At 69.4% G+C, this 46,207-nt stretch carries 32 protein-coding genes; 20 read left to right on the top strand and 12 right to left on the bottom strand.

Features of this window, described 5'->3' with window-relative positions:
* Positions 1-223 precede the first annotated feature (223 nt).
* Together pflA and pflB are read right to left on the bottom strand one after the other, a co-directional pair.
* On the bottom strand, positions 224-1,048 hold the full coding sequence (pflA, locus tag AB0E94_RS47170) for a pyruvate formate-lyase-activating protein (RefSeq protein WP_360341396.1): 825 nt from the start codon (positions 1,046-1,048) through the stop codon (positions 224-226).
* Entirely contained in the window at positions 1,045-3,306 is a 2,262-nt protein-coding gene (pflB, locus tag AB0E94_RS47165) for a formate C-acetyltransferase (protein ID WP_360341393.1), read from the bottom strand. The genes pflA and pflB overlap by 4 nt, the downstream gene beginning before the upstream one ends.
* A 670-nt stretch (positions 3,307-3,976) precedes the next feature.
* On the opposite strand from pflB, the gene AB0E94_RS47160 reads away from it, so the two are divergent.
* Positions 3,977-6,493, top strand: a complete 2,517-nt coding sequence (locus AB0E94_RS47160) for a GNAT family N-acetyltransferase (RefSeq protein ID WP_360341390.1) — start codon at positions 3,977-3,979, stop codon at positions 6,491-6,493.
* A 209-nt stretch (positions 6,494-6,702) separates the two neighbouring features.
* Here the strand turns inward: AB0E94_RS47160 and AB0E94_RS47155 are convergent, their stop codons facing one another.
* Both AB0E94_RS47155 and AB0E94_RS47150 read right to left on the bottom strand, forming a co-directional pair.
* The gene (locus AB0E94_RS47155; protein WP_360341387.1) at positions 6,703-8,319 is read right to left on the bottom strand and encodes an IS1182 family transposase; all 1,617 of its coding nucleotides are present in this window, start codon (positions 8,317-8,319) and stop codon (positions 6,703-6,705) included.
* 305 nt (positions 8,320-8,624) lie between these two features.
* Entirely contained in the window at positions 8,625-9,275 is a 651-nt protein-coding gene (locus AB0E94_RS47150) for a response regulator transcription factor (protein WP_360341384.1), read from the bottom strand.
* 132 nt (positions 9,276-9,407) lie between these two features.
* Between AB0E94_RS47150 and AB0E94_RS47145 the strand changes: the two genes are divergently transcribed.
* The 5 genes from AB0E94_RS47145 (at position 9,408) to AB0E94_RS47125 (ending at position 15,192) form a co-directional block, all read left to right on the top strand.
* Positions 9,408-11,126 carry a GAF domain-containing protein gene (locus AB0E94_RS47145; protein ID WP_360341381.1) on the top strand — a complete coding sequence of 573 codons (1,719 nt, stop codon included), beginning with the start codon at positions 9,408-9,410 and terminating at the stop codon, positions 11,124-11,126.
* A gap of 166 nt (positions 11,127-11,292) precedes the next feature.
* A complete protein-coding gene (locus tag AB0E94_RS47140) occupies positions 11,293-11,574 on the top strand; it encodes a hypothetical protein (RefSeq protein ID WP_360341378.1) in 282 nt (93 codons plus the stop codon).
* A gap of 323 nt (positions 11,575-11,897) precedes the next feature.
* Positions 11,898-12,716 (top strand): MerR family transcriptional regulator, encoded by an 819-nt coding sequence (locus AB0E94_RS47135; protein ID WP_360341376.1) that lies wholly within the window; start codon positions 11,898-11,900, stop codon positions 12,714-12,716.
* Positions 12,713-13,615, top strand: coding sequence for an ABC transporter ATP-binding protein (locus AB0E94_RS47130; protein WP_360341373.1), 903 nt, complete (start codon positions 12,713-12,715; stop codon positions 13,613-13,615). Before AB0E94_RS47135 ends, AB0E94_RS47130 begins: the two co-directional genes overlap by 4 nt.
* Positions 13,612-15,192, top strand: coding sequence for a hypothetical protein (locus tag AB0E94_RS47125; protein WP_360341370.1), 1,581 nt, complete (start codon positions 13,612-13,614; stop codon positions 15,190-15,192). The genes AB0E94_RS47130 and AB0E94_RS47125 overlap by 4 nt, the downstream gene beginning before the upstream one ends.
* Before the next feature lie 97 nt (positions 15,193-15,289).
* On the opposite strand, the gene adhE is transcribed toward AB0E94_RS47125, so the two are convergent.
* Together adhE and AB0E94_RS47115 are read right to left on the bottom strand one after the other, a co-directional pair.
* Positions 15,290-17,920, bottom strand: a complete 2,631-nt coding sequence (gene adhE / locus AB0E94_RS47120) for a bifunctional acetaldehyde-CoA/alcohol dehydrogenase (protein ID WP_360341367.1) — start codon at positions 17,918-17,920, stop codon at positions 15,290-15,292.
* 296 nt (positions 17,921-18,216) lie between these two features.
* A complete protein-coding gene (locus AB0E94_RS47115) occupies positions 18,217-18,501 on the bottom strand; it encodes a hypothetical protein (RefSeq protein WP_360341364.1) in 285 nt (94 codons plus the stop codon).
* Positions 18,502-18,689: 188 nt separating this feature from the next.
* On the opposite strand from AB0E94_RS47115, the gene AB0E94_RS47110 reads away from it, so the two are divergent.
* From AB0E94_RS47110 to AB0E94_RS47085, 6 genes are all read left to right on the top strand, one after another.
* Positions 18,690-20,042 carry a helix-turn-helix transcriptional regulator gene (locus AB0E94_RS47110; RefSeq protein ID WP_360341361.1) on the top strand — a complete coding sequence of 451 codons (1,353 nt, stop codon included), beginning with the start codon at positions 18,690-18,692 and terminating at the stop codon, positions 20,040-20,042.
* Positions 20,039-20,668 carry an HAD-IA family hydrolase gene (locus tag AB0E94_RS47105; RefSeq protein WP_360341358.1) on the top strand — a complete coding sequence of 210 codons (630 nt, stop codon included), beginning with the start codon at positions 20,039-20,041 and terminating at the stop codon, positions 20,666-20,668. The genes AB0E94_RS47110 and AB0E94_RS47105 overlap by 4 nt, the downstream gene beginning before the upstream one ends.
* Positions 20,669-20,841: 173 nt before the next feature.
* Positions 20,842-21,591, top strand: a complete 750-nt coding sequence (locus tag AB0E94_RS47100) for a hypothetical protein (RefSeq protein WP_360341355.1) — start codon at positions 20,842-20,844, stop codon at positions 21,589-21,591.
* 95 nt (positions 21,592-21,686) lie between these two features.
* Positions 21,687-22,601: a hypothetical protein gene (locus AB0E94_RS47095; protein ID WP_360341352.1), complete on the top strand. Its 915-nt coding sequence runs from the start codon at positions 21,687-21,689 to the stop codon at positions 22,599-22,601.
* Between the two features lie 71 nt (positions 22,602-22,672).
* Entirely contained in the window at positions 22,673-23,266 is a 594-nt protein-coding gene (locus tag AB0E94_RS47090) for a class I SAM-dependent methyltransferase (protein WP_360341349.1), read from the top strand.
* A 22-nt stretch (positions 23,267-23,288) separates the two neighbouring features.
* Entirely contained in the window at positions 23,289-23,834 is a 546-nt protein-coding gene (locus AB0E94_RS47085) for an HAD domain-containing protein (protein WP_360341346.1), read from the top strand.
* Positions 23,835-24,116: 282 nt separating this feature from the next.
* Here the strand turns inward: AB0E94_RS47085 and AB0E94_RS47080 are convergent, their stop codons facing one another.
* Complete coding sequence (locus AB0E94_RS47080) at positions 24,117-24,995, bottom strand: universal stress protein (RefSeq protein WP_360341343.1); 879 nt, start codon at positions 24,993-24,995, stop codon at positions 24,117-24,119.
* A gap of 510 nt (positions 24,996-25,505) precedes the next feature.
* On the opposite strand from AB0E94_RS47080, the gene AB0E94_RS47075 reads away from it, so the two are divergent.
* Positions 25,506-28,034 carry a cation-transporting P-type ATPase gene (locus AB0E94_RS47075; RefSeq protein ID WP_360341340.1) on the top strand — a complete coding sequence of 843 codons (2,529 nt, stop codon included), beginning with the start codon at positions 25,506-25,508 and terminating at the stop codon, positions 28,032-28,034.
* A 145-nt stretch (positions 28,035-28,179) separates the two neighbouring features.
* Here AB0E94_RS47075 and AB0E94_RS47070 read toward each other — a convergent pair whose 3' ends face one another.
* The 5 genes from AB0E94_RS47070 to AB0E94_RS47050 form a co-directional block, all read right to left on the bottom strand.
* On the bottom strand, positions 28,180-29,334 hold the full coding sequence (locus tag AB0E94_RS47070) for a HAMP domain-containing sensor histidine kinase (protein ID WP_360341337.1): 1,155 nt from the start codon (positions 29,332-29,334) through the stop codon (positions 28,180-28,182).
* Positions 29,335-29,669: 335 nt separating this feature from the next.
* The gene (locus AB0E94_RS47065) at positions 29,670-30,047 is read right to left on the bottom strand and encodes a response regulator (protein ID WP_360341334.1); all 378 of its coding nucleotides are present in this window, start codon (positions 30,045-30,047) and stop codon (positions 29,670-29,672) included.
* Between the two features lie 243 nt (positions 30,048-30,290).
* Positions 30,291-31,169 carry a universal stress protein gene (locus tag AB0E94_RS47060; protein ID WP_360341331.1) on the bottom strand — a complete coding sequence of 293 codons (879 nt, stop codon included), beginning with the start codon at positions 31,167-31,169 and terminating at the stop codon, positions 30,291-30,293.
* Positions 31,170-31,181: 12 nt separating this feature from the next.
* Complete coding sequence (locus AB0E94_RS47055; protein ID WP_360341328.1) at positions 31,182-31,337, bottom strand: hypothetical protein; 156 nt, start codon at positions 31,335-31,337, stop codon at positions 31,182-31,184.
* Between the two features lie 151 nt (positions 31,338-31,488).
* On the bottom strand, positions 31,489-32,391 hold the full coding sequence (locus tag AB0E94_RS47050; RefSeq protein ID WP_360341325.1) for a universal stress protein: 903 nt from the start codon (positions 32,389-32,391) through the stop codon (positions 31,489-31,491).
* Positions 32,392-32,856: 465 nt separating this feature from the next.
* On the opposite strand from AB0E94_RS47050, the gene ppdK reads away from it, so the two are divergent.
* From ppdK to AB0E94_RS47015, 7 genes are all read left to right on the top strand, one after another.
* Complete coding sequence (ppdK, locus tag AB0E94_RS47045; RefSeq protein WP_360341322.1) at positions 32,857-35,517, top strand: pyruvate, phosphate dikinase; 2,661 nt, start codon at positions 32,857-32,859, stop codon at positions 35,515-35,517.
* Between the two features lie 360 nt (positions 35,518-35,877).
* Complete coding sequence (locus tag AB0E94_RS47040) at positions 35,878-39,894, top strand: hypothetical protein (RefSeq protein WP_360341319.1); 4,017 nt, start codon at positions 35,878-35,880, stop codon at positions 39,892-39,894.
* A gap of 1,033 nt (positions 39,895-40,927) precedes the next feature.
* Positions 40,928-41,599, top strand: coding sequence for an ATP-binding protein (locus AB0E94_RS47035; protein WP_360341316.1), 672 nt, complete (start codon positions 40,928-40,930; stop codon positions 41,597-41,599).
* Between the two features lie 29 nt (positions 41,600-41,628).
* Entirely contained in the window at positions 41,629-42,366 is a 738-nt protein-coding gene (locus AB0E94_RS47030; RefSeq protein ID WP_360341313.1) for a hypothetical protein, read from the top strand.
* A 184-nt stretch (positions 42,367-42,550) separates the two neighbouring features.
* Complete coding sequence (locus AB0E94_RS47025) at positions 42,551-43,144, top strand: SpoIIE family protein phosphatase (protein WP_360341310.1); 594 nt, start codon at positions 42,551-42,553, stop codon at positions 43,142-43,144.
* Between the two features lie 255 nt (positions 43,145-43,399).
* Positions 43,400-43,972 (top strand): universal stress protein, encoded by a 573-nt coding sequence (locus tag AB0E94_RS47020; protein ID WP_360341307.1) that lies wholly within the window; start codon positions 43,400-43,402, stop codon positions 43,970-43,972.
* 577 nt (positions 43,973-44,549) lie between these two features.
* The gene (locus AB0E94_RS47015) at positions 44,550-45,077 is read left to right on the top strand and encodes a GAF domain-containing protein (RefSeq protein ID WP_360341304.1); all 528 of its coding nucleotides are present in this window, start codon (positions 44,550-44,552) and stop codon (positions 45,075-45,077) included.
* Positions 45,078-46,207: the final 1,130 nt, after the last annotated feature.

Genomic DNA, 46,207 nt, shown 5'->3' with positions numbered 1-46,207 from the left:
GCGTGGTGCGAGGCGCAGCTGGAGAAGCACGAGAAGTACGTGGTCGAGCACCTGGAGGACATGCCCGAGGTCCGGGACTGGTCGCTGGGGGACTGGGCCGAGAGCTGAACAGAAACTGACGGCGGGTCCGGCACCACAAACTGGTGCCCGACCCGCCGTTCGTGCCCGAAACGACGAACCGGTTGTCAGGACGCCGGTCACCACCGGGCAGGCCCGCCATGCGTCAGGACGTGGTCACTGGCAGTCCACGCTCGGTGAAATGGGCGGCGGCCGCAGCCAGCTGGTCCGCCGTCGGAGGCTGGGTGTCGGCCAGCGGGTAACGAAGGCCAAGTTCCTGGTACTTGGTGACGCCCAGACGGTGGTAGCCGAGGATGTCGACCTGCTCCACCACACCCCCGGCCTCGGTGCTGCCCCACCGGGCGGCCAGGTCGGCGACGCCGGCGATATTCGCCGGATCGTCGGTCAGGCCGGGTACCAGCACGAACCGGATCCGCATCCGGTTGCCGCGTGCGGCGAGCCGGTCACCGAACACGATCGTCGGGTGCAGCGCCACACCGGTGACCTTGCGGTATGTCACCGGATCGGAGCTCTTGACGTCGAGCAGCACCAGGTCGGTGTCGTCGAGCAGCCGGTCGCTGGCGCGGGCGCCGAGGAATCCGGCGGTATCCAGGGCGGTGTGCATACCCTCGGCCTTGCAGCGGCGCAGGTAGGCCTCGACGAAGTGATTCTGCAGCAACGGCTCGCCGCCGGAGACCGTCACCCCTCCCCCGGACGCGCGGATGAACGCCTTGAAGGTGAGCATCTTGGCGACCAGATCGTCGACGGTGACGTGCTGACCATTGCGGCCTTCCCAGGTGTCCGGGTTGTGGCAGTAGAGGCAGCGAAGGTGGCAGCCGGCGAAGAACGTGACGAACCGGGTGCCCGGGCCGTCGGCGGCGGTGACCACGTCCCACGAGTGCACCGACCCGACCAGTTCCCCTTCCGGCACCACGTGGGTGGTGACCGGGGTGATGCCCAGGTCAGGGCGATGGACGGCGGCGCCGGTCACAGCACGCCGTGGAAGGTGCGGGAGATGACGTCGGCCTGCTGCTCCCTGGTCAGCCGGACGAAGTTGACCGCGTAGCCGGACACCCGGATCGTCAGCTGCGGGTAGTTCTCCGGATGTGCCATCGCGTCCTCCAGGGTGGCCCGGTTGAGCACGTTGACGTTCATGTGGAAACCGCCGGTGGCGGTGTAGCCGTCGAGGACCCCGACCAGGTTACGGACCTGCTCGTCACGGCTGTTGCCGAGACCGTTCGGGGTGACGGTGGTAGTCAGCGAGATGCCATCCTGGGCGTGCTCGTACGGCAGTTTCGCCACCGACAGCGCGGCGGCGACCATGCCGTGGGAGTCCCTTCCGTTCATCGGGTTCGCGCCCGGCGCGAACGGCTGCCCGGCACGCCGCCCGTCGGGGGTGTTACCGGTGTGCTTGCCGTAGACGACGTTCGAGGTGATCGTCAGCACCGACTGGGTGTGCACCGCCCCGCGGTAGGTCGGGTGCTTACGGATCTTGGCCATGAACGACTCGACCAGTTCCGCGGCGATGCTGTCGACGCGGTCGTCGTTGTTGCCGTACGCCGGGAAGTCCCCCTCGATGGTGTAATCGACGATCAGGCCGCGGTCGTCGCGGACCGGGCGGACGGTGGCGTGTTTGATCGCCGACAGCGAGTCCGCGGCCACCGACAGCCCGGCGATCCCGCACGCCAGGGTGCGCAGGATGTCGGTGTCGTGCAAGGCCATCTCGATGCGCTCGTAGGCGTACCGGTCGTGCATGTAGTGGATGATGTTGAGCGCGTTGACGTAGGTGGCGGCCAGCCATTCCATCATCAGCTCGAACCGCAGCTTCACGTTCTCGTATTCCAGGAAGTCACCGGCCAGCGGCGGCAGGGCCGGGCCGACCTGGGCGCCGGAGTTCTCGTCCCGGCCACCGTTGATCGCATACAGCAGCGTCTTGGCAAGGTTGACCCGGGCGCCGAAGAACTGCATCTGCTTACCGACGGCCATCGCCGACACACAGCACGCGATCGCCGTGTCGTCACCGAACCGTGGGCGCATCAGCTCGTCCGACTCGTACTGGATCGCACTGGTGTCGATGGACACCTGGGCGCAGAAGTCCTTGAATCCCTGCGGTAGCTGCGAGGACCAGAAAACGGTCAGGTTCGGCTCCGGCGCCGGGCCCAGGTTGTAGAGGGTCTGCAGGTACCGGAAGCTGGTCTTCGTGACCAGCGGACGGCCGTCCGCGCCGATGCCGCCGATCGACTCGGTCACCCAGGTCGGGTCGCCGGAGAACAACTCGTCGTACTCCGGGGTGCGCAGGAACCGCACGATCCGCAGCTTGATCACGAAGTCGTCGACCAACTCCTGCGCCTGCTCCTCGGTCAGCCGGCCCTCGGCGATGTCCCGCTGCAGGTAGATGTCGACGAACGTGGACGTACGTCCCAACGACATGGCGGCGCCGTTCTGCTCCTTCACCGCGGCCAGGTAGGCGAAGTACAGCCACTGGATCGCCTCCCGCCCGGTCGCGGCGGGCGCGGAGATGTCGTAGCCGTACGACGCGGCCATCGCCTTGAGCTCGGCCAGGGCACGGATCTGCTCGGACAGTTCCTCGCGGCGCCGGACCGTCTCCTCGGTCATCGTTCCGGCCGCGCACGCGTCCTTGTCGGCCTGCTTCGCTGCGATCAGCGCGTCGACGCCGTAAAGGGCGACACGCCGGTAGTCACCGATGATCCGGCCCCGGCCGTAGGCGTCGGGCAGGCCGGTGATGATGTGTGACTTACGGGCGGCCAGGATGTCGGGGGTGTAGGCGTCGAACACGCCGGCGTTGTGGGTCTTGCGGTACTTGGTGAAGATCTCCGCCACCTGCGGGTCGGGCTCGTACCCGTACGCTTTCAGACCGCCCTCGACCATCCGCCAGCCGCCGTTGGGGATGATCGCGCGGCGCAGCGGCGCGTCGGTCTGCAAACCGACGATCAGCTCGCTGTCACGGTCGATGTAGCCCGGCTGGTGGCTGGTGATCGTCGACGGGGTGACCGCATCGACGTCGTAGATCCCCCGCTCGCGTTCGGCCGGGAACATCGCCGACAGCTTCTGCCAGATCCCCGTGGTACGGGCGGTCGGCCCGGTCAGGAAGGCGGCGTCGCCGGTGTACGGCTCGTAGTTGGCCTGCAGGAACGCGCGCACGTCGACGCCGGTGCGCCAGGTGTCGCCGGTGAAGCCACGCCACGGGTCCAGGCCGGTGACGGTCGCGTCGAGGACGGGTGCGCTCATGTCGTTCTCCCAGGTCGTATAGCTGTCGGACCGGTCGATGGCCCATGGTCGGCTGAAATCGGGAAGGGGCTGTTTCCGACGGTTGCTGTTCGGCGCGTCAGGCAGGGAACTGAGCCGCTGGAGCGTCCGGCCAGCCCCGGGTGTTCGCAGCTCACCCGGATGATCCGATGGCCGGCTGGCGCGGATGTCCGCCTCGTATCGCTGTCTTCAGCCACCTCATGATCCACCTCCCGGCCCCGCAACAGGTATCTCGGCTCAAGCTTCTCCCGGCATCCGCCCTCCCGAACAGGGTCCTTGTACCCCGTCTCAACACAATCGCGCTCGGCAACCGGGCCACGGCCCGAAGGTGACGGCCTCCCTGGTTTCCGACGTTGGCGGTGCCGGAGGCTGCCGCATCGTCGCGTGCCGCCGTCCAGGTGGTCGCGTTCATACCTGCTCTGCCGGCTTCGTGGGCCGGCGGATCGCGATCACCAGGATCGTCTCGGCCAGCCGTCCAGCAGCCAGGCATCTGCGGTCGGGGCGCCGCGACGTCACCGCCAGGCTTGCCGTCGTGCAGGCAACCGTCGGCGAGCAGCGCAGGCTGTTCGGCCCTGCCCGCTGGGGACATCTCCCCTGCCCACCAAGCATCGATGTCGATCATGATTGGTGGAGAGTCCGTACAGGAGGGGCCATGCGATCTTCCACCGACGCGGCCGAGAGAATCGCCGGTTCACTGTCCGGCCCTGACGGCCTGATGGCGTCGCCTGGGACCAGTCGTTGCGCGTTGCCGGGCCCGTCCGGGCAGGAACCACCGCCGAGCATCGGGGACGATACGGCGGGCGTGGATGCGCTGGCCGTGGACGGTGGCATCATCACCATCCGGCCGGTCGTCGCGTCGGACCGGCGCGAGCTCGCCGGTTTGTACAGCGGCGCCGAACTCGAGAATCTGCGATTGCGGTTCTTCTCCTATCCCGCCGCGGCAACCCTGGCGGCGGAGGTCGACCGGCTCTGTCGGCCGCCCTCGGACCGGTTCCTGGCCCTGGTGGCCTGCGAAGCCGGCCGTCTGCTCGGGGTCGCATCCTGTGAACGTCTCGACTACGGGTCGCGGGCCGAGTTCGCCGTGTTCGTCGCCGATCACGATCACGGCCGGGGCATCGGCACCTTGCTGCTTGAGCATCTCGCTTCCCGGGCCCGCCGTCTCGGCGTCACCGAACTGGTCGGTGAGGTCTTGCCCGGCAACCGGGACATGCTGGGCGTCGCCCACGACCTCAGCCCGCGGGCCTGGGCCCATTTCGAGCAGGGTGTCGTCGACGTCAGCGTGCACACCGGTGAGGACGAGCAGACCCGGCAGGCGGTCGACGACCGTGACCGCACCGCTGAGCGGGCGTCCTTGCAGGCGCTGTTGCGCCCACGCGCGATCGCCGTGATCGGGGCCGGTCACCCGGACGGCCGGCGGATGGTGCGGACGCTGCAGGAATACGGCTTCACCGGCCGGATGTACGCCATAGCACCGGCCGGCACCAGCATCGATGGCCTGCCCGTCCACGAGAGCCTGCGAACCGTTCCCGAGCCGGCGGACCTCCTGATCATCGACCTGCCCGCCGATCAGATCCCCGGTGTGCTCGCCGACGGCGCCGCGGTCAGCGCCCGGGCGGCGGTCCTGGTGAGGCCTGCCGGGACCGGCACGGACGGCCCGCCACTGCTGGCCGCCACGGTCAGGCTGGCCCGCAGTCTGGGCATTCGCCTGCTCGGCCCGGGCAGCCGGGGCGTCGTCAACACCGATGCCCAGGTTCACCTCCACACCGGCGTCACGCCGGGTATCCCCCTGGCAGGCGGGCTGGGCGTGGCCTCTGACTGCGATGAGGTCGCGGCGGCCGTCGTGGACCGTGCCGGAGGTGGCGTGTCGACGCTGGCAGTCGTCGGTGATCAGGCCGACATCGGCGGTATCGACCTGCTCGCCTACTGGTTCGACGATCCCGCCACCCACGCCGTCGTGCTGGCCCTGGAATCAATCGGCAATCCTCGCAAGTTCGCCCGTGCCGTCCAGGCCATATCACGCCGCAAACCGGTCCTCGCCCTCGACAACGGCCACCCCGTGACCCGGGCTCTGCTCGGCCAGGCAGGAGCGATCATCACCGGCAGCGTCGCCGAACTGGTCGACACTGCGCGGCTGCTCACCTGCCAGCCGCTGCCGTCCGGGCGCTGGCTCGCCGTCATCAGCAACACCGGCACCCCCGGCACTGTCGCCGCCGACGCCGCGCACACCGCCGGGCTGCGGATGACGCCACTCCGCGGGCCTGCCCGGCGCAGGCTGGCCGTACTGGTGTCGCCGGACGCGGCCGTCGGCAACCCGGTCTACCTCGGCCCCGACGCAACGCCGCAGTCGTTCGCCGCGGCCGCGACGGCACTGGCCGGCCTCGGCACTCTCGACATGATGCTCCTCGTGATCGCCCCGAGCCGGGTGGCCCGGCCGGAGGAGTTCCTCGCCGCCCTGCAACCCGCCCTGGCCCGGTACCCTGACCTGACCTGGGCGATCACGATCACCCCGGATGACGGTGCCCTACGGCGACCGCACGGGCAGCATCCACCCGTGTTCGGCGCGCCCGAACACGCCGTACGGGCACTGGCCCACGCTGCGGACTACGCCGACCGGCGGCATCTGCCGCACCCCCGGCGCACCGACCCGACCGGCATCGACGCGCGACAGGCACACGCCACCATTCACGCTGCCCTACCCACCGGGCACGGTTGGCAGCCACCGAACCGCACCGCCGGCATCCTGGCCGCCTACGGCATCATGATCTCCACGCCCCCAGCTCTCCCCGTACGAGCCGGACTGATAGTCGGCCTGGTTCAGGATCCCGAGTTCGGGCCACTACTCCAGCTGACCGCCGACAACGACGCCCGCACCCCGGCCGGTGACATGATCCGCCTCGTTCCGATGACCGACCTGGACGTCGACCAGATGTGGCGTTCCCTGCGCTACGCACCACTGCTGACCCGGCCGGCCGGCCGAGCGCTCAAAGACCTGCTGTCCCGGATGGACCGGCTCGGCAACAACCACCCGGAGATCGCCGAGCTCCACCTGCAAGCCATGCTCACCGACCCGGACCGCATCTGTGTGACCGGTGCCAGGCTGCGGCTGGCACCGCCACGCCCGCACGACGATCCTCTCCTTCGGCAGTTGCCGCAGCCCGGGGCCGGCTGACAACACCGGCCGCCAGGCCCGGACCCGCGCAGCGTGGAGCCGCTGCGCCGACACCGCTTCCGGCGGGCTATCTATTCTTCGGCATCAGACGGACCCTCGTGTCAGGAGCCGAGTCCTGCGGGCATCCACCCGTTTGATGGCAGAACCTGTCAACTACCCGCCCATGAATGACTCCGTTGGGGAATGGGCAAACGTGATGTTTTTGCCGGTCAGGCGGCGAGGCCGAGTTGGGCGAGGTGGCTGGTTCTGGTGCGGCCGATCGGTGTGTCGGTGAGCCAGGCGTCGATGCGGATGATGTTGACGGCGGTCGCGGCGAACAGGTGTCCGAGGTGGGTCTTGTCGAGGCCGGTGTAGCGGGTGCGGCGGATGCCGGTGCGGCGGGTGATCTGGGAGATGGTGGCTTCGACACCGGCCCGGATGCGGTAGTCCTGCTGCCACTGTTCGGTGGTTTGCTCGCGGCGTCGGATGTCGAGGATCTCCTGCTGGGCTGCGGGAAGCAGGGTGAGACTGCGTCCCCATTTACTGTCGGCGGCGGCGGTGGTGCAGGCCGTCCGGAGCGGGCAGCCGGTGCAGTCGGCGGCGGCGAAGTGGACCCGCGCGAGTTCGGTGCCGCTGTTCTTGCGCTGGACGGACCAGCTGATGCTGGTCTTGCCCTGCGGGCAGGTCACGGTCTTGGCCTGCCAGTCGACGTGGAATGCGGACTGTGGGAGGCGCTCGCCCTTGTTGGTGTCCAGTCCGACCGGGCCGAGCAGATCGACACGGTGTTCGTCGCGGGCGGTCACGACATGAGCGGCGGTGACATAGCCGCCGTTGACCGCGTGCTGGTCGGGCAGCAGCCGCCGGGCGGCCAGATCCTGATGGATGCGTTCGGTCATCTCGGTGTCGGTGACCGTCGCGTCCGTGGTGGCCACGTTCGTGATCAGGCGCGGGACGTCGCAGTCGCAGGTCTCGCTGAGGTGCACTTTGTAGCCGCACCAGCCTTTACCGCGTTTGAGGCCATATCGGGTATCAAGGTCGTAGGGGCAGGACAGCCGGTCTCTGCTCGGCGGGAGGTCTTTGCCCTCCCGCCAGCGCACCTCCTGCCCGTCGCGCTGGTACTGCTGTTGCCACGCGGTCGCCAGGACCTGCACTGCCGGGATCTCACGCAGCCAGGCCGGTGCGCCGCCGGCAGCGATCGCGTCCAGGATCAGGTAGCCGTCACGGCCGACTTGTTCGGCCCAGCGGGCCCGCACATCGTCACCCTTCGGGAACCGGTAGGAATCGACAGGGGCGCCGTAGCGCTCGGTCCAGCCGGAATCGATCAACGGTGCCAGCCACCTCGGCGCGGCCGCGGCCAGCACCTCCAGAGCCGCCCGCAGGGTCTCTCCGACGAACTCCATCCGGTTCAGCGTGCGTACCGCCGCCAGGACATGCGTGGAGTCGGTGCGCTGCCGGCCTCCGGCGCGCAGCAGCCCGAGCTGGGAGCACCGGTCCAGGACCGCGTCCAGGACCTTCTCCTCGATACCGTGCGTGATCAGCCGGGTCCGGAAGTCGGTGAGGACGGTGAAGTCGAACCCGGCGTCGTCGAGTTCCAGACCGAGCAGGTATTTCCAGTCCATCCGTGCCCGTACTTGGTCGGCGGCCTGCCGGTCGCTGAGTCCTTCGGCGTACTGCAACACCGAGACCAGCGCCAATGCTCCCGGCGACGCTGCCGGACGGCCTGCCGCTGGGAACGCCTGCGCGAACGTCTCGTCGGTGAACACCGGGCCCAGCGCGTCACGGATCCGTATGGCCAGGGTGCCTTTCGGGAACGATGCCCGGACGACCCGCGCGGTCAACTCAGGCACCCCACGGTCGTCCCACGACTGCAGCGACACACTGAACCCTTTCCACCCGATCGACACGATAATCATGCCAACGGATGGATCTGGATGGTTTGGCCATTCCCCAACGGAGTCGTGAACGGCCGGGGTTCCACGGAGAACTCCTGCTGAAGTTCCGCCAACCGTCCTCATCGCAACGCCCGGCCTGTCATACCTGGCCAGAGCCGTATGGCTACGGTCCGCGAGCAGCCCCGGCGACTCGGCTCACGTGGCCTGCCCCGGCCGATGTCCGGCGTGGCCGCCGCGCACCGAATCGGCCCGGGCCAGCTTCACCGGGGTGGGTGGGGGTGCTCACCGAGCAGGCGGGTGGCCAGCACCGCTGCCTGGGTGCGGCGTTCGAGTCCGAGTTTGGCCAGCAGGCTGGAGATGTAGTTCTTCACCGTCTTCTCCGCCAGGAACAGACGGCCGGCGATGTCGCGGTTGGTGAGTCCTTCCGCGACCAACTCCAGGATCTCACGTTCCCGCTCGGTGAGGACGGCCAGTTCCCGAGGCTGCTCGACACCATGGCGGATGCGTTCCAGGACTCGTTGGGTGACCGCCGGGTCCAACAGCGACTGACCGGCGGCAACCCGGCGCACACCGTCGACCAGGTCGGTGCCGCGGATCTGCTTGAGCACATAGCCCGAGGCGCCGGCCATGATCGCGGCGAACAGGGCCTCGTCATCCTCGTAGGAGGTCAGGATCAGGCCCTTGATCGACGAGTCCACCGCGCGCACGTCCCGACACACGTCGATGCCGCTACCGTCAGGCAGGCGGCCATCCAGGACCGCCACGTCAGGCCGCAGCGCCGGGATCCGGCGGGTCGCCTCCTGCGCGGAGCCGGACTCGCCGACCACTTCGATGTCGCCGTCGGCTTGGAGCAGGTCGACGAGGCCACGGCGGACGACCTCGTGGTCGTCGAGCAGGAACACACGAATCATGTCCTTCTTCTTACCGTCCGGTAGCCGAACCCGCCAAGACAGGTCCTACGCCTCTGGACAACCGATTCCTGGAGTCCTCTGGCGGGTGTGGTGTCGCATCGGCGTCCATACGTGACCGATAGCCTGTCGGTCATGGTTGAGCGATCCGCCGACGGGCGGCCGGAGGTCCCGTCGCTGGGTTTGAGCCCGCTGTCGAGGGTGCGCCTGGATCAGCTGTTGCAGGAGATGCTCGACCGGGTCGGTGAGGTCGTCTCCAGCCGGGAGCGGCTGCGGGCGCTACTGGACGCGGTCGTCGGAATCGGCACTGACCTAGACCTGCGCAGCACCCTGCAACGCATCGTCGAAGCAGCCTGCGCGCTGGTCGGCGCGCGGTACGGGGCGCTCGGGGTGATCGGCGCCGACCGTACCGACCTGGTCGACTTCGTCACCCACGGCATCGACCCGCAGACCCATGCACGGATCGGTGACCTGCCGCACGGGCAGGGTGTCCTCGGGTTGCTGATCACCGATCCGCGGCCGGTGCGGCTGCCCGACATCACCGAGCATCCCGACTCCTACGGGTTCCCGGCACATCACCCTCCGATGCACAGCTTCCTGGGGGTACCGGTCCGAACCCGGGATCAGATCTTCGGGAACCTGTATCTGGCGGAGAAGCAGGGTGCCGAGCAGTTCAGCGACGATGACGAGGAGATCGTCGTAGCGCTGGCCGCCGCGGCGGGCGTCGCGATCGACAACGCCCGCCTGTTCGCCGTCGCCCAGCGCCGCGAACGGTGGCTGGCCGCCACCGCGGAGATCACCTCGGTACTCCTCGGTGCCGTGCGGCGTACCGAGGCGCTGCAACTGATCGCTCGGCGGGCCCGGGAACTGTCGGACGCCGATCTGGTCATGGTGCTACTGCACGACGAGGCGAACAGCCGCTACGTCATCGAGGTCGCCGACGGCGCCGGCCCCGCCGAAGGCGGGCTGGCCGGCAAACCCGTCGACCTCGACGCCTCGGTCGTGGCCGAGATCGCCAACGCCGGGCACCGGCCGCTTGCCGATCTGCAGGCCGCAGCCGAATGGCCCGGCCCGGTACCGGCCGGCCCGGCACTGGCAGTGCCACTGGCCGGGATCGACGGACCGCTGGGGGTCCTGATCATCGCGCAGCCGTCCGGCGTGCTGCTCGGCGCTGAGGACGCGGTCCTGCTGGTGGCGTTCGCGGGACAGGCCGCGCTGGCATTGGAACGGGCCCGCGCTCAGGAGGAACGCGAACTGCTCCTGGTTCTGGAAGACCGCGAACGCATCGCCCGGGACCTGCATGACGTGGTCATCCAACGGCTGTTCGCCACCGGCATGCAACTGCAGGGCGCCGTCGGCCAGGTACGTCCGGAAGCGGCGACTAGGATCAACGCGGCGGTCAACGACCTCGACGAGACCATCCGCGACATCCGCCGATCGATCTTCGAGCTACGGGCACCGGTCGGAGCGACCCTGCGCACCGAACTCCGTGACACCTGCGACGCGGCCCTGGACACCCTCGGGTTCCGGCCATCGCTGGACACGGTCGGGCCGGTCGAGAGCGCCGTGCCCGACGACATCGTGCCCGAACTGATCGCCGTGCTCCATGAAGCGCTGTCCAACGTCGCCCGGCACGCCCAGGCCCGCAGCGTCCGGGTCTCTGTGCGGGTCGCCGACCAGCACGTGATCCTGCAGGTCCAGGACGACGGTATCGGGCTCGACCCGAACCTGGCCCGTGGCGGGGTCGTCAACATGAGTGACCGTGCCGACGACCTGGGCGGTACCTTCACCGTCGGGCCCGGGCCCGACGGTAGGGGAACCGTCGTGACCTGGCGTGTCCCACTGCCACACTGATCCAGCACGGTGGCGGTCCTGCCGGATCAGAACCCGTGAGGAGCACCGCAGCACCGCCCATAATCCAGTCCGTAGGGCGGCACGGCGAAGGCGTCAGCCGCGGCGCACCGGCCCGCGAAGCTGGCAGCGCCAAGCCCGGTTTGCGGACGGGCCCTACCCTGCCGATGTGATCAAGCTGTTCGGGGTTCCCGCGTTCGTCTGGGCCGCGTTGTGCCTCGTTCTCACCGTTGTCTGGATCTTCGTGTGGCCATCTGAGCAGGCCGGCGACACGAGTGGGTTCACCTATGTCGCCCTGCGCTGGGCGCACTCGCTCACCTGGCTGATCCTCGCGATCGCAGCGATTGCCGCCGGTCTCGGCGCGCCGGCCGCCGGCCGGCGCATCGCGTTGCTCGCGCTCCCGGCGTACGGTGCGTTTCTGTATGCGGTGCTCACGTCCGGCGCCGCGTAGGAGCCGGGATAGGGCGTGCAGTCCGGTCCGGTCCTTCCCATCACGGGTCGGGCCCAGCCGAGGACGCCAGCTGGTTCCATGCGTTACTGAGCGGCCTGGAAACGGTTTCCGGGCGTCGTAAGCGGATCTCTCCTTGCCCAGTTAGACGGTCGAGCATTAACCACAGGCACCATCCCGACACCCGCTCGGGGCAGCCGGAGGGATCGGGCAGGACAGGAAGCGAGCCAGGTCTGCCGGTACCGCTGTAGCGTTCTCGCGCCGTTGGCTGTTCGTACCTGAAACGGTGTTGCCTGTGACGTTACGTCACAGTCGACACTGGATTGGTGCGCATCGCCGAGTTGGCGGACCTGACCGAGACGACTGTCCGGACGATCCGCTACTACCACCAGATCGGGCTGCTGGCAGTGCCCGGCTCCCGTGATGGACACCGTGACTACGACCTGTCGCACCTGGCGCGCCTGGTCCGGATCCGCTGGCTGGCTCGGGCAGGGATTCCCCTCGACGGGATCGCCACGCTGTTCAGCCCGCCAGCCGAGTCCGGCGCCGTGCGGGAGCCGGTGTCGTCAACGGCGCTGATCGACTTACGAGCCGCCGTCACCGCCGTCGACGAACAGATACGCCTGTTGCAGAGTCAGCGGGATCGGCTCACCGCGTTGATCAGCAGTGTCGAACGTGACGGCAACCTGTCACCGATGCCGGCGCCGGTGGTGCGCTTCTACGAGCACATGCACGAGCAGGCTGCCGATTCCATGACCCGGCGGGTGATCGCCCGGGAACGTGACTTCATGGAGCTCGCGTTCTACCGCGGCGACATGCCCCCGGAGTCGGCGGTGGTCTACGAGGGTTTGACCGCCGCCGGGCTGGCGGAGAGCTCGACACTGTTCGACCGGATCGCGGACCGGGTCCAGCGTGGTGACCGGCTCTCCGAGCAGGAGATGGACGAGATCGCCGGTCAGGTCGTCGGCCGGGTCTCACGGCACGTCGGCGCGGATCTGCCACGGATGCTGCGCTCCATCGACCTGATCGTGGCCCGGCGGGCGGTGGACCTGTATGTGCGACTGGCCGAACCGGCGCAGCAGCCGGTTGCCCGGGTGATCGGCGCCGCGATCCTGTCCATGATCGAGAAGGAGCAGGCGATATGACGGATCCGGTCATCGATGTCACCGCGCTGGTGAAAAGGTTCGGCGGGTTCACCGCCGTCGACGGCCTTGATCTGCGGGTCGCGGCGGGTGAGGTGCATGGTTTCCTCGGCCCGAACGGGGCTGGGAAGTCCACTACGATCCGGGTGCTGCTCGGCTTCTATCGTGCCACCGCCGGGCGGGTCCGGGTCCTCGGCCTCGATCCGGGCCGGCAAGCAGCCGCAGTGACGGTGCGGATCTCCTACGTGCCGGGCGAGGTCGTCCTGTGGCCGCACCTGACCGGCCAGGAGGTCCTCGATGCGGTAGCAGGGCTCCGCGGCCACCGCGACGAGGTAGCCGAACAGCGACTCGCCGAGGCATTCGCGCTCGACCGGCGCCGGCTGGTGCATACGTATTCGAAAGGCAACCGGCAAAAGGTCGCGCTGGTGGCGGCGTTCGCCGCACGCACCGACCTGCTGGTCCTCGACGAACCAACTTCCGGGCTCGACCCGCTGATGGAGGAGGTGTTCCAGCAGTGCGTCCGCGACGCCGCCGCCGACGGCCGTACGGTCCTGCTGTCCAGCCACATTTTGGCCGAGGTCGAGGACGTCTGCGATACGGTGACCATCATCAAGGACGGACGCCTCGTCGAGTCCGGGCGGCTGTCCGACATGCGGCATCTCGCCGCGTCGACCGTCACCGCCCGGCTCACCGGCGACCGGCATGCGAGCGTCGTGGCCCGGCTCGAGCAGGCCGGTCTGACCGTCAGCACCGACGCCGGAGTGGTACGCCTGTCGGTGCCGCGTGACCGGGTGCCTGCCGTGCTGGGGGTGCTGGCCGACGCGGATGCCGGCGACATCACCTGCACTCCGGCGAAGCTGGAGGACCTGTTTCTGCGTCACTACCAGGTGGCCGCGCGATGACCTTCACCGTTCTGCTGGTACGCCGGTACCGGTGGCTGCTCGGCTGCTGGCCGGTGCTGCTGATCGCACTGTCCGGTATGGCGAGCATGTATGAGGACACCTATCGCACCAGTGAGGCCCGGCGGGCGGCTGTCCTGCTGGCACAGGACAACGCGGCGACGACGCTGGTGTACGGCCGGCTCGCCGATCCGGGGACCGCGGCGCAGATGTTCGCGTGGGAGACCGGCGCGTTCGTCACCATCCTGGCCGCCGTGATGGCGGTGGTCCTGGCGGTGGCGCTGACCCGGACGGTCGAGGACGACGGCACCCTCGAACTGTTACGCGGCTGCGGGATGCGCCCGGTCCGGCCGTTGCTCAGTGCCCTGACCGCACTGGGGGCGGCAGCAGTGCTGGTGGCGGTCGGCTGCATGCTGGCGATCCTGGCCACCGCCGGCAGGGCCGGCGGTGTAACCGTCTCCGGGGCAGCGCTGTTCGGCACCGTTGCCGCGCTGACGTTCGCGGTGATGGCCGCGACGGTGGTGGTGGCGGCGCAGATCGCCGGGTCCGCCGGGCGGGCCCGGCTGCTGGGTTTCGTCGTGCTGGGTGCCGGATTCGTGCTGCGGGCGGTCGCCGATACCCAGGACCTGCCCGCACTCAACTGGGTGAGCCCGCTCGGGTTACGGGCCGTGACGCGGCCGTTCACCGCCGACCGGTGGTCCGCCCTGCTGCCGGGGCTGGTGGCGGTCGTGGTGCTGGCCGGGGTCGCGGTGTGGTGGGCACGACGGCGGGAGTTCGGGACCGGTCTGCTGCCATCAGCCGGTCGCCGCGGCTCGCGGCTACGGGTACGCACGAGCGTCGGGTTGGCGGCACGGCTGAACCGGTCATCGTTACTGGCCTGGACGGTGGCGGTCACGGCGGTCGTAAACCTGTTCGCAGCCATGGGTTCCGGTGCAGTGCGGCAGCAGCGTGACGGTGAGGTCGGCGGGTTTCTCGGCTCCCAGCTCGGACCCGGTGATCCCGCTACCGGATTCCTCGCCTATTGCGGCACGGTGGTCGGCATCATCGTGTCGGTGTACGCGATCCTGCAGGTGCTGTCCGCCCGGCAGGCCGAGGACACGGGGCTGACCGCTCTGATGCTGGCCACCGGGATCCGCCGGTGGGTGCCGTTGGCCGCGCAGGCCGCGGTCGCCGCCGCCGGATGCGCGGTCATCCTCACCGTGTCAGGGGCTGTGGTAGCCGTGGTGGGGCCGGTGTTCATCGCCGGCGACGACATCGGCATGCGGGGTTTCGTCTACACCATCGGGCAGTGGCCTGCCGCGGCGGCGATGGCCGGGTTAGCCGCTCTGCTGGCCGGGCTGGCGCCGCGGCTGTCCGGGCTGGCGTGGCTGCCGCTGATCGCCAGCACCGGCCTGGCCATGCTCGGTGACCTGCTCGGTGTCCCGGACCGTATCCAGGATCTGGGCTTCTTCCAGCATGTTCCCGATGTCACCACACCGAATCCGGACCTCGGCTCTCTGCTGCTACTCGTCGGTGCAGGCCTGGTGCTGGCGCTGTCCGGCGGTGCCGCTGTCACCCGACGTGATCTGCGGGCCGGATGACAGCGACCCCAACGGTCGGGTGCCCCCGTGGGGGCTCGGGACCACTTCACCCGCTCAGGGCTGCCGCCGGCGAACAACAGCCGTGAGCTGTTTCGGGTCAGGCCTGGTCGCCGCCGGTGCCGTAGTAGGCGGCACGCATGAGGTCCTGCATGTCGTCGAGCATCGGCATCCGCGGGTTCGCCGGGGCGCACTGGTCTTCGTAGGCGTTGAGGGCCTGCTGCGGCAAGGCGGCGAGGAACTTCTGCTCGTCGACGCCGAGACTGGCGAACGACGGCTCGATCCCGACCGCGGTCCGCAGCCGTTCGACCGCGGCGGCCAACGCCTCGACCGCTTCGGCAGGGTCCGCAGCCGGCAGACCGAGCATGTCGGCGATATCGGTGAACCGTTGCGGGGCACGGTAGTTCTCGTACTTCGGCCAGCCGGACAGTTTCGTCGGCGCTGTGCCGTTGTAGCGGATCACGTGCGGCAGCAGCACCGCGTTCGTGCGGCCGTGCGCGATGTGGAAGGTGGCGCCGAGGGTGTGGGACATGGCGTGCACGATGCCGAGGAAGGCGCTGCCGAACGCCATCCCGGCAATGGTGCCGGCGTTGTGCATCCGCTCCCGGGCATCGGTGTCACCGTCGACCACCGACGCTTCCAGGTTGGCGAAGATCAGCCGGATGGCGTGCAAGGCGAGACCGTCGGTGAAGTCGTTGGCGTACACCGACACATAGGCTTCGATCGCATGGGTGAGCGCGTCGAAACCGCTGTCGGCGGCGATCGCCCGGGGCATGCTCGCGGTCAGTGCCGGGTCGACGATCGCGACCGTCGGGGTGAGCGCGTAGTCGGCCAGGGGGTACTTCTTGCCGGTGCGGTGGTCGGTGATCACCGCGAACGGGGTGACTTCGGCGCCGGTCCCGGATGTGGTCGGCACGCAGACCAGGCGGGCCTTCTCGCCCAGGGTGGGGAACGCGAACGCGCGTTTGCGGATGTCGAAGAACTTCTCGCGCATGTCGTCGAAGTCGATCTCCGGGTGCTCGTACTTGAGCCACATCACCTTCGCCGCGTCCATCGCCGACCCGCCGCCGAGCGCGATGATCGTGTCCGGGCGGAACGAGCGCATCAGCTGCGCGCCCCGGTCGACGGTGGTCATGCGCGGTTCGGGTTCCACGTCGTCGATGATCTGCAAGGCGACCTTGTCGGCACGCCGTTGCAGGACCCGGTTGATCCGGTCGACGAACCCGAGCCGGGTCATGGTGGCGTCAGTGACGATCGTGACGCGGTGCAGGTCGGGCATGTCTGCCAGGTAGCGGATGGCGTACGGCTCGAAGTAGATCTTCGACGGGACCTTGAACCATTGCATGTTGTTGGTGCGCCGTCCGATCCGTTTGATGTTGATCAGGTTGACCGCCGACACGTTGTTGGACACCGAGTTGTGCCCGTAGCTGCCGCAGCCGAGCGTCAGTGACGGCAGGAACGCGTTGTACATGTCACCGATGCCGCCCTGGGAGGCCGGCGAGTTCCAGATCACCCGGACCGCTTTGACCCGTTTACCGAACTCGACAGCCAGGCCCCGGTCTTCGGTGTGGATGGCGGCGCTGTGCCCGAGCCCGTGGAACTCCACCATCTGCGTCGACGCCAGCAGCCCCTCCTCACGAGACCGCACCCGCAGGACGGCCAGGACGGGGCAGAGTTTCTCGCGGGTCAGCGGCTCGTTCGGGCCGACCTCACCCACTTCGGTGAGGATGATCGACGTCTTCGGCGGGACGGTGAAGCCGGCGTGCTCGGCGATCCAGGCCGGGGACTGGCCGACCACGTCGGGGTTGAGTTTCGCACCGGAACACGCGGTGCCGTAGGCGGTGGTGCCGAAGATGAACTCCTCGAGCATCCGTTTCTCGTCCGGCGAGGCGAGGTAGGCGTGCAGCCCGCGGAACTCGTCCAGGGCGGCGTCGTAGATCTCGTCGTCGATGATGGCGGCCTGTTCCGAGGCGCAGATCATGCCGTTGTCGAACGACTTCGACAACACGATGTCGTTGACCGCACGCTTCAACTTCGCCGACTTCTCGATCCAGGCCGGAACGTTCCCGGCCCCGACGCCGAGGGCGGGCTTGCCGGTGGAGTACGCGGCCCGGACCATGTTATTGCCGCCGGTGGCCAGGATGGTGGCGATCCCCGGGTGGTGCATCAGCGCGGTGGTCGCCTCGACCGACGGCCGGTCGATCCACTGGATGCAGTTCTCCGGCGCCCCGGCCGCGACCGCCGTGTCGCGCACGATGCGGACCGCTTCGACGCTGCACCGCTGGGCGGCCGGGTGGAACGCGAACACGATCGGGTTACGGGTCTTGAGCGCCAGCAGCGCTTTGAAGATCGCCGTGGAGGTGGGGTTGGTGACCGGGGTGATCCCGGCGATGACCCCGACCGGATCGGCGATCTCGGTGATGCCGCTGATGTCGTCCTCGCTGATCACCCCGACCGTCCGCAGCTTCGCCATGCTGTGGGTGACGTGCTCACACGCGAAAATGTTCTTGACGGCTTTGTCCTCGAAGACGCCACGCCGGGTCTCCTCCACCGCGAGGCGGGCCAGTGCGGCGTGTTGGTCCAGGGCTGCCACCGACGCCTTCTTGACGATGAAGTCGATCTTCTCCTGATCGAAGGCGTCGTAGTCGAGCAGAGCCTTCAGGCCGGCGGTCACCAACGCGTCCACCATGATCGAAACATCGGAGGTGCGGCTCTGTTGTTCTGCGGTCACGGTAGTCACTCCAACGGTCGCGGTGACGAGGGCTCGGGCTGACGTGCCCGTTCGGCCGGGTGCAGGGCTGACACGGCCAGGGCCGACTCCCTGCTTGAGGATGTACCTGCGGGCGTCGGCACGTCCCGCCGATTCGGTGAATATCCGGTTTCCGCCTTGTTCGTCCCGCTACGGACAGGTATGGTTGCGGATGGCCAGGACGCTGCGGGTGGCGGTGCCGGCAGGGAAGGTCATGGGTCGCTGCCGTGGCCTGGCGGCAACCCGTGACCTCCCCTGTCTGGCGGCGGTATCGGCTTTCATCCGCATTCGTCAGGGCCGCCGCATTGCGGCACCGACAACGGGTCGCGTTCGTTCTCCCGTGACGCCAAGCCTTCCAGTGCGTGTACGTACTGACGTGAGCTGATCTCGCCATGGATCACCTGCGTCGCCAGCGTGCCTTCCAACGTCGTCGGCTCCGTGCTTGCGGGCTCTACCGGGCCGGCAGCAGAGGCGATGCTCGTGCCGGGTTTCGCCGGAGTCGGCCATACCGTGAACACGATCGCGACGAGCAGTGTCACCACCATGACGATCACGAACAGCATCGATATCACCTCTTTGCCATGGTCGGTCACGCAGCAGCCCGGACGGCAGGGACTAAAGTCCCGAAACCGGCCGCCGCCGGGCATCTGTCGGTTCGCTCTGTCATCCCGGCAGCATCGGCGGTTACGGTAGCGGCCTGTAGTGATGTGCATCCATATTGGTGCGGTCAAGGCCTTCGGGGTGTCCGGTGATGGAGATTGAAAAGATCATTGGCAGGCGCATCGAGAAAGGCAGAAGACGCAAAGGGCTTCTCCAGCACGAGCTCGGCGCCGCCGTGGGACGCTCCGAGTCCTGGGTCAGCCAGGTGGAACGCGGCGTCACCGCACTGGACAGCCTGTCGATGGCGGAGCGGATCGCCGGGACGCTGGGACTACCTGTCCATCACGTCTTGGCGTTCGATGTGCGATACCAGACGACGCCGGCGACGGCACCCGCCCGCCCATCCGTGCCGGGGCCTCGTACGACACACCCGCTGTCCTCCAAGCAGTCCTCCGATGCGGAAGACTCCGGGACTATGCTGCGACGCTCCTTCACCCTCGGCTCGCTGGCCGGCCTGACCGCCGCCATCGCCGGTCTGTCGCCTGATGCTCGGGCTCAGGTCAGCCGGCCGTCCGGCGGCATCGTGGACCGTGCCACGGTGCGGGAGCTGCGGTCGATCGGCGCCAGCTACCGCCGTTCCTACAAGTCGTTTCCAGCTTCCAGCCTTGCCCCCGTGGCCCACGGCCAGGTCCAGCTGGTCATCTCGCTGCGGCCGAAAGACCAGTCGGCTCATCTGCGGAACTCGCTGCTCGCGCACATGGCGGAGATGGCCGCGCTCGCCAGCGCCCTACTGTCGCTCGACCTCGGCGACCCGGGACAGGCCGACGCCTATATGGATCTCGGTTACCAGATCGCGAAGGAGATCGACAGTCAGGAACTGGCCGCACTGATCCTGGCCGGGCGTGCCTTCCGCACGACCTACAGCGGCGACCCCGTCGGCGGCCTGGACTACGCGCTCGCGGCCGTGGACACCGCCGAGCGTGGGGCCTCCGTGCGGATGCGTGCATGGACGAACGCGGTCGCCTCCGAGATGCACGCCTGCACCGGCGAGCACCACGGCTTCCGCACCTGCCTGGAGCAAGCTCGCGTCCTGCTCTCCGGTGAGATGGACGACGATCGGTGGGGCGGGATCGGCGACTTCGATCTTTCCAAGGCTGATGCGTACGAGGGCAGCAACCTGGTCCGGCTCGGTCGGCATGCGGAGGCCCTACGGTCGCTGGACAAGGCGCTCGGGCAGCTGTCACCTGAGATGTTGCGGCACCGGTGTACCGCGTACATCTCCCGGGCTGAGGCGCATGCCGGGGCACAAAACATCGAGGCAGCCTGCGACGACGGCCATGCCGCTCTTACCCTGGTTGCCCAGGTTCAGCACCGCGAGACTCTGCGCCGCGTCGCCGCATTGCACCGCAGCCTGCGAGCCCACAAGACTGTGGGAACGCGGAGCCTGGGTGAGCATTTGATCGACACCCGAACCCTGCTCAAGACCTCCGGGAGCACTGTGTGAGCCGTCGTACCGGGCTGATCCTCGACTTCGGCGGGGTCCTGACCACGAGCGTGGCCGCCTGCGCGGTCGACTTCGACCGGCGGGCCGGCCTGCCCGAGGGAACGTTCCTGTCCATCATCGCCAGGCACCCTGAAGGCACCGCCATCTACGCAGATCTGGAGCGCGGGGCGATCAGCCAGACCGAATGGAACCAACGGACCGGCGCCCTGCTCGGTATCGACGGCTCCAACCTTCTGGGCCGGGTCCTTCAGGACCTGCACCCGGAGCCGTCGGTCATCGCCGCAGCCCAAGCCGCCAGTGCCGCCGGGATCAGGGTGGGCATCTTCTCCAACAGCCTCGGCACCGAGCCGTACGACGTTTACGCCGGCTACGACTTCGACCGGCTCTACGACACGGTGCTGATCTCCGAGCACTACAAGATGCGCAAACCCGACCCGGAGATCTACTCGATCATGCTGGACCTCATGGAGTTGCCCGGTGAGGCGTGCGTGTTCGTCGACGACACCGCCCGCAACCTCGCACCTGCCGAGAATCTGGGCATCGCCACGATCTTGGCGAAGGAACCCGCGGACACGATTGCGCAGATGGAAGCCCTGCTCGGCATCCCGCTGCGCCCTCAGGTCTGAACCGACCCGCAGTGGGGTTGCGGGCCCGCAACCCCACTGCGGATGCAAGCGCGGGCCGGGCGGCACTGTGGTGGGCAAGGCCGCCCCGGATGTGACAAGGAGCCCCCGGTCCGGGGCGGCCGGTCAGCCGCACGGCACCCCGCGAGGGTGCCCTTCCCGGAACGGAGAACCAGGTGACCACCACTGTCGCACTCGAGACGATCACGGTCGAACTGCCCGAGGCGTTCGACCCGCGCTGGAACCGCCTGCCCGGCATCACCGTGGACGGCAAGCGCATCACCATCGACCCGAAGGACTACTTCTTCCGGTTCGAGAACAGCTCCTGGCTCGTCATCGACTGGGAGACCGTCACCGCCGGACTGCTGCACGTCGACGAGACCGAGACCGCTGCGGTCGAGCAGATCGCGCTGGACTTCGTGAAGGCCCACGGCCGTCCCACCGGCGACGCCGGCGAGGTCCTGGCCATCGCCTACCAGGTGTACTCCTACCTGTTCCGCGAGGAGCACCTGTCCACCCTGGGCCTGCCCGAGGTCACCGCCGAGCACCTGCGGATGCTGCGCGAGGCCGCGACCTTCATGGCTCTCAACAAGGTCGAGCTGGACGGGCACATCTCCAACGTCGGCCCGTGCTGGTTCTTCCCGTCGGCCACCGGCGTCGTGTTCGACCTCTCTGAGACCGAAGGCCAGATGCTCGACGAGGTCTACCACGGCGGCTGGTTCAACGAGTACCGCCGTATCGAGGCCATCAAGGCCCACACGGCGCTCGGCGGACGCCTCGTGCACGGCTGCCAGTCGGCGCCCAACCAGTCCGGCGGTGTCGTCGCCGCCTACGGCACGTCGATGGCGAACTTCGCCGTGGAACTCGCCGGGATGAAGGACGAGTGGATCCAGCGGGTCGAGTCGCACCGCGTGACCGCCGCTTGATCCCTCACGTTGATCACCGGTCCGGGACAGCGGCCAACTGCTGTCCCGGACCGCCCCCGCCCGCTACCAGTCCTCACGTCGTACGGAGCCCGCCCGTGGACAACCACCTCATCACCGCGATCCTGTCCGACATCTGTGCCACCGCCGGCCTGCCCCAGCCGGATCGCGACCCGGTACGGGTGTGGTCGCTGTCGGGCGTGGAACGGCTCAGCTTCCCCGACGGCACCACCGCGATCTACAAGTACGCGACCGAGCCGTTCACCAGCGAAGACCGGGTCCTGCACGCGGCCGGCAGCGCCGGCATCCCGGCGCCCGCAGTTGTCGGCTCACTGCTGCGTGACGACGTGCTGGGCATGGTCATCGAAGATCTCGGCGAGCCCGTGCGAGACGCGGTGGACGCTGACGGCATCCTGGCCGCCGTCAACCTGCACGCCGGCCCATCCGCCACCACGCTGCCCGTTCTCGACGAGGATGCCCTCGCCGTACTTCCCGAGCTGGCCCGCGGCCACCTTCTGCGGCTGCGAGACCAAGGCCGCTGGGCCGCAGGCACCGACGACATCGCCGACATGCTGGACGCCCTCACCGAAGCCGCCGGCAAGCGCGCCGAGGGCACCACTATCGCCCCGTGGGGATGGGTGCACTCCGAGTTCCACCCCACCAGCCTGCACATCACCCGCGAGGGCTGGCGGCTCCTCGACTTCGCCCGCGCGTTCACCGGGCCCGGCCTGCTCGACCTCGCCTCCTGGCACGGCACCATCGACGACGCCGACCCCGTCCGCCTGCGCAGCTTCATCGAGGCGTACGTGGCTGCCGGCGGCCACCCGGACGCCCTGGCCGACCGCGGCGGGCTCACCCCGCAAGCCTGGGCGCTGGGCTGGCACCGGGCGTGGGCGATCGAGTGGTTCATGGAACAAGCGGTGCGCTGGATCAACGACCCATCGCAGGACGAGGCATACATCGATGTCGTGCGCCGTCACCTGAAGACGGCAGTCCAGATGCTGCAACCGTGACCTTCTGGGACGCGCACGCGGCCCTCCAACTCGCTCGAGCACCAGCCGGCAGGAGAGAGCCGCCCCGACGAATGGAGTGGACCCAGCGGCCCGGCGTCGGTCCCGGAGCCGAGATCCTCGGCACAACCCTCACCGGCCGCCGGATGGTCGAACTCGGTTGCGGCGCCGGCCACAACACCGCCCACCTCGCCGCCGCCGGCGCGACCATCGTCGGCCTCGACAGCTCGGCCGGGCAGATCCGCCGCGCTGTCGCCCACTACGGACACACCGGAGCCCGGTTCCTGCATTCCAGCGCCGGCCACCACCTTGACCACGCTACGGAAGCCCTGGACGCGATTGTCTCCGTCTTCGGCGCGATCGGTACCACCGAGCCATCCCAGCTCCTTGCCGCGTGCTCCCGCAACCTTGCCCGCCGGGGCGTCCTCGCCTTCTGTGTGCCACATCCCCAGCGCACTGGCACCGTCCCGCACCACACATACAACCTCGTCCCCGTGACCCTGCCCGACGGCACCAGCCACACCGTTGAGCGCTGGGACGCCGAACCCGCCGCGTGGATCCTCGCCCTGAACCGGGCCGGGCTGACGGCTACCGCCGTCCACCACCTCCACGCGCCGGCCGGCACCCGATGGCCCACCACACTGCTGATCACCGCACGCAAACCCTGACCGTCGACCAGGGAGAAGACCGATGCACCAGATCCCCTACCTGCTGCTGGACATCGACGGCGTACTGATCCCGTTCCCGGCAGAGGACAAGTCCACCCCCAACACGCACACCCGCCATCAGGTCAGTCTGACCGGTTTCCCCAACCCGATCTGGGTCTGGCTCAACCACGACCACGGCCCACTGATCGCCGACGCCATCAGCACCGGGCTCGTCCGGCCGGTGTGGTGCACCAGCTGGCGCATCGACGCCACGCGCCAGATCGGTCCGCTGCTCGGCCTGCCCCACTTCGAGCACATCGAGCTGCCCCGCCTGCCGATCACCACCAGCCACCCCGACGGTTACCTGTGGAAACGCGACCACGTCGAATGGTGGCTCGCCGACGCCCCCGCTGTGTGGATCGACGACGACTTCACCGAGCTCGACCACCGATGGGCCGCCGACCGTACCGCTCGCCGAGCAGCGACCCTGCTGGTAGAACCCGATCCACACGCGGGTCTGCAACCCGAGCACATCCAGGCTGCCCTGGCATGGGCCACGGATCTCGCCAGCAGCCGGCAAGCAGCCTGATGAGGCAGGCGCCGCAGTAGGTCGCGACGGCTCCCGAAGTGGTACCCACATCCGGTGAACCGGGCGGCATTCCGCCCGTGCGCCTGGGCGGTAGCTTGTGTATGTCGAAGGGGCACGGCACGTCGGCCCTGAATACGGTCGGCGGGTGGATGTGGCCGCCGGTTTGAGCGTGCCCGTTGCCTACCGGCACGTCACTGGGCTCGCCTTCAGGGCTGCGCTGTCATCGATGACCGCGCCCACCGCGCCGCACGGCGTGAATACCGGCGCTGATCCGTGCTGTGGTCAGCACCGGGCGGTGCTGACCGCCGTCACCGGCGGGGCGGGGCTGGGCCAGCTCGGCGGGACGAGCAGTACCGGGCAACGGTTCTGCGGGCCCGGGTCGGCGTAGGCGGAGCAGAACGCCTCGACGGTCCAGCCTTTGCGGCCGGTCCCGGCCACCAGCAGGCGGCTGCGTCGGCAGGCTCGCTGCACGGTGTACCCGATGTCGGTGTCGGGGATCAGGACCTGCTGGACCGTGACGTGCGGCCACCGGTGCTGTGCCTGGACAACGGTCTCGGCCAGCAGGGTCTCGGCGGCGGTCCGGGGGTCGCTCGTTGCGGGCCGGGCCGGTGGCGACACGTGCACGACCGTCAACGGGCACTGGGCACGGGCGGCATGGTCGAACGCGAGATGCAGTGTCGCGGTCATCCGGCCGGATGCCGCGAGCGTCACCGGCCCCTGGGCGCGGAACTGGCCCTGGTGGACGAGGACCGGGCAGCTGCTGTGGCGTGCCAGGTAGGCGGCCGTCGAGCCCCACCCGAACCGGTGACCGCCGGTGTCCTGATGGCCCAGGACCAGCAGCGACGCGTCAGCCGACCGGGCGAGCAGTGCCGTCGCGGCGCTGTCGTCGGTCAGTTCGCCACAAACCCGGATTCCGGGAAACGCGTGCCGGGCTCGCGTGACAGCGAGTTCGAGCAGGTGGCGTCCGTGTTCCCGGTCCGGGACCGCTACCCGGTAGCGGGTTCCCCGCGCCCATCCTGACCAGGCATGTACCAGGATCAGGGGGACTGCGCGGTAGGCCGCCTCGGCGGCGGCGAGGTCCACACTGTGCACGGCGGTCGGCAGGTCGTTCACGCCGACCACGACCGGCAGCCTTTCCGTAACCGACACGACATTCCGCATATTCGCACGGTAGTCGGCGGCGTTATCGTGCCGGCACGGCCGGTGGGCACCCGGACACAGTCCCAAAGACCCCGGCAGCCATTCCAGGCCGCTCCCGGGATCGAGGCCGTGCGGCCCTATCGGGCCCGGCCCGAACACACCACCCTGAAGGCAGGGCACCCGCCCGGCCGAGAATCCGCAAGCCCCGCGACAGCCGGACAATGCGACCTGTGGCCGCCGCGCCACCAGACCCACCGTCGTCAAGACGGGAACCGGTTGACGCTGGGCATCGATCCCGGACAGGCGGGTGCCTTCTCACCGCACCTGCCCTGCTGAGCAGCTCCTCGCGCTGTCGCCCGCCGACCGGCCCGGGCGTTCCCGGGAAGTCTTGCGGGCAGGCGGAGGGCTGGTGATCGTTTCCGGTAGGCCGGCGGGCCCTGACCTCCGTGACTATCGACCCTGTCTGGCCGGGACCGGCCGACGCCACGCTGGAGTCAGACGGCACCCGACCGGAAGGCAGCGGTGACGACGATGACCCACGTCGAGACGGCCGAATCCACGACCAACGGTTTGTCCAGCGTGGAGGCGGCCGCACGGCTGGCCGTCCACGGCCCCAACACGGTGGCCGCTCCCCCACCGCGCAGTGTCCTGCGCCGCGTCGGTCGGCAACTGGCCGACCCGCTGGTCGCTCTGCTGCTGGCCGCCGGGCTGGTGACCGCGATCCTTGGTGACCTGCCGGACACGCTGATCATCGTGCTGGTCGTCGTCGTGAACACGGTGATCGGCGTGGTACAGGAGGTCCGTGCGGACGCAGCGGTCGCCGCCCTGGACCAGCTCGCTGCCCCGGCCGCCCGGGTCGTGCGCGACGGCAACGATCAGATCGTGCCCGCCGCCGGTCTGGTCCCTGGTGATCTGGTGCGCCTTGAGGCCGGCGACATCGTGCCCGCTGACGTGGAGCTCACCGACGTGCAGCAGGCCGCTTTCGACGAATCCTCGCTGACCGGCGAGTCCGTACCCGTCCGGTTGACGGTGGGTGACGCTGCGGGTGGTGGGACCGTGCTGACCAGCGGCCGCGCCGCAGGCACGGTCGTGCGGACCGGTGCGGACAGTGCTCTCGGGCGTATCGCCGACCTGGTCGCGGGGACCCGGCCGGGGCCGACGCCGTTGCAGCGGCGGCTGACCGCGCTCGGCCGGATGCTGGGCCTGACGGCCGTGGGGGTGTCGGCGGTGGTGTTCGGTTTCGGGTTGCTCGCCGGACGGCCGGTGATGCAGATGGCGATCACCGCGGTGAGCCTGGTCGTCGCCGCGGTGCCGGAGAGCCTGCCCGCCGTGGTCACCCTCGCTCTGGCCCTCGGCGCCCGCCGGATGGCCCGTACGAAGGCGATCCCCCGTCGGTTGCATGCCGTGGAGACCCTCGGTTCGGTCACCGTGATTGCCTCCGACAAGACCGGCACGCTCACCGAGAACCGTATGTCGGTGCAGCAGGCCGTCACCGCCGATGGCACCCGCTACTCGATCGGCGGCAGTGGGTACGCGCCGGAGGGAACCGTTACCGGTGCCGACGGAGAGCCCGTCGCCCCGCCGGCCGGGCTGCTGGCATTGGCGCGCGCCGGATCGCTCTGCAACGACGCCGGTTTGATCGCGCCGGACGGCGACCGGCCTCAGTGGGCAGCGGCCGGGGATCCGATGGAGGCTGCCCTGCTCGTCTTCGCCGCCCGCTGCGGCCTGGATATAGACGCGGAACGCACGGCGGCACCGCGCGTGGCCGAGCAGCCGTTCGAGCAGTTCAGTCGCCGGATGACCACCGTGCATCGGTTGCCGGACGGCAGGCATCTGCTGGTGTGCAAGGGCGCTCCGGAGAGCGTGCTCGACCCGGTCACCGATGCCGGACTGCTGTCCACGGCGGCGCAGTTGGCTGCCGAAGGGCTGCGGGTGCTGGCCGTGTCGACCGCGGTCACCGCCGGCATCCTGGATCTGGATGCGGTGCCACCGCTGCGCCCGGCCGGGCTGGTCGCGATCGGTGACCCGCTGCGGGCGAGTGCCCGAGACACCGCGGCCGCGTTCGAGCAGGCCGGGGTCCGGTTGCTGGTGATCACCGGGGATCACCCCGGCACCGCGGCCGCCATCGGCCGCCGGCTCGGCGTGCTCGGCCCGGGCGAGCAGGTCGTCTGCGGTGATCAGGGGCCGCTGACCGGCGCGGAGATCGGGCAGGTTCGGGTGTTCGCCCGCACCCAGCCGGAACAGAAGCTCGACATCATCGCCGCCTTGCAGCACCGCGGTGAGGTCGTCGCGATGACCGGTGACGGTGTCAACGACGCCCCCGCCCTGCGGCGCGCCGACATCGGGGTGGCCGTCGGCAGTGGCACCGAGGTCGCCCGGCAGGCCGCCGATCTGGTCCTGGTCGACGACAACCTCGCTACCGTCACTGCCGCCATCGGCGAGGGCCGCCGCATCTACGACAACATTCGCCGGTTCCTGCGTTATGCCCTGTCCGGTGGCGCCGCTGAACTGATCGTGATGCTCGCCGGTCCGCTGCTGGGCATGCCGCTGGCATTGCTGCCCGCACAGCTGTTGTGGATCAACCTGCTCACCCACGGTGTGCCTGGTGTGGCGCTGGGCGCCGAACCGGCCGAGGCGGACGTCCTTCGGCGGCCGCCGCGCTCACCGCACGAGTCCGTGCTCGGCACCGGCCTGCTGCGGTCAGTCCTGGTCGGGGCGGGTTTGCTCGCTGGGGTGACCCTCGCGGCCGGTGTGACCGCGAGTCGCCTCGGGTTGCCATGGCAGTCGGTGATGTTCCTGGTGCTCGGTCTTGCTCAGCTCGGTGTCGCCTTGGCGGTGCGGGCCACCGCCCAGCCCGCAGCTGCCCGGAACTGGTCGTTGCCGGTCGCAGTGGTGGTGTGCGCCTTCCTGCAGGTCGCGGGGGTTCTGGTCGCGCCGTTGCGTCACCTGCTCGGCACTGCTTCGTTGTCAGCCACCACGTTGCTGGCCTGCTTCGCCGCGGCTACGCTGCCCGGCCTGCTGCTATGGGCCGGGCGGCGGGCGCATCCTGCCGGACGGTGACTACCGGAGCGGCCGGGCCACGGTCCAGATAACCGGCAGGGCATTACCGCCGCTACCCGGACCGGGGTTGCCCGGCGGGCGTCCTGGACAGGCTGCCGCTTTGCAGGCCGGGACCGGCACCGTCGCAGTGATGTCGCTTGGCGGGCTACTGCTGCCGTTCGCGATCGTCGGGGAAGACCAGCTCGGCTTCGGTTCCCTGTCCGGGCACGCTACGGATGCGCATTGTCCCGCCGTGTGCCTCGGTGATACGGCGGGCGATGTTGAGGCCGAGGCCGAGGCCGGGCAGTTCGTTGCTGCGGGCGTGGGTTCCGCGGTAGAACAGCGAGCCGACCTGTTCCAACTCGCCGTCGTCGAGTCCGGGACCGTGGTCGCGGATGGTGATCGAGGGATACGGGGAGTCAGTGACGACGATGCTAACCGGCTGTTCGGTAGGGCTGAACCCGAGGGCGTTGCTCAGCAACTGTTCGATGGCGATCTCCATGAGGATGCGATCGGCGGTCAGCAACACCGGGTGATCGGGGGTCTGCACGTGCAGGCGGACCGCCGCGGTGGGGTGCAGCCGTGCCACGACGTTGCGGACGCAGTCCGAGGCGTCGAGCTGCCTGCGCTGGCCTTGCGGCGAGTAGCGGCCGTAGTTCATGGTGCGCAGCAGGTTGTCGACGGTGCGGCACAGACGCCCGGCGTTGCGGTTGATAACGTCAATGCGATGCTCGAATCCGGCGGCGACCGCGCCGGGGGTGTCGGTGAGCAGTTCGAGGCTGCCCTGGATCGCCAGCAGCGGTGTACGGATCTCGTGGGAGATGGCCGCGACCACGTCGTCGCTCCCGACCATGTGCTCGATGGCCTGCTGGCGGGTGAGCTGGTCACGCAGGCCGGTCTCCACATCGATGCGGCGCGCGAGTCTGCCCAGCACCTGCCTGACGGCGGCGAGATCGTCGGTGCGGGGGATGCTGTCGAAGACGCAGAGGGCACCGACGATCCGCTGACGGTAGTGCAGCGGTGCGGCGGCGAGAAACCGGACCTGGGCGGCTCCGGCGACCAGAGGGTGCGCGCGGACCCGCGGGTCCCGCGTCGCATCGCCGACGACCACGGCATCGTCGTTGACGGAGACCATGCCGTACAGAGACTTGGAGACCGGGACGGTCACATTGCCCGGCAGACCCCGCAAGGCCGTGAACTGGGACCATGCGCCTTCGGCGATGGTGATGCCGGCCATCGGGACCCGGCAGGCGTCGGCGACCAGCTCGAGCAGGTCGGTCGTGTCGGACAGCGCCAGGCGGTACTGTGCCGCGTCCTTCACCGAGTGTCCGACGGACTCGATCTCCCCCGTAAGACTGACCGCTGTCACGGTGCACCCGCCCTCCGCTTGAGGAGCTGCCCTGTGCGCGGCTCCTGCTGACGCAAAGATCGGCTGGCCATGCCGCGAGTGGCGGACTCCCCAGTTGCGGCCCGGGAGCGAACGCTGCTTGCGGCATCACATCGGTCGGACCGTTGCGAACGTGAGAGTTTCGCGGGCCTGCGCCTCGGCCCGGCGTGACAGGCAAGGCCGAGGTGGCCCTCAAGCGAGCCCGGCCGCCCTGACGGACGGCGGGATACCCTGGTCCGCGCTGCATCAGCCGAGCGGCGGCGCGGTGATCATGACTGAGGGCTGTCCGGGCCGGCGAGAACAGTCTTGATCATCGTTGTCAGCTGGTCAGCGGTGAAAGGCTTTGTCAATATGTTGGCGTCCGGGCGCAGCTGGGCGCGGCGAACGGCTATGTCGCGGGGCATGGCGGTCATGTAGAGCACACGCACATCAGGACGCAGTACGGCCACCGACCGGGCCAGCGCTCCGCCGGAAACACCGGGAAGCGCAATGTCGGTGAGCAACAGGTCGATCGGTTCCGAGTACGCCTCGCACGCCAGCAACGCCTCAGCAGGCTCGGGAGCGGACATCGCTGCCAGTCCGTACCGCTCAAGGATATGCACCACCATCTGCCGATTGTCCTGGTCGTCTTCCACCACCAGGACCATCGGCCTTCTCTTCGGTGCTAGCTGCGACATCAGTGGCCCCCACGCGGTCACAGGGTCGGGTGTCAGCACCTACTGCCGACGGTCCGCAGACTTGAAGCTTAAAGACGGAACGGTGCGGTTTGCGGCGAAACTGCCCACCGTCGTAGCCACGACCTACGCGATCACCGACGAGACGACTGCGCCCGGAGCCCGGACATGCCCGGTGCCGGCATGTCCGGATAGCAGAAAGCCTCGGCGTCCGGGTCAGAGCTGATGGTCGGGCTGCGGGACGAAGTCGTGCGGGACGACCAGGACCGGCCGGTGTGCCTGATGCAGGACGGCCTTGGCGACGCTGCCGAGCAGGATTTCACGTACCGAGGACTGCCCGCGGGAGCCCACGACCAGCAGGGCGGCCTGGTCGTTTCGGGCTTGGCCGGTCAAGGCCGCGACGACCGCGGCTTCCCGGTCGTGGTATCCGTGCGCTGGTGGAATCTCGACCAGTCCTGGCACGGGATTCGGGCTCGGTTCGTCGTGGTCGCTGACGTACACGGACAGGATCTTGTGGTCGGGAAATAGCCGGTCAGCCGTCTGCCGGGCCTTTTGGGCGCCCTCGGAAGCGTCCCAGCCGATCATCACGGGGCCTTTGTCGAGGGCGGTCCATTCAGTGTCCAGCAGCAGGTGCGGGACGATCAGGACGGGTCGTGGCGCGTAGTGGACGACGACGTCGGAGACGCTGCCGAGAACGGCTCGGGCTCCGTCGAGTCCGCGGGAGCCGACGACGATGACGTCGGCGGCGACCTGTTCGGCGATCTGGCCGAGATGCAGGCCTTCTGCTCCGTAGGAGCGGTGTACCAGCGGTTCGGCGTCCCAGCCGTGTTCACGGGCGAGGGCGACGCCCATGCCGGCGAGGCGGATGGCCTCGGCTTCGCCTTCCTGTTCGATGGCGGCGACGAACTCGTTCAGGCCGGTGTGGCGGTGCCGAAGCCGCCGGCGCAGCCCTTCGCTGGCGAACGGCGGAGTCCACAGGTATGCGACGCTGGCGCGGGCGCCCGGGAGGAGCCGGGCCGCCGCGTCAATGGCTGCGCCTGCGGCGACGCTGCCGTCGTAGCACAGCAGTACATGGGCGCGTGTGGTCTCGGCCATGGTGTTTCTCCTTCATAGCAGGGCCCGAGGGCGGGGCCGGTCGTCGACGGCTTTCTGGGGTGCGGCGGGACGGGTGCTGTGGCGGGACGGGCGCTCGGTCCAGGCGCAGTATCCGAAGAAGACCAGCATCGCCAGCCAGACGACCAGTTCGATGAGGATCTCCACCATGTCGGTCCCTTCCTCGGTCGTGGCGTCAATCTGCTGTTGATGCCGGTGCCGGGTCTCCGACCGTGCTGACGCGGATCCGCGAGCTGGGATCCGGCAGGACGATTGTTCAGCGGTGCCGGTTGCTTCGGTTCGCCGGCGTGCCGGGTGTGGTTCAGCTGACCAGGAACACCGGGCACCGCGCCTGCTGGGGCAGTGCGCGGGCCGCTGCCTCCAGCAGCGGGGCTGACAGGCCGTGTTGGGCGATCACCATCGCCGCGGCGGTTTCGGAGGCCTCCACCAGGGCGGTGACCGGGTCTGCGGCCAGGACACGGTGGTGGACGGGGACACCGCCGAGGATCTCGTGGCGTGCGGCGAGGCTGGTGCCGGCACCGACCAGGTGCAGCACGGTGACCTCGCAGCCCCGGGCCCGTGCTTCGTCGAGCGCGAACTGGACGGTCTTGCGGGAGGCGGGTGAACCGTCAACGGCCACCAGCAGCGGCCGGGTTCCGAACTCGGCCGGCCATCCGGGGACCCGGATGACCAGGACCGGGTGGGTGTGGTGGCGCAGGACCCGCCCGGCGACGCTGAGCCCGATCGCTGTGGCCACGGCGCTGTGGTGGTGACCGACGACCAGCAGGTCGGCGTCGCCGGCCTGCTCGATCAGGGTGTGTGCGGTGTCAGAGCCGACGGCGATCCGGCCGGTCACCTGGGCCTCCGGCGCGCTGGCGTGTACCCGGTCGATAAGCCGCCGCAGCAGCGCGGCCCCGGCCTCGTCGGCGGCGTCGCGCCGGACGGTGACCAGCCGCAGTCCCCAGCCGTGCAGGGAGGCTTCGATCGCGGCGTGGTCTGCGGCGACGTAACTGATCGGGGTGTCGTCCACACCGGCGACGACCAGGCCGGTGACCGGCTGGTCCGGGCCGGCCGGCACGATGCCGGCACGGATCGCGCAGGGGTCGGGGTAGCCGGCGGCGCCGAGGTACCGGTTGATCGCCTCACTGAAGCGGGTGGGGTGCAGGACACCGCTGGCGTACCGGCGGGCCTCGGATTCGCCCTGCAAGCCGGTGAGGTTGTTCATGGCGGCACCTCCGACACACGCTGTCGATGATTTCTCTCTCTATGGCACTCCTGGTTCGACCACGGCGGCAGGGTATTTGGTCCCGGCCCGCTGTGACTGCTGGGCCGGCCCGGGAACGTGCTTACGCGGCCTTCGGACCTGTTGTCGTCTTCCAGCGCCGGTGTCCGTTGTCGATCAGCTGACGTTTGTTGGCCCCTTGCGGGCGGCCGACGGGCGATCAGGCCGGCTGTCGGCGGCGGGGCCGGGACGTGCCGACCGGCCGCGGACGACGGCGACGGCCGGTTCTGGTCGCCGGGTCGTGCGGTCACCGGCGCGGCCACGAAACGATCATGGCGAGTCACGGCGCGGCCCGATGGTTCGCGGCTCGGCCTGTCCGACCGGGTCCTGCGGCTCTACAGGGCAGGGCGGGTGGGAGCTACCACGGAAGCAGAGAGTGCGAGCACAGCTGAGCGGAAGGCGGGAGTGATGTCCGGATACGTGTACGACTTCGCCGACGGCAACAAGGATCTCAAGGATCTGCTCGGTGGTAAGGGCGCCAACCTCGCCGAGATGACCCGGATGGGGCTGCCGGTGCCGCCCGGGTTCACCATCACCACCGACGCGTGCCGCGCCTACCTGGCCACCGGCTCGATGCCTGCCGACCTGTTCTCCGAGATCGAGGATCATCTGCGGCTGGTCGAGATCCGGATGAACAAGCGGTTCGGCGACGCCCGCGACCCGCTGCTGCTGTCGGTGCGCTCCGGAGCGAGGTTCTCCATGCCGGGCATGATGGAGACGATCCTGGACATCGGGTTGAACGACACCACTGTCCTCGCGCTGGCCGCGCGCAGCGGGGATCCGCGGTTCGCGTACGACTCCTACCGGCGGTTGATCCAGATGCTCGGCCGCACCGTCTTCGACATTCCCGCCGACGTGTTCGAGAACGAACTCGCCGCCGCCCGGGCCGCGGCCGGCGCCGGTACGGACGCGGACCTGTCGGCCGGCCAGTTGCAGGACCTCGTCGCCGCGTACCACAAGGTGTTTCACGCCCACACCGGCCGTAGCTTCCCGCAGGCGCCGCACGAGCAGCTGTTCCTGGCCGTCGCCGCGGTGTTCAGGTCGTGGAACGCCGACCGGGCCGTCGTCTACCGCCGTCAGGAACACATCCCGGCCGACCTGGGCACCGCCGTGAACGTGATGGCCATGGTCTTCGGCAACCTCGGTGACGACTCCGGTACCGGCGTCGCGTTCACCCGCGACCCGGCCACCGGACGCCGCGGCGTTTACGGCGACTACCTGCGCAACGCACAGGGCGAGGACGTGGTCGCCGGGATCCGCAACACCATGGCGTTGCACGAGCTCGCCGATATCGACCCGGCCTCCTACCGCAAACTGCTGTCGATCATGCAGCGGCTCGAGCAGCACTACCGGGACCTGTGCGACATCGAGTTCACCATCGAGAACGGCACCCTGTGGATGTTGCAGACCCGGGTCGGCAAGCGCACACCCGAGGCCGCGTTCGTCATCGCCGCCCAGCTCGTCGATGAGGGCACCATCACCCTCGACGAAGCCCTCGGCCGGGTCACCGGCGACCAGTTGGCCCGGCTGATGTTTCCCACGTTCGACACCGCCGCCGCACCGGCACCGCTGACCACCGGCGTCGCCGCGTCCCCGGGCGCGGCGGTCGGCGCCGTCGTCTTCGACGCCGCGACGGCGGCCGCCGCACCCGGGCCGGTGATCCTGGTCCGCCGGGAGACCAACCCCGACGACCTGCCCGGCATGATCGCCGCCCAGGGCATCCTGACCGCCCGCGGCGGCAAGACCTCCCATGCCGCGGTCGTGGCCCGCGGCATGGGCAAGACCTGCGTCTGCGGCGCCGAGGACCTGCTCATCGACACCGACGCGTTCACCGTCGACGGTCACACCGTCCGGGCCGGCGAGATCATCTCGATCGACGGCGGCACCGGCCGTGTCTACCCCGGCGCGATCCCGGTGCGGCCCTCCCCCGTCGTGCGGTACTTCGAAGGCGAGCTGACCGCCCACGACGACCCGCTGCTGTCCGCGGTCGAACGGCTCACCATCCACGCCGACCACGTGGCCCGGTTGAAGGTGCATGCCAACGCCGACACCGCCGCCGACGCGAGCCGGGCCCGCCGGTTCGGTGCCACCGGTATCGGCCTGTGCCGCACCGAGCACATGTTCCTCGGCGACCGGCGGGTCCTGGTCGAACAGCTGATTCTCGCCGGCACCGACCACGAACGGGCAGCCGCCCTGGACGCGCTGCTGCCGATGCAGCGTGCCGACTTCGAGGAGTTGTTCACGGCGATGGACGGCCTGCCGGTCACCGTCCGGCTGATCGACCCTCCGCTGCACGAGTTCCTGCCGCCCCTGGACGACCTCATCGTCCGGGTGACACGGGCCGAGACGGCGGGCCGTGATCCCGGCCGCGACGGCAGGCTGCTCGCGGCAGTGCGCCGTATCCACGAACAGAACCCGATGCTCGGCCTGCGTGGTGTCCGCCTCGGCCTGGTCATCCCCGGCCTGTTCGCGATGCAGGTCCGTGCGATCGCCGAGGCCGCGGCTACACGGGCCGCTGCCGGCGGCGACCCGCGCCCGGAGATCATGGTGCCGCTGGTCGGTGCCGTCGGTGAACTCGCCATCGTCCGCGCCGAAGCCGAGACGGTCCTGGCATCGGTGCCCGGGGCGCCGACGATCCGGATCGGCACGATGATCGAGGTGCCGCGGGCGGCGCTCACCGCCGCACAAATCGCCCGGTTCGCTGATTTCTTCTCCTTCGGCACCAACGACCTGACCCAGATGACCTGGGGATTCTCCCGCGACGACGTCGAAGGGGCCTTCTTCGGTCGCTACCTCGAACTCGGTGTGTTCCCGGTATCGCCGTTCGAGACGATCGACACCGACGGCGTCGCCGATTTGGTGCGCATCGCCGTCGACCGCGGCCGCAGCACGTCCCCGCACCTGCCTATCGGCGTGTGCGGCGAACACGGCGGTGACCCAGCCTCGATCCGGTTCTTCCACGACGCCGGCCTGACCTACGTGTCGTGTTCGCCGTTCCGGATCCCGGTGGCACGCCTGGAAGCCGGCCGCGCCGCGTGCCGCGACAGCGGGGAGGCAGACAGCCGGTAGATCACGGCGCCGGGTGGCTCCGGACGTTTGCCGGGCCGGAGCCACCCGACGCACGCCGCTTTCCTGCCGCGGATGCCCGGCCGCCGCCGGCCAGTCGACGAGGTGGCCGACGTGCACCCGCAGGGCTTCGGCCAGTTGCGACAGACCCGCTTGGTCGGACGGTCCGCCGCCGGCTGCGGCGGCCTGCAAGTCCATCTCCCCGACCAGGTCCGCGATGGCACCGGTCATCGCGGCGGTAGTCCCGGCCGCCCGAACAGCACCCGGGCTCACCCGCTCTTCCGTGCTCCCGCGTGGGCTGTGACCGCCGGGGTGCCGAATCGCCGACTACACAGTGGACAGAACCTGAGAACATATACGGGTATGGATGGTGAGAGTGAGGCGGTCCAGCGGTCGAAGTCGGGGATCCGCTCGTGGGTTCGCACGGCGGGATCGGGGCTGCGGCGGGCCGGGCCGTACGGGATCCTCGCGTTCCTGACGGCATCGGCGGTGGCGCCGGTGGCGGGCGCTGCCCTCGGTGTGCCGGCGGCGTTCGCCGTGGTGCTGGGTCAGCTCGGCGGCATGGGCAGCAACTATCTCGCCGATGTCCTGGCCGGGACCGCTACCCAGCTCACCGATGGCACCGAGGAGCCGAGCGAAGAGCAGTGGCGGGAGGCGATCGCCGCAGACCTTCTGGCTCGCCTGGAAGCCGGTGACACCGGGCTACGCGATGAGCTGACCGGGTTGCTGCATGCGATCGGGGCGGTCGAGGTGGCGTTGCTGGCCTCCGACGATCAGGTGCGGGAGCTGCTGGCGGAGGGGTTCGGGCAGCTGCGGGAGCTGGCGGCCGACACCCGGCGGGTTCTCGACGACATCCGGCGAGGACTCGCCGAACAGGCCCAGGCCCAGCGCCGGGACACCGGCCGGGTGCTGGGTGCTCTGGCTGCCACGACGGCCCTGGTGCGATCGCTGCGCCGCGCTGACGAGCCGACGGAGCCGGAGATGCCCGCACCCGACGACGGGGTGGTCCCCTATCCGGGGCTAAGTGGTTTCGGGGTCGAGGATGCCGCGTTCTTCTACGGCCGTGACGATCTCGTGCAGACCCTGCTCGCCCGCCTCGACGAGCATCTGCTCGGCGGGCCACCGGTGCTGCTGGTCGGGGCTTCCGGTGCCGGAAAGTCCTCGCTGTTGCACGCGGGCCTGTACCCGGCGGTGGCCAGCGGCGGGCTGGATGAGGTGGGCGAGCCCTGGCCGTGGGTGTTCCTCACCCCCGGCGAGACACCGCTGGCCACGCTGCACGCCGAACTGCACGTGCCCGGAGACGGTCCTGCACCACGGCGGGTGATCGTGGTCGACCAGTTCGAGGAGCTGTTCACCCAGTGCACCGATCCGGGCGAACGGGCCGCGTTCGTCACCGCACTCGCCGGCCTCGAACAGGACCTGCTGATCATCGCGGTCCGGGCCGACTTCTATGCGCAGTGCATCGAGCTCGCGCCGATGGCGGCGCTGCTGGGCCACGGCCAGGTCGTCGTCGGGCCGCCCAGCATCGAGCAGTTACGGCAGGTGATCACCGCACCGGCCCAGGTGACCGGGCTGGCTGTCGAGCCGGGCCTGACCGAGGTGCTGCTGCGCGACTACCGGCCGGGTGCGCTGCCGCTGCTGGCCCACGCGCTGCGGGCGACCTGGCACCGTCGCGAGGGCGACATCCTGACCATCGCCGGTTATCACCGCACCGGCGGGATCGGCCGGGCGGTGGCCGAAACCGCCGAGGGCGTCTGGTCCGGCCTGTCCGAGCCCGGCCGGGCCGCGGTGCGCTCAGCACTGTTAGGCCTGGTCACCGATGTCGACGGGCAGCCGGTCCGGCGCCGCGCGACACGCACCGACGTGGACATGGAGGTGCTCGGCCGGTTCGTCACCCAACGGTTGATCACTGTCGACGGCGACACTGTGCAAATCAGCCACGAGGCGCTGCTGGACAGCTGGCCGCGCTTGGCCGGCTGGTTGCGCGACGCCCGCGAGGAGATCCTGGTGCGGCAGCGTCTGGGCCAGGCCGCACGGGAGTGGGCCGACGGTGGTGAGGATCCCGACGCGCTGTGGCAGGGCGTGCGGCTGGCCGCCGCCCAGCAATGGACAGCCGGTAATGGTGGACTGCCACCGGCACAGCAGCGATTTCTGGATGCTTCAGCAGCAGCCGCCGACGCCCGGCTGGCGGTCCAACGCCGCACCACCCGCCGACTGCGTCGTCTGGCCGCCGGCCTGACCGCGGCGCTGCTGCTGGTGGCCGCCGGTGCGCTGGTCGCCTGGGACCAGCGTGGCCAGGCCCGCAGCAACTGGTATCTGGCGCAGTCGCGGCAACAGGCCGCCGAATCGCACACCGAGCATCACGTACAGCCGTTGAGCGCGGTCGACAAGGCGTTGGCGGCCTGGGCTTCAGCCCCGACCGTCGAGGCCCGCAGCGCGCTGCTGCACGCCCAGCACACCCTGCTGGCCGGCCGGCTCGGTACCCGTACCGGCGCCAACAGCATCGCGTTGAGCCCCGACGGCCGCACCGCCGCGGTCGGCTACTTCGACGGTGAGATCCAACTGTGGGACACCACCACGCAGCAACCACTCGGCAGCCCGCTGCACCATCCGACCGGGATGATGGGCTACCTGCGTTTCTCACCCGATGGCCGCTACCTCGCGTCGAGTTCCTTCGACCCTACCGGCGTCGCGGTATGGGACCTGCCGACAGGGAAGCTGCGGCACCGGCTGCCGGGCTGGGGCGCGATCGCCTGGCTGCCGGACTCCACCGCGATTCTGGCCGCCCTCGGCACAGGAACCTCAGCGATCGGTGAATGGGATCCCGGCACCGGCCGCCGCCTCGCCACGACCCCGGTCCCCCAGGCCGGGCCTGGCCTGGCCGTCAGCGCCCGAGGCGACCACATGGCGGTGGGCAGCGCGTCCGGCGGCGTCCTGGTACGCCGGCCCGACGGTACCGTCCTCACCACCCTGCCGGACGCATACCACGTCGGGTTCACGGCCGATGACACCCTGTTCACTACCGGAATGGACAACGGCAGCAAGGTCCAGATCCGGCGCTCCGACGACCGGTGGCGGCCGCAGACCGTGCCCGATCCCAGTGGCGAACTGAACCCGGCCCCCGCCAGCGGGTTCGCGATCACACCCGGCGGCACGGTGATCAAGGCCAGCGGCAACGTCGGTGAGATCCTGCGATTGCAGGCCGGCACACCACGGACATCCATCAACGGCCTACGCGGCGTGGCCGCCGGATTCGGCTTGTCCGGCGACGCCCAACTGCTCGGCGTGGTCAGCGAAGCTGACGCCCCCACCCTGTTCCGCATCGGGGGAACCGCCCTGCCACATCCCCAGGTCATCAGCCAGCTGGCCGTCGACCCCTCCGGTGGACTTGTGGCCACCGGTACCAGTGACGACAAGGTGCGGATCTGGGATCCGCAGACCGGGGTTCTCCGTTCGACGATCGCCCTCGGCGGTGACAACGAGCCGATCGGGCTCGGATACGGGCCAGACGGGTCGCTGGCCGTCACCGTGAACGACGGCAGCCGGATCCTGCTCTACGACACCCGCGAACAGTTGGAGCACACCTTCACCGTCGACCGTTCCCTCGTCGCGTTCAGCCCGGCGTTCTCCCCCGACGGTTCCCTGCTGGCCGTCACCGCCAGCCCTCGCGCCGTCTACGACAACGGCCCCGACGCCCCCAGCTACGAAGATCTGCAGCAGCGCACCGACCCCGACGTGATCGTCTTCGACACCCGCACCCACACTGTCCGGGCCGTCCTGCGGCTACCCGGCCACCTGCCGATGTCGGTGGCCTTCAGCCAGGACAGCACCCATCTGCTGGCGACGGCCAACCGCGTGGCCGAACCCGGCCGCAGCACCCAGGCCGGCTCCGTGTGGCGGTTCCGGGTCTCGGACCTGACGCTGATCGACTCCCGAGAGATCCCCGAGGGCCCCGTGGATGAACTGGCGATCAGCCCCGACTCCGCCACCGTGGCCGTGACCGCCGATACCGCCGTACGCCTGCTGCGCATCGATGGGCTCACCCCGCAAAGCGACCTCGCCCACCAGTCCGCCCCGGTCGAACGGATCACCTGGTCACCCGACGGCCAGACCCTGGCGACCGCCACCGACACCAACGACGGGCTTATCCAACTCTGGAACCCCAACACCACCCGGCTGATCGCACAGGTACGGGGGAACAGCAACCAATCGGGCCCGCTGCAGTTCTCGCCCGACAGCCGCCTGCTGTTCGCCGGCCTGCAAGACTTCACCGTCGGCATCTGGCGCCTCGACCCCGGCGAAGCGATCACCCGATTGTGCGGCGGCACAAGTCCGGCCCGCCGCGCCGCAGGACAGCCGCTGGCCCAGCCTTGCCGGTAGAGAATCAGGCCTGCAAACAGCAACGCCATCCGTGTCGGTAACGAGCCATGCCCGGCGCCCTTCGCCAGGACCGGGCGATGGCTGCAGAACCCGAACCCGTCCAGACCCGCCACGGCGCTACCGAATGGCGGCAGTCACACCACAGCGGATCGCCCTGCCGCAGCAGCATGGCTGCTGCGGCAGGGCGACGGAGGATGGTCGATCTCGTCCACGGCCTGGGGATCGTGGAGACGGCCACTGTCGTAAATCGGTCACCTCCTTCCAGTGTGATCACATGCTCACGTTGAAGTATCCGCATGATCAGGCGCTCATCCGCAGTGCCGTCCGGCTCCAGCGCACAGGGCGACCTACCCGGGCGAGGCTGACGATCGCGGGTTCGTGCAACGCTCCGGTGAGTGTCGGTCGTTGAACGCTGAGAGGCCGGGAACGATTACTGCACATGCTGCTGCACGTGCAGCGTGCCTTGCAGATGGCAGCGGCGGCGGCCATGATGGGCGTGTTCTCGCACACGGTGCGCGATCCCGGTCCGGCGCACTGCGACGTCGTCAGGATCAAGCAGAAAGCGGGGCGGCATGGACCCACGACCCAACCGTGGCCCTCGGCGCCCCGTCCGAATGTTCAGCGCGGCCGATTGCCGGGCCGGAACAACCCCGGCCGCTTTGCGAATCCGGGTCGAGCACGTTACGTGGTCGCGCCCTGTCCGCTGCGACGGCGAGCCGTGGTATCCCGTCGTCGGCACCGAGGTCGGCATCGACGGTGAGGAGCTCCGGCAGATCACGGTCCTCGTCCGCGGCCGGGTGCTCTCCCCTCCGACCGTCAATGCAGGCAGGTGGTGACGGCAAGCCAGCGCGGCCGGGCACGCCATTTCCCGCCAATGCCATTCCCTGATCGCCGCCGGCAGCGCACGATGCTCCCGAACCCTACGAACATAGGCGGATGATGATTAGTCGTTGGTTGGTGGGACACCGGTATGACAGTAGGAACCGCGAACCCCGGCGACAGCGACCCCAGGAAGCCCTTTCCGGTCTGCGCCGTGCTGGACACGACGACCGGCGTGGTGGAAATGACCGTCCGCGGACGTTGGGGACGACAGGGGTGGGTGGCCGCCTATCGGACGTTGACCCAATGCCTGGCCGGGCATCCGGACGGGCTGCTGGTGGACCTGCACGGCCTACAGGACCCGGCGGCCGGCAGTGCTCCGCTGTCGCTGACCGCCGCATCAGACGGCGAGCGTCTGCAGCCTGCGGTACCGGTGGTGGCCAGCCTGCCGCCGGCGAGCGTGCTGGCCGCCCGGCTGGACCGGCCGGGCACACCCCGCAGCGCGCCGGTTCTCTCTACGGTGGCGTTGGCGCGCGCGGCGCTGGCCCGGCGCCGGCCGGTGGCCGGGCGGGCGCGCCTGCGGCTGCCGCCGGTGTTGTCGGCGGCCCACCAGGCGAGGGAGCTGGTCACCGCCGCCTGCGAGCAGTGGGGCCTGGCGGTGTTGCTGCCACGGGCCCGTCTGGTGGTGTCGGAACTGGTGACCAATGCCGATCAAGACCCGCGGACGCCGGTACGGCGGCCGCCTGAGTATGCCGGGGCGGACGCTGCGGTGAGCGTACGCGGTCAGGGCCTGCACATCGTCGAGGCCGCCGCTCAGTCCTGGGGTACCTTGCCGACCGTGACCGGGAAGGCGGTGTGGGCCGTCCTTCGTGATCAGCAGATGTGAGGTGCCTCCGCGAGTGCGATGATCTTGGGATGGGTGTTCTGCTGTCGGCTCACGTCGTTGACGCCGGGCACGGACGACTACGGGCTGCCGACCTGGCTCACGGCCGCCTCGGCTTCGTCGGAGCGGTGCGGGCCTCGGCAGGCGCGCCTCTGGTCGAGGTGACGGTCGTCGTCGATGTTCTGGTCGTCTGTGCCGATGCGCTCGCTGAGCTGCGGCCTGGTGGTGGTGAAGGCGTCCATGTCCAGGAGGCTGGCCTGTTGCCACGGGAGGTCGAGGCCATGGTCCGGACCGCCGTCGTCGGCTATCTGCATTCCACGACGGCCCGCCCTCTGCTACTCGATCGACTGCGGGCGATCATCGACGATGTCACCGTACTGTTGGCCCGGCACGGTGACGACCGGAACGGCCACGCTCGGGCCTTCCGCGGCGAGGCGATGTACCGGGCCGTCCGGCTGCTGTCCAGCGATTCCGGGATCGCCGAGGCCGCCGGCCGGATGGCAGACGATTGGGAGGGCTCACCCGAGGAGTTAATCGAGGCCGCACAGGCCATCGTGTTCCGGCAGGGCTTCGATCAGGGCTACCAGGAGGTCGCCGCGTCGTACGCGGCCACGTGCCTGACCCGGCGGTGGGGCCGTGCCCCTGCGGACATCGTCGAGGCGTTACGGCAGCTTCCCATCGACGACATCACCATGGTGGTCGGCGACGCTACGGAACTCGCCGCTCTTGAGGTGCGGTTGCGTGACGGGTACCGGACCCGCGCGCCCTGACGTCACGGGTTTGGGGCCTTCCGCCAGGCTCGGCTCATCGCAGGTTCGTAACCTGTTGGGGGGGTCGCGGCCGGTCAGCAGGCATGCCTGCGTAAAGCCGGTGCCGGGTCGTTGCACCGTCATCAGGCCGTGACGCTGATCGGATGCGGCCATTGTCAGGAGGACACCGGATGCCGGATGCCGGATGCCGGATGCCGGATGCCGGATCGCGCCAAGGACGGCATCGGTCTGCAGCGCAGTCTGCTGCCGGCCCGGCCACCCGCCGTCGATGGCCTCGAGTTCGCCGCCATGTACAGAAGCACCTGCACACCCGGCCACGCGCCGACCCGAACGTCGACCGGCTCGTCACCGCAATCTGCGCCCGAATACGCCTCGGCGCCGACGATGTCACCCTCGACATCGTCTCCGCCGGCCACCCACCAGCGCTGCTGCGCCTCGCCGACGGCCCCGGACCGGCCACCGCCGGCTGCAGCTACGCCGAATCGACACCCTCGTGCTGCACACCGACGGCGTGACCGAGGCACGCAGCGCTGACGGCCTCTTCGGCCAGCAACGGCTGGCCGGCCTCGGCTCGCGGGACGCGCAGCACTCGCCGAACACATCCGCGACGAGGTCCTTGCCTACTCACGGGCCGGTCACCGACGACCTCGCGATCCTCACCGTCCGGCTCCGCTGTCCACCGGGCCGACAGCGAGCCCGGCAAGACAGCTCACGGCCTTTCCCTGGGGCACCCAACCACGACCGTGCCGCGACGCAGCCGCCGACCGCCCTTACGTGAGGCCTGAACGGGCGGTTCCCGGTGCGCCACCTCGTCGACGGTGGCACGATTCGGCGGTACGACGTCGCGGCGGGACCACACACTGCGCTGATCGCCCGCTACCTGACTCTTTGGCTGGTCTTGACATGGTTCGGGACCAAAGACCCTGTCACCTCCGGTGATCGGCGACGAGACTGAGGGTGACATCCCTGTCGGGAGTGTCACGATCTCATCGGTGGTGCGGTGAGGTTTGTCCGTCGAGGCCGGGAGGTAGCCATGACCGCCGTGCTCTGCGCCCGTACGCCTGCGATCACCGCCGCCGGGCAACGGCCCGGGCCGGCGGCCACCGCCCTGAGCCGGGCCGTCATGACCGGTGAGGTGTTGTCGTTCTCCGCAGTCGAGGCTCGTGGCGCCAGCGGTTCGGTCGTCGTGGCCGCGGTCGACGACGACGGCAATCCGGATGCGGTGATCTCCTTTGCCGCCGACTGCGCCCGGGAGCTCGCCGTTGCACTGCGGGTGACCTACGTCTGGAGCAGTGAGCAGGACCCGGGCCGCAACGGTGTGGGCCGGCGTATGCTCGACGCCGACCTGATGCTGTCCTCGCTGCTTTACGGCCGCGACGGCGGAGCCACCGTGGAACGGGCGCTGCTGCACGACGCCGACCCCGCTGCCGCGTTGGTGGCGCTGAGCCGGACAGCCGCACTGATGGTGGTCGCGGCGTCGAGTGGGCCCCGGACGGCCACCCGGCCACTGGGTGACACCGTGCGCGCCCTGGCGGGCCGGACCCACTGTCCCCTGCTGGTCGTCGCTGCCGGGCAGCCGACAGACCCGACGGCTGCCCGATGGTGAGTTCGCGGCCCGACCGCTGGGCCGGGTGCACGCCGGTGCGACCGTGCCGGCCGGGCGTCGGCCGGATGGTCGGCGGGCCCGCCCTGGATCGTCAGGAGCGACGCAGCAGCGCGGGGCACGCCCGGCCCCAGGCGTGTTCATCCTGGAGGCTGGCGGCGGCGAGACGCCGCAGCAGCACCGCCGGAGGAGAATCACTGCACTGCAGGCCGTATTGTTCGGGGAACGCGGAGATCTCTGATCGGCCTGTGTTCTGATCGGCATGTCCCCGACGGGACTTACCGAAAGCCGCCCACGATCCGTACAGGCAGGTTCGTTGCACAGCGGCGGGTTCCTCAGCGGCTGCCAGCCGGTGCCGACAGGACGAGACGGCTCTGGGCAGATCCGCCAGCTTCGCCCATGGCAGCGGCGTTGACGCGGTCGGCACCATGGCGACCCCGCCTCGATTTTTTGAGATACTTTCGGGTGATTCGGGACCTTGGTCACGTGCCGTTAAGGAAGGTTCAGTTCGCGGCCGTGGAGGGCGATGTTCCGGCCGCAACCGGCCATCATCTGCTCATCAGCGCCGAAGGAACAGGCCATGACCGCAGTCACCCACGACCTGCCGCAGCACGCCTCCTCGACCGGCCCCACCGGTTCGTTGCTCGACGCCGCGCACGACCTGGCCGACGACCTGCGCGTCATCACCAAAGTCGTCGCCCACCATTTCGGGGCGCGGACCGCCGCCATCAACCTCGTCGACGGCGACGGCAGGCTGGTCAACGTCGGTGCCTACCCGATGCCTGCCTGGCTCGGCTTCGCAGCCGGCCTCGCCGGGCGGCCTGCACCATGCCTGCGGGTGATCGGCGCCAACGCCGCCGCCATCGTCCAGGGCTGCGACGGCGACGATATCTATGCCGGTGCCCCCTTGCGGTGCGGCGGCCAGACCGTGGGCGTGCTCTGCATGGTGCACGAACAGCCGCTGCAAGACGCTGAGATCCTGCTGCCCGCCATGGTGTGGGTGGGTGACGAGATCGTCCGGCTGCTGTTGGCCGGCGAGCGGCCGGGCCAGGAGTTCTTCGATGTCATGGCCGACATCTCCCGCGCGGGCATCGCCTCCTGGCACTGACCGACGGCAGCCCCCGCCCGGCCACGGGCTGAGGAAGCCGCTCGGCTTCCCCGCCGCAGACACGGAGATCAGCGATGGCAAATCCTGCGCCGGCAGCAGAACCGGGCTGTCCCGGTTGCCTGCCGTGACACGAGCGGGCAACTCGGTTCCCCGGCGGTTGCACGTCGCCGCCGCGGCAAGGCTCCAAGCTGCCACATCAGGTCCGTCGCGAGTTCACGAGCGACTACCGTTGGCGCCATCGAACAAGCGGCTCTGCCACGGTCCGCGATCATGGGGGTCCGACGATGTGGAAGATCTCATCGGCGGCGCGGCCAGTCGTGAAACGTACTGATCGATAACGACGCCGACCTCAGCCAGAGGCTACCCCGATGCCCGAGCCGTGCGGCTGCGAGGTGCTCAACGGCCGCTGACAGGATCAGCGGCCGTCATCTGCCGGATTCATCCTGGACCATGGCGCGCTGGCGATCGACATGGATCTCCCCGGCGCCGGAACGGGAACCGGTCAGGTCAGCGAAGCCGTTCCGGTGATCGATACACGTCCTTTACAGCTATGGCCTGCCCCAGGATCGCCAGGTCTCGGGGTCGGCTCCGGCCGGGAACGCCGTTCATCGCAAGGCCGTCCACCGCGGAGCCGCTGGCTGGTTTCATTCACGCCGCGCTCTCGCGGAATCATCAGCACCGGCGCATCCGGGCCGCGCCGAGTCAGCATCGATTCCCACATCACCGGCCCGGATTCACATCACCGACGACGGCGTCGATGCGTCAACCGGGCCCCTGCCGAAGCATGCTGCTGGCTTGACTGCCTGGTACGGCACAACAAACCAATCTGTCGGATCGGGTGCCGGGCGGGCCGGTCCTGGCGGCTCGGCCTGCCCGGCAGCGGAGTCGCATCCGTTCCGGCGGCAGACTTCTGGTGTGCGATCCGTTGCGTCCGCTCCGGTTCGTGGTACTTCCGCGTCACCAAGGTATCGGCATCCGTTGCCCGGGACGCGTCCTTTGCCGAACTCGTCGTTCCGGTGCGTCGTGCCAGCCGGCACGACGCAACGGCAGCTCGAGCAAAAAAAAAAAGTCGACCCCAAGAACGTAGTAATCCACGAGCCAGGACACCTAGGACCCCCCCGCGAAGGCGG

This window comes from Actinoplanes sp. NPDC026670, from assembly GCF_040638175.1.
Taxonomy (GTDB): Bacteria; Actinomycetota; Actinomycetes; order Mycobacteriales; family Micromonosporaceae; genus Actinoplanes.
The sequence above is the reverse complement of the archived record's forward strand: the minus strand, read 5'-3'. Positions and strand labels throughout refer to the sequence as shown.

Bases quoted from the DNA above. Each gene is read 5' to 3' on its own strand.
- pflB (WP_360341393.1), bottom strand. From the start codon at position 3,306: ATGAGCGCACCCGTCCTCGACGCGACCGTCACCGGCCTGGACCCGTGG.
- AB0E94_RS47160 (WP_360341390.1), top strand. From the start codon at position 3,977: ATGCGATCTTCCACCGACGCGGCCGAGAGAATCGCCGGTTCACTGTCC.
- AB0E94_RS47150 (WP_360341384.1), bottom strand. From the start codon at position 9,275: ATGATTCGTGTGTTCCTGCTCGACGACCACGAGGTCGTCCGCCGTGGC.
- AB0E94_RS47145 (WP_360341381.1), top strand. From the start codon at position 9,408: ATGGTTGAGCGATCCGCCGACGGGCGGCCGGAGGTCCCGTCGCTGGGT.
- AB0E94_RS47130 (WP_360341373.1), top strand. From the start codon at position 12,713: ATGACGGATCCGGTCATCGATGTCACCGCGCTGGTGAAAAGGTTCGGC.
- AB0E94_RS47125 (WP_360341370.1), top strand. From the start codon at position 13,612: ATGACCTTCACCGTTCTGCTGGTACGCCGGTACCGGTGGCTGCTCGGC.
- AB0E94_RS47115 (WP_360341364.1), bottom strand. From the start codon at position 18,501: ATGCTGTTCGTGATCGTCATGGTGGTGACACTGCTCGTCGCGATCGTG.
- AB0E94_RS47110 (WP_360341361.1), top strand. From the start codon at position 18,690: ATGGAGATTGAAAAGATCATTGGCAGGCGCATCGAGAAAGGCAGAAGA.
- AB0E94_RS47090 (WP_360341349.1), top strand. From the start codon at position 22,673: ATGGAGTGGACCCAGCGGCCCGGCGTCGGTCCCGGAGCCGAGATCCTC.
- AB0E94_RS47085 (WP_360341346.1), top strand. From the start codon at position 23,289: ATGCACCAGATCCCCTACCTGCTGCTGGACATCGACGGCGTACTGATC.
- AB0E94_RS47080 (WP_360341343.1), bottom strand. From the start codon at position 24,995: ATGCGGAATGTCGTGTCGGTTACGGAAAGGCTGCCGGTCGTGGTCGGC.
- AB0E94_RS47075 (WP_360341340.1), top strand. From the start codon at position 25,506: ATGACCCACGTCGAGACGGCCGAATCCACGACCAACGGTTTGTCCAGC.
- AB0E94_RS47065 (WP_360341334.1), bottom strand. From the start codon at position 30,047: ATGGTCCTGGTGGTGGAAGACGACCAGGACAATCGGCAGATGGTGGTG.
- AB0E94_RS47060 (WP_360341331.1), bottom strand. From the start codon at position 31,169: ATGGCCGAGACCACACGCGCCCATGTACTGCTGTGCTACGACGGCAGC.
- AB0E94_RS47055 (WP_360341328.1), bottom strand. From the start codon at position 31,337: ATGGTGGAGATCCTCATCGAACTGGTCGTCTGGCTGGCGATGCTGGTC.
- AB0E94_RS47050 (WP_360341325.1), bottom strand. From the start codon at position 32,391: ATGAACAACCTCACCGGCTTGCAGGGCGAATCCGAGGCCCGCCGGTAC.
- ppdK (WP_360341322.1), top strand. From the start codon at position 32,857: ATGTCCGGATACGTGTACGACTTCGCCGACGGCAACAAGGATCTCAAG.
- AB0E94_RS47040 (WP_360341319.1), top strand. From the start codon at position 35,878: ATGGATGGTGAGAGTGAGGCGGTCCAGCGGTCGAAGTCGGGGATCCGC.
- AB0E94_RS47030 (WP_360341313.1), top strand. From the start codon at position 41,629: ATGGGTGTTCTGCTGTCGGCTCACGTCGTTGACGCCGGGCACGGACGA.
- AB0E94_RS47025 (WP_360341310.1), top strand. From the start codon at position 42,551: ATGCCGGATGCCGGATGCCGGATCGCGCCAAGGACGGCATCGGTCTGC.
- AB0E94_RS47020 (WP_360341307.1), top strand. From the start codon at position 43,400: ATGACCGCCGTGCTCTGCGCCCGTACGCCTGCGATCACCGCCGCCGGG.
- AB0E94_RS47015 (WP_360341304.1), top strand. From the start codon at position 44,550: ATGACCGCAGTCACCCACGACCTGCCGCAGCACGCCTCCTCGACCGGC.